At 62.6% G+C, this 56,301-nt stretch carries 53 protein-coding genes (1 of these 53 only partly in view); 31 read left to right on the top strand and 22 right to left on the bottom strand.

Translation table 11 applies throughout. The annotated features are described in order from the left end of the window. From murD to KH208_RS08430, 8 genes are all read right to left on the bottom strand, one after another. On the bottom strand, window positions 1-332 hold the start of the coding sequence (gene murD / locus KH208_RS08465) for a UDP-N-acetylmuramoyl-L-alanine--D-glutamate ligase (protein WP_291435479.1). Its footprint begins 979 nt before the window's first position; only the first 332 of its 1,311 coding nucleotides appear in the window; the start codon lies at window positions 330-332; the stop codon falls past the left edge of the window. An 18-nt stretch (window positions 333-350) separates the two neighbouring features. Then, window positions 351-1,427 (bottom strand): phospho-N-acetylmuramoyl-pentapeptide-transferase, encoded by a 1,077-nt coding sequence (gene mraY / locus KH208_RS08460; RefSeq protein ID WP_008684840.1) that lies wholly within the window; start codon window positions 1,425-1,427, stop codon window positions 351-353. Next, window positions 1,417-2,814: a UDP-N-acetylmuramoyl-tripeptide--D-alanyl-D-alanine ligase gene (murF, locus tag KH208_RS08455; RefSeq protein WP_291435476.1), complete on the bottom strand. Its 1,398-nt coding sequence runs from the start codon at window positions 2,812-2,814 to the stop codon at window positions 1,417-1,419. Before murF ends, mraY begins: the two co-directional genes overlap by 11 nt. 65 nt (window positions 2,815-2,879) lie before the next feature. After that, complete coding sequence (locus KH208_RS08450) at window positions 2,880-4,346, bottom strand: UDP-N-acetylmuramoyl-L-alanyl-D-glutamate--2,6-diaminopimelate ligase (protein ID WP_291435474.1); 1,467 nt, start codon at window positions 4,344-4,346, stop codon at window positions 2,880-2,882. 34 nt (window positions 4,347-4,380) lie between these two features. After that, a complete protein-coding gene (locus tag KH208_RS08445; RefSeq protein ID WP_291435473.1) occupies window positions 4,381-6,504 on the bottom strand; it encodes a penicillin-binding protein in 2,124 nt (707 codons plus the stop codon). 193 nt (window positions 6,505-6,697) lie between these two features. Beyond that, window positions 6,698-7,006: a hypothetical protein gene (locus KH208_RS08440; RefSeq protein WP_291435472.1), complete on the bottom strand. Its 309-nt coding sequence runs from the start codon at window positions 7,004-7,006 to the stop codon at window positions 6,698-6,700. Beyond that, a complete protein-coding gene (rsmH, locus tag KH208_RS08435) occupies window positions 7,006-7,992 on the bottom strand; it encodes a 16S rRNA (cytosine(1402)-N(4))-methyltransferase RsmH (RefSeq protein ID WP_291435470.1) in 987 nt (328 codons plus the stop codon). Before rsmH ends, KH208_RS08440 begins: the two co-directional genes overlap by 1 nt. 17 nt (window positions 7,993-8,009) lie before the next feature. Continuing rightward, complete coding sequence (locus KH208_RS08430; protein WP_367114953.1) at window positions 8,010-8,411, bottom strand: division/cell wall cluster transcriptional repressor MraZ; 402 nt, start codon at window positions 8,409-8,411, stop codon at window positions 8,010-8,012. A 329-nt stretch (window positions 8,412-8,740) separates the two neighbouring features. Between KH208_RS08430 and pyk the strand changes: the two genes are divergently transcribed. The 5 genes from pyk to KH208_RS08405 all read left to right on the top strand — a co-directional run bounded on the left by pyk (window position 8,741) and on the right by KH208_RS08405 (window position 12,465). Beyond that, complete coding sequence (gene pyk / locus KH208_RS08425) at window positions 8,741-10,159, top strand: pyruvate kinase (RefSeq protein WP_291435467.1); 1,419 nt, start codon at window positions 8,741-8,743, stop codon at window positions 10,157-10,159. Window positions 10,160-10,161: 2 nt separating this feature from the next. Then, window positions 10,162-11,208 carry an HD domain-containing phosphohydrolase gene (locus KH208_RS08420; RefSeq protein ID WP_291435465.1) on the top strand — a complete coding sequence of 349 codons (1,047 nt, stop codon included), beginning with the start codon at window positions 10,162-10,164 and terminating at the stop codon, window positions 11,206-11,208. 192 nt (window positions 11,209-11,400) lie between these two features. Beyond that, entirely contained in the window at window positions 11,401-11,757 is a 357-nt protein-coding gene (locus tag KH208_RS08415; RefSeq protein WP_291435463.1) for a hypothetical protein, read from the top strand. A 31-nt stretch (window positions 11,758-11,788) separates the two neighbouring features. Then, window positions 11,789-12,103 carry a nucleotidyltransferase domain-containing protein gene (locus tag KH208_RS08410; protein WP_291435461.1) on the top strand — a complete coding sequence of 105 codons (315 nt, stop codon included), beginning with the start codon at window positions 11,789-11,791 and terminating at the stop codon, window positions 12,101-12,103. Beyond that, on the top strand, window positions 12,073-12,465 hold the full coding sequence (locus KH208_RS08405; protein WP_291435459.1) for a hypothetical protein: 393 nt from the start codon (window positions 12,073-12,075) through the stop codon (window positions 12,463-12,465). Before KH208_RS08410 ends, KH208_RS08405 begins: the two co-directional genes overlap by 31 nt. A gap of 163 nt (window positions 12,466-12,628) precedes the next feature. Here the strand turns inward: KH208_RS08405 and KH208_RS08400 are convergent, their stop codons facing one another. The 7 genes from KH208_RS08400 to KH208_RS08370 form a co-directional block, all read right to left on the bottom strand. Continuing rightward, entirely contained in the window at window positions 12,629-13,408 is a 780-nt protein-coding gene (locus KH208_RS08400) for a 4Fe-4S dicluster domain-containing protein (RefSeq protein WP_291435457.1), read from the bottom strand. Between the two features lie 152 nt (window positions 13,409-13,560). Then, window positions 13,561-13,803 carry a glycine zipper domain-containing protein gene (locus KH208_RS08395; RefSeq protein WP_291435455.1) on the bottom strand — a complete coding sequence of 81 codons (243 nt, stop codon included), beginning with the start codon at window positions 13,801-13,803 and terminating at the stop codon, window positions 13,561-13,563. Window positions 13,804-13,849: 46 nt separating this feature from the next. Further along, a complete protein-coding gene (locus tag KH208_RS08390) occupies window positions 13,850-14,284 on the bottom strand; it encodes a hypothetical protein (protein ID WP_291435453.1) in 435 nt (144 codons plus the stop codon). A gap of 157 nt (window positions 14,285-14,441) precedes the next feature. Further along, complete coding sequence (gene carA, locus KH208_RS08385) at window positions 14,442-15,572, bottom strand: glutamine-hydrolyzing carbamoyl-phosphate synthase small subunit (protein WP_291435451.1); 1,131 nt, start codon at window positions 15,570-15,572, stop codon at window positions 14,442-14,444. A gap of 3 nt (window positions 15,573-15,575) precedes the next feature. Then, window positions 15,576-18,818, bottom strand: coding sequence for a carbamoyl-phosphate synthase large subunit (carB, locus tag KH208_RS08380; protein ID WP_291435448.1), 3,243 nt, complete (start codon window positions 18,816-18,818; stop codon window positions 15,576-15,578). Between the two features lie 135 nt (window positions 18,819-18,953). Next, window positions 18,954-20,957 carry an 8-amino-7-oxononanoate synthase gene (gene bioF / locus KH208_RS08375; RefSeq protein ID WP_291435446.1) on the bottom strand — a complete coding sequence of 668 codons (2,004 nt, stop codon included), beginning with the start codon at window positions 20,955-20,957 and terminating at the stop codon, window positions 18,954-18,956. A 137-nt stretch (window positions 20,958-21,094) separates the two neighbouring features. Further along, on the bottom strand, window positions 21,095-22,009 hold the full coding sequence (locus tag KH208_RS08370; protein WP_291435444.1) for an AraC family transcriptional regulator: 915 nt from the start codon (window positions 22,007-22,009) through the stop codon (window positions 21,095-21,097). Between the two features lie 420 nt (window positions 22,010-22,429). Between KH208_RS08370 and KH208_RS08365 the strand changes: the two genes are divergently transcribed. Continuing rightward, window positions 22,430-23,440, top strand: coding sequence for an aldo/keto reductase (locus tag KH208_RS08365; RefSeq protein ID WP_291435442.1), 1,011 nt, complete (start codon window positions 22,430-22,432; stop codon window positions 23,438-23,440). An 11-nt stretch (window positions 23,441-23,451) separates the two neighbouring features. Then, the gene (locus KH208_RS08360) at window positions 23,452-24,294 is read left to right on the top strand and encodes an aldo/keto reductase (RefSeq protein ID WP_291435440.1); all 843 of its coding nucleotides are present in this window, start codon (window positions 23,452-23,454) and stop codon (window positions 24,292-24,294) included. A gap of 318 nt (window positions 24,295-24,612) precedes the next feature. Here KH208_RS08360 and KH208_RS08355 read toward each other — a convergent pair whose 3' ends face one another. Next, entirely contained in the window at window positions 24,613-25,098 is a 486-nt protein-coding gene (locus KH208_RS08355; RefSeq protein WP_291435438.1) for a hypothetical protein, read from the bottom strand. A gap of 215 nt (window positions 25,099-25,313) precedes the next feature. On the opposite strand from KH208_RS08355, the gene KH208_RS08350 reads away from it, so the two are divergent. The 4 genes from KH208_RS08350 to KH208_RS08335 all read left to right on the top strand — a co-directional run bounded on the left by KH208_RS08350 (window position 25,314) and on the right by KH208_RS08335 (window position 29,563). Next, window positions 25,314-26,519: an argininosuccinate synthase gene (locus KH208_RS08350; protein ID WP_291435436.1), complete on the top strand. Its 1,206-nt coding sequence runs from the start codon at window positions 25,314-25,316 to the stop codon at window positions 26,517-26,519. Between the two features lie 253 nt (window positions 26,520-26,772). Next, window positions 26,773-28,167 carry an argininosuccinate lyase gene (argH, locus tag KH208_RS08345; protein ID WP_291435435.1) on the top strand — a complete coding sequence of 465 codons (1,395 nt, stop codon included), beginning with the start codon at window positions 26,773-26,775 and terminating at the stop codon, window positions 28,165-28,167. Continuing rightward, window positions 28,164-28,682, top strand: a complete 519-nt coding sequence (locus tag KH208_RS08340; protein WP_291435433.1) for a hypothetical protein — start codon at window positions 28,164-28,166, stop codon at window positions 28,680-28,682. Before argH ends, KH208_RS08340 begins: the two co-directional genes overlap by 4 nt. Window positions 28,683-28,741: 59 nt before the next feature. Next, window positions 28,742-29,563, top strand: a complete 822-nt coding sequence (locus tag KH208_RS08335) for a hypothetical protein (protein ID WP_291435431.1) — start codon at window positions 28,742-28,744, stop codon at window positions 29,561-29,563. A 223-nt stretch (window positions 29,564-29,786) separates the two neighbouring features. Here the strand turns inward: KH208_RS08335 and KH208_RS08330 are convergent, their stop codons facing one another. Continuing rightward, on the bottom strand, window positions 29,787-30,098 hold the full coding sequence (locus tag KH208_RS08330; protein WP_291435429.1) for a hypothetical protein: 312 nt from the start codon (window positions 30,096-30,098) through the stop codon (window positions 29,787-29,789). 222 nt (window positions 30,099-30,320) lie between these two features. Continuing rightward, window positions 30,321-30,506: a hypothetical protein gene (locus KH208_RS08325; RefSeq protein ID WP_291435427.1), complete on the bottom strand. Its 186-nt coding sequence runs from the start codon at window positions 30,504-30,506 to the stop codon at window positions 30,321-30,323. 372 nt (window positions 30,507-30,878) lie between these two features. Here KH208_RS08325 and KH208_RS15535 point away from each other — a divergent pair, with 372 nt between their 5' ends. The 4 genes from KH208_RS15535 to KH208_RS08305 all read left to right on the top strand — a co-directional run bounded on the left by KH208_RS15535 (window position 30,879) and on the right by KH208_RS08305 (window position 34,611). Beyond that, complete coding sequence (locus tag KH208_RS15535; RefSeq protein WP_367114952.1) at window positions 30,879-31,184, top strand: VOC family protein; 306 nt, start codon at window positions 30,879-30,881, stop codon at window positions 31,182-31,184. 164 nt (window positions 31,185-31,348) lie between these two features. Beyond that, window positions 31,349-33,391: an elongation factor G gene (gene fusA, locus KH208_RS08315; protein WP_291435424.1), complete on the top strand. Its 2,043-nt coding sequence runs from the start codon at window positions 31,349-31,351 to the stop codon at window positions 33,389-33,391. A gap of 7 nt (window positions 33,392-33,398) precedes the next feature. Then, the gene (rsmA, locus tag KH208_RS08310; protein WP_291435423.1) at window positions 33,399-34,223 is read left to right on the top strand and encodes a 16S rRNA (adenine(1518)-N(6)/adenine(1519)-N(6))-dimethyltransferase RsmA; all 825 of its coding nucleotides are present in this window, start codon (window positions 33,399-33,401) and stop codon (window positions 34,221-34,223) included. A gap of 43 nt (window positions 34,224-34,266) precedes the next feature. Beyond that, entirely contained in the window at window positions 34,267-34,611 is a 345-nt protein-coding gene (locus KH208_RS08305) for an HU family DNA-binding protein (protein ID WP_291435422.1), read from the top strand. On the opposite strand, the gene KH208_RS08300 is transcribed toward KH208_RS08305, so the two are convergent. Then, complete coding sequence (locus KH208_RS08300; RefSeq protein WP_291435420.1) at window positions 34,608-34,856, bottom strand: hypothetical protein; 249 nt, start codon at window positions 34,854-34,856, stop codon at window positions 34,608-34,610. The two genes, KH208_RS08305 and KH208_RS08300, sit on opposite strands and share 4 nt — an antisense overlap. A 258-nt stretch (window positions 34,857-35,114) precedes the next feature. Between KH208_RS08300 and rpsU the strand changes: the two genes are divergently transcribed. The 8 genes from rpsU (at window position 35,115) to KH208_RS08260 (ending at window position 45,045) form a co-directional block, all read left to right on the top strand. Continuing rightward, complete coding sequence (gene rpsU / locus KH208_RS08295; RefSeq protein WP_009302365.1) at window positions 35,115-35,318, top strand: 30S ribosomal protein S21; 204 nt, start codon at window positions 35,115-35,117, stop codon at window positions 35,316-35,318. 295 nt (window positions 35,319-35,613) lie between these two features. After that, window positions 35,614-36,066: a GatB/YqeY domain-containing protein gene (locus KH208_RS08290; RefSeq protein WP_291435418.1), complete on the top strand. Its 453-nt coding sequence runs from the start codon at window positions 35,614-35,616 to the stop codon at window positions 36,064-36,066. A 493-nt stretch (window positions 36,067-36,559) separates the two neighbouring features. After that, window positions 36,560-38,917 (top strand): Smr/MutS family protein, encoded by a 2,358-nt coding sequence (locus tag KH208_RS08285; RefSeq protein WP_291435416.1) that lies wholly within the window; start codon window positions 36,560-36,562, stop codon window positions 38,915-38,917. A gap of 336 nt (window positions 38,918-39,253) precedes the next feature. After that, entirely contained in the window at window positions 39,254-40,990 is a 1,737-nt protein-coding gene (gene dnaG, locus KH208_RS08280) for a DNA primase (protein WP_291435414.1), read from the top strand. Continuing rightward, a complete protein-coding gene (rpoD, locus tag KH208_RS08275; RefSeq protein ID WP_291435412.1) occupies window positions 40,983-42,752 on the top strand; it encodes an RNA polymerase sigma factor RpoD in 1,770 nt (589 codons plus the stop codon). The genes dnaG and rpoD overlap by 8 nt, the downstream gene beginning before the upstream one ends. Window positions 42,753-43,022: 270 nt before the next feature. Beyond that, window positions 43,023-43,736 carry a thermonuclease family protein gene (locus tag KH208_RS08270; protein WP_291435410.1) on the top strand — a complete coding sequence of 238 codons (714 nt, stop codon included), beginning with the start codon at window positions 43,023-43,025 and terminating at the stop codon, window positions 43,734-43,736. Then, window positions 43,733-44,491 carry a 7-cyano-7-deazaguanine synthase QueC gene (gene queC / locus KH208_RS08265; protein WP_291435408.1) on the top strand — a complete coding sequence of 253 codons (759 nt, stop codon included), beginning with the start codon at window positions 43,733-43,735 and terminating at the stop codon, window positions 44,489-44,491. Before KH208_RS08270 ends, queC begins: the two co-directional genes overlap by 4 nt. Next, window positions 44,491-45,045 (top strand): serine/threonine protein kinase, encoded by a 555-nt coding sequence (locus KH208_RS08260; protein ID WP_291435406.1) that lies wholly within the window; start codon window positions 44,491-44,493, stop codon window positions 45,043-45,045. Before queC ends, KH208_RS08260 begins: the two co-directional genes overlap by 1 nt. Window positions 45,046-45,194: 149 nt before the next feature. On the opposite strand, the gene KH208_RS08255 is transcribed toward KH208_RS08260, so the two are convergent. The 3 genes from KH208_RS08255 to KH208_RS08245 form a co-directional block, all read right to left on the bottom strand. Beyond that, window positions 45,195-45,722: a threonine/serine exporter family protein gene (locus KH208_RS08255; RefSeq protein WP_062252272.1), complete on the bottom strand. Its 528-nt coding sequence runs from the start codon at window positions 45,720-45,722 to the stop codon at window positions 45,195-45,197. Beyond that, window positions 45,719-46,573: a threonine/serine exporter family protein gene (locus tag KH208_RS08250; protein ID WP_291435404.1), complete on the bottom strand. Its 855-nt coding sequence runs from the start codon at window positions 46,571-46,573 to the stop codon at window positions 45,719-45,721. Before KH208_RS08250 ends, KH208_RS08255 begins: the two co-directional genes overlap by 4 nt. A 247-nt stretch (window positions 46,574-46,820) precedes the next feature. Further along, window positions 46,821-47,714: an ornithine carbamoyltransferase gene (locus KH208_RS08245; protein WP_291435402.1), complete on the bottom strand. Its 894-nt coding sequence runs from the start codon at window positions 47,712-47,714 to the stop codon at window positions 46,821-46,823. Between the two features lie 501 nt (window positions 47,715-48,215). On the opposite strand from KH208_RS08245, the gene KH208_RS08240 reads away from it, so the two are divergent. The 8 genes from KH208_RS08240 to KH208_RS08205 all read left to right on the top strand — a co-directional run bounded on the left by KH208_RS08240 (window position 48,216) and on the right by KH208_RS08205 (window position 56,153). Next, entirely contained in the window at window positions 48,216-48,881 is a 666-nt protein-coding gene (locus KH208_RS08240) for an HAD family hydrolase (RefSeq protein WP_291435400.1), read from the top strand. Window positions 48,882-48,985: 104 nt separating this feature from the next. Next, window positions 48,986-49,705 (top strand): ATP-binding protein, encoded by a 720-nt coding sequence (locus KH208_RS08235; RefSeq protein WP_291435398.1) that lies wholly within the window; start codon window positions 48,986-48,988, stop codon window positions 49,703-49,705. A gap of 350 nt (window positions 49,706-50,055) precedes the next feature. After that, complete coding sequence (gene metA / locus KH208_RS08230; protein ID WP_291435396.1) at window positions 50,056-50,997, top strand: homoserine O-succinyltransferase; 942 nt, start codon at window positions 50,056-50,058, stop codon at window positions 50,995-50,997. Window positions 50,998-51,032: 35 nt separating this feature from the next. Further along, window positions 51,033-51,473: an Rrf2 family transcriptional regulator gene (locus KH208_RS08225; protein ID WP_009302354.1), complete on the top strand. Its 441-nt coding sequence runs from the start codon at window positions 51,033-51,035 to the stop codon at window positions 51,471-51,473. Further along, on the top strand, window positions 51,460-52,296 hold the full coding sequence (gene nifU, locus KH208_RS08220) for a Fe-S cluster assembly protein NifU (RefSeq protein ID WP_291435392.1): 837 nt from the start codon (window positions 51,460-51,462) through the stop codon (window positions 52,294-52,296). The genes KH208_RS08225 and nifU overlap by 14 nt, the downstream gene beginning before the upstream one ends. 3 nt (window positions 52,297-52,299) lie before the next feature. Next, complete coding sequence (nifS, locus tag KH208_RS08215; RefSeq protein ID WP_291435390.1) at window positions 52,300-53,454, top strand: cysteine desulfurase NifS; 1,155 nt, start codon at window positions 52,300-52,302, stop codon at window positions 53,452-53,454. Between the two features lie 217 nt (window positions 53,455-53,671). Beyond that, window positions 53,672-54,976 carry an HD domain-containing phosphohydrolase gene (locus tag KH208_RS08210; protein ID WP_291435388.1) on the top strand — a complete coding sequence of 435 codons (1,305 nt, stop codon included), beginning with the start codon at window positions 53,672-53,674 and terminating at the stop codon, window positions 54,974-54,976. A 103-nt stretch (window positions 54,977-55,079) separates the two neighbouring features. Continuing rightward, window positions 55,080-56,153 (top strand): bacteriohemerythrin, encoded by a 1,074-nt coding sequence (locus KH208_RS08205; protein ID WP_291435386.1) that lies wholly within the window; start codon window positions 55,080-55,082, stop codon window positions 56,151-56,153. Window positions 56,154-56,301 lie beyond the last annotated feature (148 nt).

Here is a 56,301-nt window from a genome sequence, read left to right as displayed (position 1 = left end):
ATTTCCGCCAGCACTTCCGGAGCTCCCGGCCGCGTGACGTCGCCCAGGTATCGGGCCAGCTTCGCCACGGGCATGCCGGGGCTGGGCACCACAAAGGCCGCGTGTTCGAACTGTTCCGGGCTGTGCTCGCCCAGCTGCACGTCCACGCCCAGCTTGCGCAGGGCAGCGGCCTGCTCCGTCGAAAGCGCGTCGGCGTTGCGGTCCAGCAGGCGCACGCGCGCGCCCTCCCGGCTCAGAAGCCGCGCCGCGGCCAGGCCGGAACGTCCGGCCCCCACAACCACCGCCAATTCACCGATCTGAATGCGTCTGCCGCGCGTCTTTTCCAGAGCCATGACTTTTTCCTCGCCGTACTACCGCAGTTTCAGAACCGACAATGCCACCAGGCCCAGCAAAATGGACGTGATCCAGAAGCGGATGATGATCTTGGATTCCGGCACGCCCTTGAGTTCAAAATGATGGTGCAGCGGGGCCATGCGAAAAATGCGTTTGCCGCCCGTCCAGCGGAAATAGCCCACCTGCAGAATCACGGAAAGGGTTTCGGCCACGAACATGCCGCCCACCACGGCCAGGACCAGTTCCTGCTTGCAGAGCAGTGCCAGGTAGCCCAGCACGCCGCCGATGGAAAGCGAGCCCACGTCGCCCATGAAGACCTGGGCCGGATAGGCGTTGAACCACAGAAAGCCCAGACCCGCGCCCACCAGGGCCGCGCAGAAGACCGTCACCTCGCCCACGCCGGGCATGTAGGGCACCAGCAGATAGCCGGAGAAACGCGCGTTGCCCGTGATGTAGATGAAAATGGAAAAAACCAGGCAGGCCACGATGGAGGGGCCGATGGCCAGGCCGTCCAGGCCGTCGGTGAGGTTCACGGCATTGGAGGCCGCCACCATCACGAAGATGCCGAAAGGCACATAAAACCAGCCCAGGTCCGGCGTCCATTCCTTGAAAAAGGGAATGATCAGCTTGCTGCTGTAGGAAGGATTGTCGGCCAGCAGCCACATGGCCACAAAAGCCACCAGAATCTGGCCGCCGAATTTGGCCTTGGCGGAAATGCCCTTGTTCTTGTGGTGGCGCAGCTTGGAAAGGTCGTCCCAGAGGCCCACGAGGCCAAAGCCCGCGAAAACGAAAAAGGTCTGCCAGATATAGGGATTGGTCAGGTCGGCCCAAAGCAGCAGGCTGACGCCCAGCGTGAAAAGCATGAGCAGGCCGCCCATGGTCGGCGTACCGGCCTTGGCCGCATGCGCCGCCACATCCTCATGAATGTACTGACCGCATTTCAGACGGCGCAGCCAGGCGATGAAGCGCGGCCCGATGAGGATGGAAAGCAGCAGAGCCGTGATCAGGGCCGCCATGGAACGGAAGGTGATGTAACGGAAGACGTTGAACAGCGTCCATTCCGAAGCGAGAGGGGCCAGAAAATTATAAAACATGCCCGCTCTCCCCTGTCTTGCGTCCTCGCGCTTCCGTTGCCGCCATGGTTGTCATCCCTTCCCTAAATGCCGTCAGCAAAGTCTCCAGCCGGTTGAAATGCGATCCCTTGAAAAACAGCAGGCCGCCACGCTTTCCGTCCAGCTTGCGCTCCGCAAGCTCCCACCAGGCCGCCATAAAACTCTCGGGCCCGTCCACCGGCAGCCAGGGGCCGCCATAGCCCCCGCGCGTAAGCCCGGCGCGCACCTCGTCCGCGTGCCCGCCCTTCCAGAATACGGCCGCCGGTCCGAGATCGGCCAGCAGGCGGCCCAGTTCTTCGTGCATGGCTTCGGCCACCGCGCCCAGCTCGCCCATTTCGCCCAGCACGGGCACAAAGGCCCGGCCGCGGGCCTGCCCAGCCGCGGTCTCCAACATGCGCCGCATGGACAGGGGATTGGCGTTGTAGGTATCGTCAATGATCTCCCACATGCCCAGACGCTCGCGGTTGAAGCGCTGGGGCGGCAACTGGGCCCTGCCGAGGCCCTCGGCTATTTCCGCCGGGCTCAGACCCAGCAGATGCGCGGCCGCCGCCACGGCAATGCTGTTTTCCGCGCCGTAGGCACCCTGAAAAGGGCTGACCGCGTCGCAACGCACGCCGTCCAGCCAGAGCCGGTACAGACCGCGAGTCGCGTCCTCCCCGCTCGCCTCGGGCGCGGGACCGGCATAGTCCGCGCGGTATTCGACCTGATGCGCTCCAGCGCTGAAAAAACGCAGTTTCGCGCCCGTGGCCCCGGCCTCGCGCACCAGATCCGGATAGTCGGCGCTGACCAGACCCAGGCCGCCCCGAGCCAGATGAGCCAGCAGGCGCGCCTTGTGCCAGGCCACGCCCCTGTCGCCCAGACCTTCGGTGTGACCGGGGCCCACATTGAGGATCAGACCCAGATCCGGACGGATCACCGGGGCCAGTTCGTCCATGTCGCCCGCATGGCTGATGCCCGCCTCAATGACCCAGAAATCTTCATCCCCGTCCGTATTCAGCACGGTGCAGGGCATGCCGATCTGATTGTTGTGGTTCAGGGCGTTGCGCGCGGTTTTGCCGCGCACGGCCAGCACCTGGGCCAGGGCTTCCTTGAGCGAGGTTTTGCCCGCCGTGCCCGTGACGCCCACCACCTTGGCCCTGGTTTTGCCGCGCCAGAGCGCCGCCAGACTGCCCAGAGCCCTGACTGTATCTTCCACCAGCAGCACGGGCGCAGCCACATCCGGCAAAGGCCGCGAGGCCAGCACCGCCGCCGCGCCCCGTTCCACGGCCCTGGCCGCGAAATCATGACCGTCCACCCGCTCGCCCGGCACACAGACAAAGAGCGCGCCGGGCCGGGCCTCACGGCTGTCTGTGACCACGCACGTCGCCATTGTCTCTCCGCTCCGGTCATCGGAGGGAGACATCAGGCCCAAATGTGCCGCCATTTCCTTAGTGCTCAGGCGCAATGCAGCAACTCCCGCACCACTTCCTGATCGCTGTAGTGATGCTTGACACCCTGGATGATCTGGTAATCCTCATGGCCCTTGCCGGCGATCAGCAGGGCATCGTCCTTGCCCAGCATGTCCAGGGCCTTGGCCGTGGCCGCGTGGCGGTCCACCTCCACCAGCACTTCGCGCGCCTCCTTGAGGCCCGGCAGCACGTCCCGCAGAATGGCCTCCGGCTCCTCGAAACGCGGATTGTCCGAGGTCAGCACAGCCACGTCCGCGTAGCGCGCCACAGCCTCGCCCATGAGCGGGCGCTTGGTTCTGTCGCGGTTGCCGCCGCAGCCGAAGACCGTGACAATCCGCTTGAAGCCCGCGCCGCGCAGGGCCTTGAGCACATTGACCAGGGCGTCCGGAGTGTGGGCGTAATCCACAAAAACGTTCAGGCCTTGGGAATTTTCCACCCGCTCCAGTCTGCCGCAGACGCCGGTAAAGCTCTCCAGGGCCTTGAACTGCGCGGGGTCCAGACCCGTTTCCAGAGCCAGGGCCTGCACGGTCAGCAGGTTGGAGGCGTTGAACGCGCCCACCAGAGGCGAGCGCAGTTCCCAGGTCCGGCCTTCCAGATGCATGCGCAGACGGCAGCCTTCGGTCCCGGCGGACAGCAGTTCGCCCCAGAGGTGCCGCCGCCTGGGCGGGCCCTGTTGCAGGCCGAAGGACAGAGCCCGCGGGCAGAGCTCCAGCAGGCGGCGGCCCCAGGGGTCGTCGGCGTTGACGGCCATGACCTTTTCCGCCCTGGGCAGCTCCAGAAACAACCTGGCCTTGGTCTTGAAATAGCTTTCCATGTCCTTGTGGAAATCAAGATGATCCTGGGTCAGATTGGTAAAGGCCGCGCCCGCGAAGGGCACGCCGCAGACCCGCTGCTGGTCGATGGCGTGGGAGGAGACTTCCATCACGGCCACGTCCACGCCCGCCGCCTCCATTTGGGCCAGCATGGAATGCACGCGCAGGGGGTCCGGCGTGGTCAGGGGCGCGGTTTCGCTGTGGCCTGGCCAGCGGTAGCTCACCGTGCCCAGAACGCCCACCTTGTGTCCGGCGTCCGTGAACAGGCGTTCCAGCAGATAGGTGCTGGTGGTCTTACCGTTGGTGCCGGTGACGCCCAGAATCTTGACGCGCGACGCATCCGTGCGCCAGCGGGCCTCGGCCAGCCGCCAAAGGGCCTCGCGCGGATCTTCATGATAGACCACGCGGCAGCCCTCGGCCTGGGCGGATGCCTGAAGCGCGGCATCCTCCGGCCCGCCGGGACGGCAGACCACCACGGCGGCCCCGGCCTCCACGGCGGCGGGAATGAAACGCGCTCCGTCCTCATTGACGCCGGGCACGGCCACAAAAATGTCGCCCTGTCCCACGGCGCGCGAATCCGAACGCACTTCCACGCCGCCGCGGCGGCATGTCTCCAGAAGAGCCGCAAAATCCCGCTGCATGCTTACCTCGCTATCCTTGCCAGAGACGACAGCTTCATCTTTCCGACAGCCAAAGAATATAGTTCACGTTTTGTCCGTCCTCGGGCCAGGCCGTTCCGGCGGCCGGGCTCTGGCGCACCACCCGGCTGCCCGACCCCTTGAGTTCGGGCACTACACCCGCGCGGGCGAACAGCTCCACCGCGTTGCGCACGGATTTGCCCATGACGTCCGGCACCCGGCTGGCGGCCTTGGCCAGATGGCCGGGCAGTTGCATGACCAGGGCGCGCTGCGGCGCATCGGCGGTCCTGGCCAGATAGGGCACCTCCAGACCGGCCAGTTTCAGCCCGCGCTGACGGCGGACCGGACCGGCATCCTTTGTGCCGGAGGCTTCCGCCAGTTTGGTTTCGGAAAGAATGCCGGTATAGGTCAGGGCCCGGCCCGCTATTTCCTTGAACACGGGCGCGGCCACCACGCCGCCGAACTGATTGCGCGCGGGCTCGTCCACCATGACCAGGATCAGGTAGCGGGGCCTGTCGGCGGGCAGAAAGCCCACAAAAGAGGCCAGGCGCTTGCTGCCGTAAGTGCCCGAGCGGTGGTCGGCCTTCTGGGCCGTGCCGGTCTTGCCCGCCACTTCCACGCCCTCAATGCGCGCGCGTTTGCCCGTGCCGTCTTTCTCTTCAACCACGTCGCGCATCATGTCCATGACTTCGCGCACGGTCTTTTCGCTGAACACGCGCTCATGCCGCTCATCCACATTGCCTTCTTCCTTGATCAGGCGCAGGGGCTTGTAAACGCCTCCGTTCAACAGGGTCAGATAACCCTGGGCCATTTGCAGGCCCGTGACGGAAATACTCTGGCCGAAGGCCGTGGACATCAGGTCCACTTCGCTCCAGTCGCGGGGGATGCGCAGAATGCCCCGGCTTTCGGACACCGGCACGCTGGTGCGCTCGCCGAAGCCCAGGGCGTGCAGATATTTGTGGAACATGGGCGCGCCCAGGCTGAGGCCGATCTTGGCCATGCCGATGTTGGAGGAATAGCGCAATACCTTGCTGGCCGGCAGCATGCCCTGATTGGACGTATCACGGATGGTGAAGTTTTTGCTGACCCACTTGCCGCGTTCGCAGTCGATGAGCGTATTGGGCGTGACCTTGCGCTCCTGCAGGGCCGCGGCCATCACAAAAGGCTTGAAGGTGGAGCCGGGCTCCAGGGCATCGGCGGCCAGACGGTTGCGGTAGACCAGCGGCGAGGATTCCCGGTAGGAGTTGGGATTGAAGAAGGGATACTGGGCCCAGGCCAGAATGTCGCCCGTGGGCACGTCCACCACCAGCGCTCCGCTCCAGCGGGCGTCGTAGTCGCGGGCCGCGCGGGCCACGGCTTCCTCGGCGATGAACTGCATCTGCACGTCAAGGGTCAGGGTCAGGTCCTGGCCGCGCGGCTCGGTCTGGCCCTCCTCATGCAGGTAAAAACGGCGGCCCATGGCGTCGCGCTGCACGATCTGGCGGGTGGGAATGCAGCCCAGGCGGGCCTCCAGGGAACGCTCGATGCCTTCCAGGCCCTTGTCGTCCAGGCCCACAAAGCCCAGCAACTGCCCGGCCATATGCTTGAAGGGATAGACCCGGTCGTATTCCTTGGACAGGCCGATGCCAGAGAGATTGACCTTGCGCACGGCCTCGGCGGTATAGTCGTCCACCTTGCGCTTGAGCCAGACGAAACGGCGCTTGGTCTTGGAAAGTTCATCATAGAGCTTCTGGGGCTCCATACCCAGAATGGGCCCCAGCGTATTCGCCATGACCAGGAAATCCTCGACTTCCTGCGGCTTGGCATACACCGAGCGGGCTTCGACGCTGCGGGCCAGCACCTGGCCGTTGCGGTCATAGATCATGCCCCGGCGGCCGGTGACCAGTTCGGAAGCCATGTGCTGGCGGCGAGCCCTGTCGGCCAGACGCGGCCCTTCGACCATCTGCAGATACCAGGCCCGTCCCCAGAGTCCAAACCAGAGCAGGCAGAAAATGCAGACCACCGCATTGATCCGCAGACGCCCCCAGTCCACCTTTTCAATCCAGGCGGCACGGGTGCGCGGGCTTTTCCCGGCACCGGAGTTGCGGTTGACGCGCGGCGCCTTGTCGCGCCGGGGCGTAAAGCTGGGTCGGTTGCGTTTGCGTGACGAGAACTTGAACATGGTTTCCTCAAAGAAGACACAAGGCCTGAGACGGGGCAGTAAACGGTCAGAGATTTACACGTAACGGCTCTGGAGCATTTGACGCTTGAAATGCCCGTTCACGGAGGGCAAAGCCCGCCTACTCGCATTTCATGGCAAGGATTTGTCTGCAAGTCCTTGCAAAGCGGTTGACGCATTTCATGCGAGAACCGCTCTAATGAATTTCCATGCGCCTCACCTGCCCCGGCCTGGGCTCGCGCATGCCGAATTCCTCGGCCCGGCGGCGCAGTTCATAGGGGGAAAGCAGGCGTTCGCGTTCCACTTCCAGCTTGGCGCGCAGGGCACGGCGTTCACGCATCTCGTTCTGGGCGATATTGATGAAATACGTGGTGTCCATGCGTTCGATATTGCTCCATACCAGCACAAGGCCCATGACCATGCAGGCCAGCAGGCCCAGGGCCAGAGCCAGCAGCCAGCCCCGGCCGCCCCGTTGCTGGTTGAGGGGGGCGTTTTTCTTCAGCATCAAACGGCCGCCTCGGCGATTTTTTCCACGGCGCGCAGCTTGGCGCTGCCGGCGCGCGGGTTGACCGCGAGCTCTTCCGGCCCGGCCTGCAGAGGCTTTTTATGCAGGATGCGCACTTCCGGCTGATGACGGCAGACGCAGACCGGTACGTGCCGGGGGCAGCGGCAGCCCTCGGCCCAGTGGCGCATGGCCTGTTTGACCATACGGTCCTCCAGGGAATGAAAGGTGATGATCGCCAGACGCCCCCCCACGGGCAGCCAGGCCAGAATCTGGTCCAGAAAACGCCGCAGTTCGCCCAACTCGTCATTGACGGCCATGCGCAGGGCCTGAAAAGTGCGGGTGGCCGGATGCCGCCGGGCCTTGGCCCGCCAGGCCGGCGGATAGGCTTTTTCCACCAGGGCGGCCAGCTCCGCCGTGCTGTCGATGGGCGCTTTCTGCCGGGCCTCCACAATGACCCTGGCGATGCGCCCGGCCTGCGGCTCCTCGCCCAGGGTGGCTATGCACTCCTTGAGCCGGGCGAAACTTTCGCGGTTGACCCAGTGCCAGGCCGAGAGCCCGCCGGAATGCTGGTCCATGCGCATATCCAGCGGACCGTCGCCGTAAAAGCTGAAACCGCGTTCGTTTTCATCCAATTGCAGGGAGGATACGCCGATATCCAGCAGCGCGCCGTCCACCTTGTCCCACTGCAATTCCTTCAGAGCTTCGGCGAACCGGCTGTAGCGGCAGTGGAAGAAATGCGCCCGCCCGCCGAACGGGACCAGACGCGCACGGGCCAGGCCCAGAGCCTGCTCGTCGCGGTCCAGACCGCAGAGCTCGCTCTCGGGCGCGGCGGACAGCACGGCGGCGGCATGGCCGCCCATGCCCAGGGTGCCGTCCAGATAGCGGCCGCCCGCGCGCGGAGCCAGGGCTTCCAGCGTTTCGGCGGGAAGCACCGGCACATGACGCGCCGACGCGCGCTCTTCCGTATCCTGCATGACCTGCGCCATAATTCCGCCCTCGCGGCTTACAAAGATATATCCACGCCGCTGGCCGCCAACTCTTCGGACACGTCCTCAAGCTGCAGGGCGTCAAAGCGGTTCTGATCCCAGATTTCAAACTTGTTGAGCATGCCCACCAGCATGACGTCCTTCTGCAGACCGGCTTCACGCATCAGAGACTGCGGAATGCGCACCCTGCCCTGCGGGTCCGGGGCCAGCTCCTGCGCCAGGCCCATGACCTTGGTTTTGAAGTGCGACAGCTTGGGCGAGGGGAAGCGGATACGGCTCAACTGCTCGGTGACGGCCTCCCAGTCGGCGGGCAGATAGGCCACCAGCCGGCCGTAAAAAGAGGTCAGCCAGAAAGTGCCCGGAGTTTCACCATCCGCCGAACCCGCACAGAGCGCCTCGCGGTATTCCGGAGGCAGCATCAGCCGGCCCTTGGGGTCCAGACTGCGGGAGAGGCTTTTGGTGAAGAATTTTTGCACAGTTTACCACTTTTTTACTTGTTTTTCCCACTTTTTCCCACTTATGCCCCAAGGCCTCGGGGGTGTCAAGCAAGCCTGCTTGAAACGTTCGGGACACGTCGCGCCACATTGAAAAAAAGTGCAAAAATCCATACAGGATGCAACGATGGCCATTCCGCCGCGCGCCCTTGACAATACCCTGGAAAACCCGGATGATTTATTACAAAAATGTGCTTTGGGCCTTTTTGCGTCCATTTCAAAAGCCATTGCCGGGACGCCCGGGAAGGAACGCCATGAGAACAAAAATCGTCGCCACCATCGGTCCGGCTTCCAACAGTAAAGAAAAACTCAAAGCGCTGGCCGAGGCCGGCGTCAGCGTGTTCCGGCTCAATTTTTCCCACGGCGGCGCTTCGGACTTCATCAACATCATCAAATATATCCGCGAAGTCGAAAAAGAGCTGGGGCGGCCCATCACCATCATGCAGGATCTTTCCGGTCCCAAGATCCGTCTGGGCGTGGTGCCGGAAAACACCATCCAGGTCAGCAAGGGCATGCGGCTGCTGCTGGGCCCCAGCGCCCGGCGCGTGGACGAACTGCCCTATCTGCCCTTTGACCACGACGTTATTCTGGAAAGCCTGGAACCCGGCGACCGCATGGTTCTGGCCGACGGCGGCCTGCAGTTCATCGTGCGGGAGCGCCGCTCCGACGGGCTGGTGCTGCTGGAGGCCGACAACGCCGGTCTGGTGACCTCGCGCAAGGGCCTGGCCCTGCCCGGCAAGGCCACCAAAGTGCGCGCCCTCACCGGCAAGGACAAAAAAGACCTGGCCGACGGCCTGCAGCTGGGCGTGGACGCCGTGGCCATCTCCTACGTGCAGACCGCCGACGACGTGCGCGAAGCCAAGTCGCTCATCGCGGCCGCCGGACGTCATGTGCCCGTGGTGGTCAAGCTGGAGCGCCAGAGCGCGGTGGACAATCTGGACGAAATCCTTCAGGAGACGGACATTGTTATGGTGGCCCGCGGCGATCTGGGCGTGGAATGCCCCCTGCCCCAGCTCCCCGCCCTGCAAAAACGGATCATCAGCGCCTGCAACAAGGCATCCAAGCCGGTCATCGTGGCCACGCAGATGCTGCTTTCCATGGTCAACAGCCCCGCGCCCACCCGCGCCGAAACCACGGACGTCGCCAATGCCGTGCTGGACGGCGCCGATTGCGTGATGCTTTCCGAGGAAACGGCCATGGGCAACTTCCCGGTGGAAACCGTGCGCTATATGCGCAAGATCACCAATGAGGCCGAAAAGCTGCTGCTGGACAACCGCAAACTGGAGGAGCCGGACGCCGACAAGGGCATCCCCGAGTTTCTGGCCTTTTCAGCCTGCCTGCTGGCCGACAAGGCCCACGCCCAGGCCATTGTCTCGCACAGTCTTTCCGGCGGTTCGGCCCGCCAGGTTTCCGCGCGCAGGCCGCCGCAGCGCATTTACGCCCTGACGCCCGACCCGGTGACCATCAAGGCCCTCAATTTCGTCTGGGGCATCACCCCCGTGTTCGTGGACAAGCCGGAAGTGGAGCCCAGCCATCTGATCCGGGCCGAGGAATTCATCCATAACTGCCCGGACTTCAAGGCCGACGACTGTGCGGTGATCACCGCCGGGCAGCTCAAGGGATCCTCGGCCACGCCGCGCGGCACCAATCTCGTCAAAATCTACTGGAAATAACCATGGCTGAGCAAAGCCGACAGGCCCGCGAGATTCCTCAGAACATCAATGAGGAATACTATCAGATCAGCACCGAGATTCTGGCGAGTTTTCCCAAATACCGCCCGCCGGTGGATCTGTTCAGCTTTCGTGAGGATATCAAGGTGCTGGCCCCCTATTGCAAAAAGGGCGTGCGCCTGAGCAACGAACAGGTGGAGGAAGTGGCCCGGCTTTGCGCCGCGGGCGACCTTTTCGTGTCGCGCTCCGACCATCCCATCTATTCCCGCCACATTGTCAAGCAGCTTGACCTTGTGCTCCAGGACAACAACCTCAAGGAATCCGAAATCGCGGACATCTGCATCCGTGCTCTGGCCATGCGCTATACGGATTTCAGCGACCAGCCGGTCAAGGCGGTGTTTGAGCCGCTGTACCGCGACATTATGGTGGTCACCGAATATCTCTGGCAGGACAGGCACCACGTCAACGCCTTTGTGCGCCGCCTTTTCCGCCGCCACCAGCCCGCCCGTCACGCCATCAATACCATGTCCGTGGGCCTCTGGCTCTGGCTGCAGACCGTTTCGGATTTCCGCCGCAAGGACCTGGACCGCATGGCCCTGGCCCTTCTGCTGCACGACGTGGGCATGAGCAAGGTACCGCCTTTTCTGCTCAACAAACAGGGCCCCCTGAAAGCCGAGGAACGGGAAAAAGTTGTTCTGCATCCCCTGGTGGGCGTGAAGCTGATGCAGAAAATGGACCTGACCTTTGAAGAACTGCTGCGGGCCTGCTTTGAGCATCACGAGCGCATGGACGGTTCCGGCTATCCGCAAAAGCTCAAAGGTCCCCAGATCAGCCGGGTGGGCCGGATCACGGCCATTGCCGACTCTTTCTCGGCCATGATCTGCGAAAAGCCGTATGGCCAGGCCAAAGAACCGCTGGAAGCCGCGAAGGAGCTGGCGGCGGACCAGCAGCATTATGACCCGGAACTGACCAATTCGCTCATGTCGGCCTTTGCCACCGAGGGGTTCGGCCAGTTCGTGGACATGGACAAAAACGCGGACGAGCCCTTATAGAGCATTTCAAAGTTGAAATGCTCTAACGAGGCTGCGAGAGCAGCCTCGTGCTACGATGCCGTAAGCGCAATTTATTTGCGCTGTTGCCTCTCCCGTTAGCGAGTCTTCGAGCTTTACGGACGAGGACAGCATAGCTAAACGGCGGAGTAAGCGTATCTTTAATTTGGGAATGCGCGGCATTTCAAAGCTAATATGCTCTGGAACCGTCACACAGTATATTGCTGCGGCCCGTTCGCCGCAAACGAGCCTGCGGGGCCGACGGACAAAGCAGTGCCGGACAAGAGATCCTGCCGCACGCTGTCGACAGGCGGCAAACTCAAAAACAGAATGCTCCGGGATGCCTGTCTGACGGTGGGCATCCTTATTGACGCAGCCGACGCAACAGTACGGCAATACGCTTCTTTCATGCAGGCCTACCGACTTGAAAGCTATACGAAAATGCTCTCGTCGGCGGCCTTGCCCTTACAGCGGATTCTCAGCAAAAACGTCTGGACTTCCGGACAGGATTTCTATAATAAGCTGCAAACATTCATCTGCCGGAAAATCTGAACCCGCGTATCCGCAACAATGAGAGTCGCTGATGATCGAACCACAAACCTGGGTGGCCGACGCACTGGCCCGCATGAAAAAAGCCTTCGGCCCGCGCCTTGCGTATCTGGGGCTGCAGGGCAGCTATCGCCGGGGAGAGGCCACCGAAACAAGCGACATTGATCTTGTCGTGCTGCTGGACACAGTGGAACCGGCCGATCTTGATATCTCCGGAGCATCGTGCACGCCTTGCCCGAGGGACATAAGGTCTGCGGTTTTTGCAGCGGAACCGAGGAATTTTTCCACTGGCCGCGACATGAGCTTTTGCCTTTCAGCATGGACACGGACGATTATTACGGCAGGCTGAAGGATTTCCTTCCGCCCTTGTCACAGGAGGACGCGCGGGCAGGGGCCAAAATCGGCGCATCCGCTCTCCTACACCTACTCACGCACAGCTATCTCTACGCGGAGCCGGAAGCCAGACCCGCTATCCTGAAAGACGCCTACAAGGCCGCCTTTTTCGTCATGCAGGTCGTGTACTACCTTGCCTCGGGACAATACTGCCGCAGTAAAAAAGAGCTGCTCGCCTGTCTGGACGGCGCGGAAAAGGAAATTCTCCAGGCCGGGCTGGATGTCCCGGCCTGGCTGGCCGCCCATACGGAAACACAGGCTTTTGCCCTGCTTCGCGGCTGGTGCGGCGGAGTTCTGACCGGAAATGAAAGCGTGTGAAATGCCCACACTACCACAAACGGCCACGGAGCAGGGGACATACGTGGTATATATATCCCCGGCCCGAGGCCGTCTGTTGACCCGGCCCAAATGGAGCACCAGCCCGATGGCCTATCCGGGCGTTATGGGCGTGTCAGTCTGGCGGGTGCTTGTCAAACAGCCTCTAGAGAAATAACTCCGGCTCCCGGCGCGCGGTACACCTGCTTTCCAGCATGGCCCGGATTTTCGCCACATTGGGATCATCAAAATATTTGGCCTCCACCGGGCAGAATTTGACACAGGCGCAACAGCGGATGCAGCCCGCCGCCACCTGCCGGGGATCATCCTCGCTGATGACGCCCATGGGGCAGCCCTGAACGCAGATCATGCATTGGGTACAGGCATCCGTGGTCTTGGGCCGGATATCCGTTGCCGGACCGCGCTCCTTGTAGGGCCGGCTGCCCTTGACGGACACGGGCGCGGGATTGCCGGCCGCGATTTTGGCGACGGCGCGCCGGGCGAAATCCGCCAGCACGCGCTTGTCTTCGGCGTCGGGACGGCCCGCGCCCACGCCGGGGGCCAGGGAATGCTCGGCGATAAAGGCTCCGGCCGCCGCCACCGTACAGCCCTGCCGCGTGAGCAGGTCCACTGCTTCCAGCAGGGCATCGTCATAATCCCGGTTGCCGTAGACGGCCGCCACGACCGCCGTCGCGCCGTTGCCGCGCACACGGGCCAAGGGCGCTTCCAGAAGTTGCGGCACGCGCCCCGCATAGACCGGAAAAGCAAAGACCAGCACATCGCCGGGCGCGCAGTCCAGGCTCTCTTCCCGCCCGGGCGGGAAGGTCAGATCCCGGATTTTCTGATGTCCTCCCAATGAAACGGCCAGGCCGTCCGCCAAGGTCCGGGCGATCTCCCGGCTGCTGTGGGTAGGGCTGAAAAAAAGCGTGTGAATGGTCCTGCTCATGCTGCCTCCTGCGGCTGAAGCGGGGATGCGAAAATGGCTGAAACGCCGTCCCGTTCCCGTCCGTAAAACGCAAGCGGGCCGGAAAATCCGGCCCGCTGTTCAGTTTTGTTCAGGCATACGCCGTGCGGCGTTGCCCCGGCAAGTATCCGCAATTACCAGCGGTAGTTTTTATCCTGCTGATGTCCCACAATGCCGCCGGCCAGCGCGCCCACACCGGCGCCGGCCAGCGCGCCCCAACCGGCGGAACCGCCGGCGATGGCGGCAACGCCCGCACCGCCCAGCGCGCCCAGCGCCGCGCCGCTGGCGACGCCCTGCTGGGTGCGGCTCATATTGGTGCAGCCGATGCCGGTGGCGAACATCATGGCCATCAGGCCCACAATCAAAACTTTTTTCATGGCTTTTCTCCTGAAAAAGGCTGACGCGAACGTCAGTTACAGGCGGCTACTTCGCGGCGGCAACGCGCGGCGCGATAAGTTCATTCCAGATAACGCTCAATACGGGCCGGTCAAGACTCTTGGGGTTGGCCGCGTACCATGCGTCCACCATCTTGATGATCTCAGCGCGGTTGACGTCCCTGAAGGCCTTCATCCAGCCCTTTTCAAAGGGCGACAGCGTATACACGGGACGTTTGCCGGCCTTGGCGGCCTTTTCCGTCATCTTGGCGTTGACGAAATATTCCACGGTAATGGCCGACTCCACACCAAACAGAAACGCGGCCTTGTTGGATTCGGTGGTTTTTTCCCAGACAGCGCCGGTGAACTGATCCACCGGATTGCCGGTCATGCCCGCGGCAGCATTGCTTTCCGCCGCCTGCACGCTGACGCAGGCCAGGGCAAGAACCAGAGCCAGCCCAAGGCTCAGAATTGATTTTCTCACGCGAAGCTCCTTTTATGTTGCGATCGTCGGCGGCCTTGGGGCCGCCAGTGCTCTCCGGCTGCCCGCGGCCGCTGGGGGAGCATCCTGCTATCCCATTGTAGATTTCAGTATAGCCTCAACGGCCGGGCCATATCAAGAGATTTCCAGTGCCGGAGGCTCAGGCCCCCACGGCATTGCCGATCATTTCCCGGAAGCGGCTGAAGAGATAATTGCCGTCGCGCGGGCCCGCCGCCGCTTCAGGGTGGTATTGCAGGCTCATGACCGGCAGCGTCTTGTGGCGCAGGCCTTCCAGGGTGTGGTCATTGAGATTGACGTGGGTGGCTTCCACATCGGGCACGCCGTCCAGCACCACATGGAAGCCGTGGTTCTGGGAGGAAATTTCAATGCGGCCGGTGGTCAGATCCTTGACCGGATGGTTGCAGCCGTGGTGCCCGAACTTGAGCTTGTCCGTGGTGCCGCCCAGGGCGTGGCCGATGAGCTGATGCCCCAGGCAGATGCCCGTGACCGGAAATATCTTGATCAGATCCCGCACCACGGCGATTTCGTCGGTCAGCGTGGCCGGGTCGCCGGGGCCGTTGGAGAGAAAGACCGCCCGCGCGCCGCTGGCCTTGGCCGCCTGCGCGCTGAAGATGGGCGGCACGACCAGGGGTTCGAAGCCCGCCTCGCACAGATGCCGCAGAATGTTCCACTTGATGCCGAAATCATAGACCAGCAGGGGCAGGCCCGTTCCCCGCCAGGCATACGCGCCGTCAGGGCCGAATACAGCCTCCTGGGGCGCGTTGTCGTACCAGGCGTAGGGCTTCTGGGCCGCCACAAAGGGCACCAGGTTGCGGCCCTTCATGGTGGGCAGGGCCAGGGCCTTTTCCCGCAGGGCGCGCGGGTCGAGCTCACGGGTGGAGATGACCCCGCGCATGGCCCCGTTGATGCGCAGATGGCGGGTCAGGGCGCGGGTGTCCAGCCCTTCCATGCCCGGCTTCTCATAGCGCTTCAAAAAAGCGGGCAGAGACATGGTGGCCCGCCAGTTGGAGGGCTTTTTGCAGCACTCCTTGACCAGCAAGGCCCCGGCATGCACCGCGGCGGACTCCATATCCTCGCGGGCGATGCCGTAGTTGCCGATGAGCGGATAGGTCATGCAGACCATCTGCCCGTAATAGGAGGGATCGGTGAGCACTTCCTGATAGCCGGTCATGCCCGTGGTAAAAATCACTTCCCCGCCGGTTTCAAAATCGCCGGTAAAGGATTTGCCTTCCAGCGTGAATCCGTCTTCCAGCACCAGCAATGCTTTCATAACTTACCCCCGCGCTTCCCGCGCGTAGTATTCCTGCAGGCTTTCCACATGGGTTTCGTCCCGCCGCGAACCGATGGCCGTGGCCGTGGCCCGGGCCGCCGCGATGGTGGTGCAGTACGGCACCTTGTAGGTCAGGGCCGCGCGCCGGATGGCCTTGGAATCCCTGGCCGTGTGCTTGCCCGAGGCCGTGTTGATCACCAGATCCACCTCATGGTTGATGAGCAGGTCCACGATATTGGGCCGCCCTTCATAGACCTTGCGCACTTCCTCCACCTCAAGGCCGTGCTCGCGCAGCACGTTTGCCGTGCCCTGCGTGGCCAGCAGCTGGAAACCCAGCTTGGCGAACATGGCCGCCACTTCGGGCAGGAAGGGTTTGTCGCGGTCGTTGACCGAGAGGAAGATCTTGCCGCCCTGCGGCAGCACCTGGCCCGCACCCAGCTGGCTTTTGAGAAAAGCCTCGCCGAAGTTGGAGCCCATGCCCATGACTTCGCCGGTGGAGTGCATTTCCGGTCCCAGGATAATGTCCACGCCGGGGAAGCGCTGGAAAGGCATGACCGCCTCTTTCACGCAGGTGAAACCGCCCTTGCGCATGCTCCAGGGGTCCAGTTCGTCCAGGCTTTTGCCCAGCATGACCTGGGTAGCCAGGTACGGCAGGGGCACGCCCGTGGCCTTGGAGACAAAGGGCGCTGTGCGCGAGGCGCGCGGGTTGACTTCCAGAATATAGATGTCGTCGCCCTTGATGGCGAACTGGATGTTCATCAGACCCACGACCCTCAGTTCGCGGGCCAGGGCTTCGGCCTGGGCCGCGATGAGCGCCACGTGGTCGTAGGAGAGCGAGAAGGAAGGCAGCACGCAGGCAGAGTCGCCGGAATGGATGCCCGCTTCCTCGATATGCTCCATGATCCCGGCCACATAGACTTCCCGGCCGTCGGAAAGGGCGTCCACATCCACTTCCACGGCGTGTTCCAGGAATTTGTCGATGAGGATGGGGTGCTCCGGCTTTTCCGGCACCTGCTCGCGGAAGTAGTCGGCCAGTTCGTCGGCGTCATACACCACGGCCATGGCCCGGCCGCCCAGCACGTAGCTGGGCCGCACCACCACGGGATAGGTAATGCGCTCGGCCACTCCCAGGGCTTCATCCAGATCCATGGCCGTGCCGTTGGGCGGCTGCAGAAGCCCCAGCTTCTGGATCAGGGCCTGGAAGCGCTCGCGGTCCTCGGCGCGGTCAATGGCGTCGGGCGAGGTGCCCAGAATGGGCACGCCCGCGCGCATCAGGGGCACGGCCAGATTCAGCGGGGTCTGCCCGCCGAACTGGACAATGACGCCTTCGGGTTTTTCCTTTTCCACGATGTTCATGACGTCCTCGAAGGTCAGGGGCTCGAAGTAGAGCCGGTCCGAGGTGTCATAGTCCGTGGACACGGTTTCCGGATTGGAGTTGGCCATGATGGCCATGATCCCGGCATCGCGCAGGGCGAAGGAGGCATGGCAGCAGCAGTAGTCGAACTCGATGCCCTGGCCGATGCGGTTGGGCCCGCCGCCCAGGATGAGCACCTTGCGGCAGTCCTTGACCGCCAGTTCGTCGCCGGTCTCGTAGGTGGAGTAAAAATAGGGGGTGTAGGCCTCGAATTCCGCGGCGCAGGTGTCCACCAGGTAATAAGTGGGCACGATGCCCATTTCCTTGCGCAGACGGCGGATATCGCCTTCGGGCCGCTTCCACATTTCGGAGAGCTGCCGGTCGGAGAAGCCGTATTCCTTGGCTTCGCGCAGCACCACGGCCAGATCGGGGTTGGCCGGGGTCATGTCGTTGGCCATGCCGAAATCGCGGATACGGGCCTCCATGTCCACGATGTCCTTGACCTGGCGGATAAACCAGGGATCAATGGCCGAAGCCGCGAAGATGTCCTCCTCGCTGATGCCGGCCACCAGGGCCTGGCGCAGGGTGAAGACCCGGCGCGAATTGGGCCGGTGCAGGGCCTCCAGAATGGCCTCGCGCGAGGGCTGGTCGGCGCGGAAATTGTAGCCCAGGCCCGGCGCGCCGATTTCCATGGAGCGCAGGCCTTTTTGCAGGGCTTCCTTGAACGTGCGGCCGATGCTCATGGCCTCGCCCACGCTCTTCATGGAGGTGGTCAGCTCGTCCTTGGCGCCGGGGAATTTCTCAAAGGTGAAGCGCGGAATCTTGACCACGCAGTAGTCGATGGCCGGTTCGAAGCTGGCCACGGTCTCGCGGGTGATGTCGTTGCGCAGTTCGTCCAGGGTGTAGCCCACGGCCAGCTTGGCCGCGATCTTGGCGATGGGGAAGCCCGTGGCCTTGGAGGCCAGGGCCGAGGAACGCGACACGCGCGGGTTCATTTCAATGACCACAATATCGCCGTTTGCCGGATCGACGCCGAACTGCACGTTGCTGCCGCCGGTTTCCACGCCGATCTCGCGCATGATGGCGATGGAGGCGTCGCGGATCTTCTGGTATTCCACGTCGGACAGGGTCTGGACCGGGGCCACGGTAATGGAGTCGCCGGTGTGCACGCCCATGGGGTCGAAGTTCTCGATGGAGCAGATGATCACGCAGTTGTCCTTCTGGTCGCGCATGACCTCCATCTCGATTTCCTTCCAGCCCAGCACGCTCTGCTCGATCATGACCTCCGACGTGGGGCTGGCGGAAAGGCCGCGCGCGGCCACTTCCTCCAGATCCTCCAGATTGTAGGCCACGCCGCCGCCCGTGCCGCCCAGGGTAAAGGCCGGGCGTACAATCAGCGGGAAGGGCAGCACGTTGCCCAGGCGGCGCACGTCGTCCATATTGCGGGCAATGCCGCTGGCGGGCATTTTCAGGCCGATGTTTTCCATGGCCTCGCGGAAGAGCTCGCGGCTTTCGGCCTTTTCAATGACCTCGGCGCGCGCGCCGATGAGTTCCACCCCGCATTCCGACAAAACGCCGCTCTTGGCAAGTCCAAGAGCGGCGTTCAATGCCGTCTGGCCGCCCAGGGTGGGCAGGAGGGCGTCCGGCCGTTCCTTGCGGATGATGGCCGCCAGAGTGTCCTGTTCGATGGGCTCCACGTAGGTGGCGTCGGCCATCTGCGGATCGGTCATGATGGTTGCCGGGTTGGAGTTGACCAGCACCACCTCATAGCCTTCTTCCTTGAGGGCCTTGACGGCCTGGGAGCCGGAGTAGTCGAACTCGCAGCCCTGGCCGATGATGATGGGACCCGCGCCGATAACCAGAATTTTGTGTAAATCCGTACGCTTGGGCATGGGGTATTCCTGCGGATTTTAGGAGAGTCAGAAATAATGACAAAGTGCAGCCGTACCGTTGTGGCTCAAAACGATTATTTCTACGTTACGCCGGGCCTGTCAGTCAAGAATTTTCCTCCGGACGCCAAGGCAGAGTCAGCCTCGACGCGCCGATCTCAGGGCCAGCGCCGCCTGACGGGCGGCTTCCGCCAGATCTTCCGGCGTATGATCGCTACGCAGCGTGGCCCGCAGACGGGCGCGCCCCTTGGCCACCGAAGGATAGCGGATGGCCGAAAGAACATACCCGGCCTCAAAGAGCCGCTCCGCCGCGTTCAGGGCCACGATCTCGTCGCCCACGATCAGGGGCACGATGGCGCTTGAGGAATGCGCGTCCATGCCCCGCTCCTTCAGGCTGTCGCAGAAAAAGGCCGTATTGTCCCGCAGGCGCCGCACGCGCTCAGGTTCCCGGCAGAGGACGTCCAGAGCCGCGAGGGCCGCTGCCGCGGGCGCGGCCGACAGCGCGGTGGAAAAAATGAAACTGCGCGCGCTGTTTTTCAGATATTCGATGAGCCGCGCCTGGCCGCAGACAAAACCGCCCTCGCTGCCCAGGGCCTTGCTCAGGGTCCCGATGGTCACGTCCGGCGCGACGGCAAGTCCGAAATGTTCCGCCGTGCCGCGCCCCGTGGCCCCAAGAACGCCGGTGGCGTGCGCCTCGTCGAGCATGGAGAGAAAGCCGTGGCGGTCCGCGATGCGCAACAGTTCCGGCAAGGAAACCACATCCCCGTCCATGCTGAACACCGCGTCGCTGACGATCAGGCCCCGGCGGCCCGCATAACGGCGGGCCTTGGCCTCCAGATCCGCCATGTCATTGTGGCGGTAGACCACGATCTCCGCCCGGCTCTGGCGGCAGCCGTCAATAATGCTGGCATGGTTCAGTTCGTCGCTGAAAATCACGTCGCCCCGGCCGCAGAGGGCCGTGATCACGCCCACATTGGCCATATAGCCGGTATTGAACAGCAGCGCGGCCTCCGCATGCTTGAAGGCCGCCAGGCGTCGCTCCAGCTCGCTGTGCAGTTCCAGCCCGCCCGTGGTCAGGCGGGAGCCGCCCGTGCCCGCGCCCCAGGCGACGAGCGCCTCGGCGGCCCCGGCCTTGACCCGCGCGTCATCGGCCAGGCCCAGATAGTCGTTGGAGGCCAGCAGAAGCAGCTCCCGGCCTTCACAACACACGCTCGGACCGGGGGCCGAAGCCATGTCCCGGATATGGCGGCGCAGGCCGTTTGCGCGCAGGCGCTCCAGGCGTTCGTCCAGAAAAGCCCACTTGTCCGCCCTGCCCGCCTTATCCGTCTTGTTCTCCGCGTCATCCGGCGGACCGGAAACAGCCGCAACCGCGAAATCGCCCGCGCGAAAGCCGGGCGCGTCCGGAAGGTTTTCCACCAGCACCGGCTGCCGCTCGATGAAGTCCAGCGTGGCGGCGAGCCGCTCCCTGGAACCTCGATACAGAAAAATGCGCCCGCCCTCCGGCGAGCCGGGCTCCTTCATCCTGGCGATGCGCACATAGCCCAGCTCGCGCGAGGCCACATAGCCGGTCACATAATCCGGATCGTCCGAAATGCAGATTTCGGCAAGAATATTGGGCGCATGCGCCACCTTGGTGGCCAGCACCAGAGCTTCCTGATAGTGATTTTTTTCCGGCGCGCCGGAGGAAGTGGAAACAGATGCCGCGTCGGCCCTGTCCATATTGGTGGCGCGGACGCCGCGCTCCCTGTCCGGCTCCAGCCGCTCCAGGCTGTCGGCGTCCAGCAGCATGGCCCCGCGCAGGCCGCCCGCCGCGCGCATCAGGGCCAGCACGGCTTCCGGCGCGGGCACGCCCGCCCGCCGCAGCAGCCCGGCCGCCAGACGCAGCCCGGAGGCGGCGTCCGCGCAGTCCAGCGCACGCACGGGCAGGGACGGCAGGCGCAGACAGGCGGATTCCGGCACGGCCTCCACCTTGATGTTGATGAAATCGGGTTTTCCCTTGCCGTGGCGCTGGGCGCGGGTCACCAGATCATGGGTTAGCGCGGGCACGCCTTGCGCCCCGACAATGCGCTCCGCCCCGGAAATATGCTCTTCCGCGCCCTGAACCCTCCGGCTGGCGCGCATTTTCACGCTGAACAACTGCATGCCGTATCCTATCCTCGGTTCTCATGGCCGCCCGCATTCGGCGCGGTCCGCCGCAGCATGCCAGACTTGCCCCGCGCGGTCGAGAGGCGCGGCAAAAGGCCGGATACGAGCTGGCGCGCAGGGCCTTCAGATATGGCTCACGCCCTCAGGACTCCCTTCATCCGCATGACATTTCTGCGCGGCGGATTGCCGAACAGGCGCTTGTATTCCCTGATGAATTGCGTCGGGCTTTCGTAGCCCACGGCAAAAGCGGCCTGCGTCACATCGTGCCCGCCGGACAGCATGAGGCGCTGGGCTTCGCTGAGGCGCAGGCGCTTTTGATACTGCAACGGACTCAATGTAGTGATCTGCTTGAAATATTTGTGAAAAGTCGATGGAGCCATATTGGTTTGCCCGGCCAGCTTTTCCACCCGCAATGGCTCTTTGTAATTCTCTTTCAACCAGGATATGGCCCGCGAAATTTGGTTGCCCTGTGAACCCAGGGTATTGAAGCTGCGCAGAATGCCGCCGAACGGACTTGCAAGCAGTCGATAGTGGATTTCATCCAGCAGGAGGTTTTCCATGACGGGAATGTGCTCCGGCGTTTCCGTCAGTTCGAGCAGACGCAAAAACGCATCCAGCAAGCCGGGCCCGACAGCCTGCACCGCCGCTCCTCTGGGCGCGGCGTCGCCGGAGGACGACGGCGGCACCCTGGCCGCAAGGCTTGCAATACGGGCGGCATCCAGATTCAGCGACATGGACAGGTACGGCTTTTCCTCGCTGGCCTCCATGACGCAACTGGTGACCGGCATGTCCACCCCGGCCACAAAGCAGACATTTTCGCCATAATGGTACTCATCCCCGCCGATTCTTACCAGCTTCCGGCCTTGGGCCACCACAATGATCACCGGCTGATAAAAGTTGGGCCAGGGATCGGCGCTGCTTGTATTGCAATGCAGCACGAAACCTTTGACCGCTGTGGGATAATTTCCCGCCCCCGGCGCGCCGTCGAGCAGCTTCGCCCTGAGCACGGCCCAGTTCCTGTCCACATCCACATGTCTGTTTTCCGCCATACAACGCCTCCTTCCTGATCCGTTCTCTCCTCCTCCGCCGCTTCGCCTTCGCAACATTTTCCAGGAGAATCAGATAGCTGTGAAAGACTTCTCGCACATGTCTTTTCTGAGACAGCCGGTTACATTCGTATAATTATCCGGATCACGGATCAAGTATTTTTCATTCAGATGTAGAGAAACAGGCAGAAAACAGAGAGGAATGTCTCTATCTCCAGGGCCGGGGCGCAGCTATAAGAGCATACAACACTTGAAATGCTCGTTTACGGCGAGCAAAGCCCGTCTACTCGCATTTCGCGGCAAGGATTTGTCTGCAAATCCTTGCGGAGCGGCTCACGCATGAATGCGTCAACCGCTCTGGCGCACCCCATGAAACGCCGTTCACATCGCGGACATAACCCTGAACACAGGAGAAAACAGATCATGAAAAAAAGACGGTTGGGAAAAAGCGGCCTGAAAGTATCGGCCATCGGCATGGGCTGCATGGGCTTCAGCCACGGCTACGGCGCCGTGCCCTCCGAAGGGGAATCCATCAGGCTTATGCGCAAAGCCTATGACGAATACGGCTGCACCCTGTTCGACACAGCCGAAGTGTATGCGACCTATGCCAATGAAGAGCTGGTGGGCAAGGCGCTGAAGCCCATTCGGGATAACGTGATCCTGACGACAAAGTTCATGCCCGTTTTCCTGGCCGGGCAGGAAATTCCGGAGGGAAAACTCAGCCGGAAAGGACTCAGAAACGCGCTTGAATCCTCGCTGAAACGCCTGCAAACCGAGTATATCGATCTCTACTACGAGCACCGGGTCCCCGAGAACAGCGATCCCGCTGAAGTCGCCTTCTGGATGGGCGAACTCATTCAGGAGGGCAAAATCAGGGCATGGGGGCAATCCGAACCGACGGCGGAACAGATCCGCATTGCGCACGCCGTAACGCCCCTGGCCGCCGTGCAGAATGAATATTCCTTCATGCAGCGGCGGCCCGAACAAGAGGTGCTGGCGACCTGCGAGGAACTCGGCATCGGTTTTGAGGCTTACTCTCCCATGGGCGGCGGTTTTCTCAGCGGCAAATACGACAAGGATACGAAGTTTACGGGCGATGACGTGCGGCGCGTCATCACACGATACAACAGGGAAAACATGGAAGCCAACCAGCCGCTTCTTGACCTGCTGCGGGCCTATGCCGCGGAGAAGCAGGCCACGCCCGCGCAGCTCGCCCTGGCCTGGCTGCTGCACAAAAAAGACTTTATCGTGCCCATTCCCGGCATGCGCAAGGACGAACGCCTGGCGGAAAACTTCGGCGCGGCGGATGTTGCCCTGTCGCCTGAAGAGCTTGCCGGGATCGACAAGGCCCTGGGCAAGATCGCCATACACGGCGACAGAAAAGACAGCGACATCGTCAAACTGGGTACGGTTCAATCCGTTATCCTCGAATAAAGGAAAATGACATGGAATATGTGACCCTGAACAACGGCGTGAAGATGCCCGCTCTGGGCTACGGCGTGTATCTGGTGAGCCCGGAAGAGTGCGAACGCTGCGTTTCAGACGCCATTGAAACGGGCTATCGCTCTATTGATACGGCACAGGCCTATTTTAACGAGGAAGGCGTGGGCCGGGCCGTGGCCCGATGCGGCGTGCCGCGCGGGGAATTCTTCCTGACGACCAAGATCTGGATCAGCAACGCGGGATACGACAAGGCCAGGACCTCCATTGCGGAATCCCTGCGCAAACTGCGGACCGACTATCTCGACCTGCTGCTGATCCATCAGCCCTTCGGCGACTATTACGGCACCTACCGGGCCATGGAGGAGGCATACATGAGCGGCCTCGCCAGGGCCATCGGCCTCAGCAACTTCTATCCCGACCGCTTTGTGGATCTTGCGCATTTCTGCGAAATCAAGCCCGCCGTCAACCAAGTGGAAACCCATGTGTTTCAGCAGCAGAAAGCCGCCCGCGCCTACCTGCGGAAATACAATACCCAGATCGAATCCTGGTCGCCCTTTGCCCGTGGAGAGAACAATCTCTTCTCCAATCCGGTCCTGACCGGAATCGGCGGGCGGCACGGCAAGACAGCGGCGCAGATCGCCCTGCGCTTCCTCTTGCAGAGCAAGGTGGTGGTCATCCCCAAATCCACCCGCAGGGAGCGCATGGCCGAGAACTTCGCGGTGTTCGACTTCAGCCTTTCCGAAGCGGAAATGCGGGAGATCGAGGCCCTGGACAGCGGGAAAAGCGTGTTCATCAACCATCAGGATCCTGAATCCGTGGAGTGGCTTCTGACCCGCTTTCAATAGCCGTGAGGGAGGAGGACACCATGAAAAAGAATATCGGGCCCGCGCTTTGACAACTTCATTTGCAGCATCGCGGCCACCTGTGCGGAGGAAGCCGTCCTGACCGGAAACGGCAGGATTGACTACCGTGCCTTCAAGCGTGGGCTTTTCAGGATGCCTGCCTGTGGATATCTCCATACAGGAGAGCTGATCGGAACGTCCACGAAACCGGGCAGGGAACAAACCGGGCGGCCTACAGCCCGAAGCAAAAAACGGGCCGGACGCGCGTCATATCGCGTCCGGCCTGAAAAACAGCTCACGCCCGGAGGCGGAGATACGGCTTTAAAACTTGGGAAAGAGCTTGGCGTCCACCGGCTTCAGGCCCTTGAGCAGAGCCTTGCCGCTGTCCAAGGAGCTGCCGAGCACCGTGGTCACGGCAAATTCCTTGCCGTTGGAACCGAACCAGGACATGCCCTTGCCCTGCCCCTGGCTGAACGAGCTCTCATACAGGCCGTTCTTTTCCACCGGATCGCTGGGCGACATGCCGCCGTTCTTCATATTGGCCACGGTTTGGGTGGCCGCGTCCTTGGCGGACATGCCGTTGGCCACCACCGTGATGGTCACGGCGCTGCCGTCCTTGCCGCTCACGAACAGGGCCATCAGAGCGCCGTTGCCTTCCTGCACGGGCTGGGGCTGGGTCCAGTCGGCGGGCAGATCAATGCTGAAATATTTGGTTTTCACTTCCGCGGCCTGAGCCGGGGCGACCAGAGCGACGGCCAGCACGGCGGCCGCGACCAGCAGGGAAATCCTGCCGAAAAACTGCAACATGAAAGTCTCCTTTTACAAAAAAACAAAAGATTACGACGCGTAACAACGTCCGGCCAGACCTAATACCATCTCTCCGCGCTGGCAAGCAAAAAATCACGGACGACAAGGCCGCCCCGTAACGCCTCCCCGCAGTCCCCGTGCCCGGTGCCGGGACTTGCGCCCCGGTCTTTTTTGGGCAATACTGCTCCCCCGAATCCACAAGGGGGGCTCTCAGCATGCAAGACGTCAAAAAAGTCGTGCTCGCCTATTCCGGCGGGCTGGATACATCCGTTATTCTCAAATGGCTCATTGAAACCTACCATTGCGAGGTCATCACCTGCACCGCCGACCTGGGCCAGCCCGAGGATCTTTCCGGCGTGGAGGAAAAAGCGCTGAAAACCGGCGCTTCCAAGGCCTATGTGGTTGACCTGCGCGAAGAAATGGCCCGCGACTTCGTCTTCCCCATGATGCGCGGCGCGGCGCGCTACGAAAACCGCTACATGCTGGGCACCTCCATCGCGCGCCCCTGCATCACCAAGGCCCTTATCGACATCGCCCGCAAGGAAGGCGCCGACGCCATCGCGCACGGCGCCACGGGCAAGGGCAATGATCAGGTGCGCTTCGAATTTTCCGCCAAGGCCCTGGCCCCGGAAATCCGGGTCATCGCGCCCTGGCGCGAGTGGGATCTCATGTCCCGCACGGCCCTGACCGCCTTTGCCGAAAAGCACGGCATCTTCATTTCCAGCGAGGCCAAGCGCTACAGCATGGACGCCAATATGCTGCACACCTCGTTTGAGGGCAGCGAACTGGAAAATCCCGGCAACGCGCCGCACGAAATCTGCCATGACCGTTGCGTGCCCGTGGAACAGGCCCCCGGCGAGCCTGAAATTATCGAAGTGGGCTTTGAGGCGGGCAACCCCGTTTCCGTCAACGGCCGGAAGCTGTCGCCGTACGCCATTATCAAAACCCTGGCCGAACTGGCGGGCAAGCACGGCATCGGCCGCGACGACATGGTGGAAAACCGCTACGTGGGCATGAAGTGCCGGGGCGTGTACGAAAATCCGGCGGGCACCCTGCTCTTCGCCCTGCACCGCGACCTGGAAGGCATCTGCATGGACCGCGAACTGCTCGGCATCCGCGACATGCTGGCCGTGCCCTATTCCCACGCCGTATACAACGGCTACTGGTTCTCGCCCGAGCGCGAAGCCATGCAGGCATTTTTCGACAAGTCGCAGGAAACGGTCACCGGCACCGTGCGCGCCAAGCTCTACAAGGGCGGCGTGTGGCCCCTGGCCCGCACCTCTCCCTACTCGCTCTTCTCCGAGGATCTGGCCACGTTCGAGGGCGGCGACTACGACCACAAGGACGCGGCGGGCTTCATCCGCCTCAACGGCCTGCGCCTGGGCATGTACGCCGCCATCAGAAACAAGATGGCGAAATAGAGCGTTTCTAAAGATAATCCGGTCCAGTCCCGTGCCGGCACGACCACAAGGCCCCGCTCCCGCTTCGGCACGGGCGGGGCTTTTTTATAACGGAAGCGCTGAGTAATGGTCTTTTTGCCCACTGCCCGCGTCCGGCTCACTCCGTGCGAAGGGAGTATATTCAAATATATTCGACCTTCGCCCGGAGTTTTCCGTCCTTGGCAGAGAACAAAAATCTTCATTAATCAGCGCTTTCAACAATGAGGAACGCACGATGAAAACCAATCAGAGTTGGGGAGGCCGTTTCGCCGAAGGCCCCAAAGAGGCCGTGGCCCGCTATACGGATTCCCAAACCTACGACCGGGCGCTCTACGCCCAGGATATCCGCGCTTCCCGGGCTCATGCCCGCATGCTGGGCCGCCAGGGCGTGATCACTCCGGAAGAGGCGCAAATTCTGGCGGACGGCCTGGACAGGGTGCGCGCCGAGATCGAGTCCGGCGGCTTTGTCTGGAAGCCGGAACTGGAAGACGTGCACATGAACATCGAGGCCCGGCTTACCGAACTGACCGGCGACGTGGGCAAAAAGCTGCACACCGGACGCAGCCGCAATGATCAGGTGGGTCTGAGCTTCCGCCTTTTCGTGGCCGACAGGCTGGACATCTGGCGGCAGCGCGCCGCTGCGCTCTGCGCCGTGCTGGTCAAACGCGCCGCCGAGCATCAGGGGGACATCCTGCCCGGCTGCACGCATTTGCAGCCCGCCCAGCCCGTGAGCCTGGCCCAGCATCTGCTGGCCTACGCCTGGATGTTCCGGCGCGACGCCCTGCGCCTGACCGACACGCTCAAGCGGGTGCGCGTCTCGCCCCTGGGCGCGGCGGCCCTGGCCGGCACCACCTACCCTCTTGACCCGCAGAGCGTGGCCGACGAGGTGGGCTTTGCGGAAATTTACGGCAATTCCATGGACGCCGTATCCGATCGGGATTTCGTGCTGGAAGCCCTGTTCGACGGCTCCGCCGTCATGATGCATCTTTCCCGCCTCTGCGAGGAAATTATCCTCTGGGCCAATCCGGCCTTCGGCTTCGTGAAGCTGCCCGACGGCTACGCCACAGGCTCCTCCATCATGCCGCAGAAAAAAAATCCGGACGTGGCCGAACTGATGCGCGGCAAGACCGGCCGGGTCTACGGTGCGCTCACGGGCCTGCTCACGGTCATGAAAGGCCTGCCCCTGGCCTATAACCGCGACATGCAGGAAGACAAGGAAGGCTTTCTGGACGCGGACCGCACGGTGGAATCCTCCCTGCGGCTCATGGCCGGGATGCTGGAGGAACTGACCTTCCGCACGGACCGCATGCGCGAGGCCTGCAAGGCGGGCTTTCTCAACGCCACGGAACTGGCCGACTATCTGGTGGGCAAGGGCCTGCCCTTCCGCGAGGCGCATCACGTCACCGGCCAGGCCGTGGCCGCCGCCGAACGCGAAGGCAAGGGCCTGGAAGACCTCACCCTGCCCGAATTACAGTCCCTGGAACCGCGCATCGGCAGCGACGTCTACGCGGTGCTGGATTACGCGGCGGCCGTGCGCCGCCGGGAAACGCCGGGCGGCACGGGTCCGCGCTCCGTGGCGCGCCAGCTGGAACAGCTTGAACTGTGGCTGGCGGAGCAGGAGCAACGATGAGCGCGACCGGCTCCGGCAAGGCCACGGGCTGGAAAATCCCGTTGCTGTTCTGCGCGGCGGCGATTCTGATCGTAAGCGTTGTCGCTCTCTGGCGGTATCTGAGCCGCCCGGAGATTCCGGCTCTGGAACCGGGCCTGCTGGAACAGGCCCGGGCCCTGCATATCGACCTTGAGGCCGACGCCTGGGGGCGGTCTTTCAAAAATCTGCTCGTGGACAGCGCCGCCGGCTTTTCCGGGCACGCCCTGAAAGACGCCAAGGTGGAACTGCTGGCAAGGGAAGCCATGGAATCGGGCCGGTTCGACGGCGCTTGCGCGGCCTCGGCACTTGTTTATAATGATTACAAACGCGACGGCCTGCTGGCGGATATGGTCCGCCGCGCGGCCAATGACTGCGCCGACCTGCCCTGGGGCGCATTTGCCGCCAAAAAGATGAACGGCGCGGGCGTGCGCATCGACGCCCACGTTCTGCTCAACACACGCTGGCGCGAATGTTCCGGTCAGGCGGCGGGCCGCTAGGAGTCATAGAGCATAACGCATACGCGCGGCCTGCCAACCAAGACCATAAGGAAAGAATCATGCCCGACGCCCTTCAGACGGAACTGACCCGGAAGCCGACGCCTGAGCCGGTTGAAGACACCGCCCGCTGGCCGGAATGGGCGGAAGAGGCGCGCCTGGACGACGAGTTGACGGCCAAGGCCTATGAGGCCACGCCGCCTTCCTGCCGGGCCGCTCTGAAAACCGGTCTGGCCCTGGCCCACATGCATTTCGGCCAGAGTCTGGGCTGCCTGCGCGAAGAGCGCCGGGACGGCCATCTGGGCTTCTGGCGGCATAGGGCCTCGTTTCCGGCTCCCTGGGCCGTTCTGGCCTTTACGCCCGAATACGCGGCCGCGGCCCGGTTGACGGCGGCCTGCGTGCCCGCCCTGCTGGCCAACGTGCCCTTGGTGGGCGCGGTCTGTGTGGGCGGCATGCCCCACGGCGCGGCTCTGGTCAGTCTGGAACTCAGCGGCGTGGAAGACATTTTCCGCCTGGACGATGCCGGGCTCTGCGCCCTGCTGGAAGAAAGCCAGCCCGGTCCGGGCCGACTGGTTCTGCTGCACAAAGGGGAACTGGACAGCGTGGCGCACACGGCCCGCGTGCTGGGCCTGCCCTGTTATGAGGAACGCCGGGCTCCGGCCCTGATCCTGCCAGAGCCCGAAGCCTTTGACCTGGATATTCTGTGTCTCCACAAAGACCTTCTGCCCGAGGCCGCGCGCGGCCACTGCAGGGCCCACCGCCACGGTCCTTTCCGCTACACAGGCTCGCTGGCCCTTTCTCCCGGCTGCGAAGGCTTCTGGTTGCACGAGGGCCTCACGCCGGACTTTTTCACGGTTTCACGCCAAGCTTTCGGGCCGCTGTAAAAGGAAAAGGCGGGACGTTTTGCAACGCCCCGCTCCAGACACATGACAAACCCCGCTTCGTGGGGTTTGCGCCACCAACGGCGGCTAAGCCGCCGGGTGGAAAGACACGAAAATCAGTCGATTAACGGCGCGGCAAAGCCGCGGCCTGCTCCTGATTTTCGGGGCTGCCGACTTTGTCGACAGCCTCAGGCGGACTTGCCGCCGCTACAGCCACGAATCTTTCTCAGGCTTTCATGCCGCGCTTGGAAGCCTTGAGCGGGTTGATTTTCTTCTTGGCATCCCCTTCGCCGATTTTCTTCACCCGATGCTGATTGGCACTGGTCAGGGCCGCCGTGTCCAGTTGTAGAGCCTCCAGCCGCGCGGACATGCCGACTCGGGCCGAGGAATAGCGGTTGGGATCCGCCAGACTGCTGTCCAGATATTTCTGCGAGGTAAGGTAAAGCCCTTTCTCGTCAATGGCGAGCAGGTACTGCGCGCCGTTTTCCTCGACGCCCTGAATGACCATGTCCGAGGTGCTTCCGAAACGATTGACCATATGTTCTCCTTGGGCTGAGCATTTCGTAGAGACGCACTCTATATAAAATGAAATTCATTTTCAATATGTCAACCCACATCAGCTTCAAATGGCGCTGCCCGGCGGAAAAAAATATTTCCCCCGCACGCCGCGCATCCCGCAACAGACCGCAACGCGGCAGACATCTTCCCGCGTCAGGCAGACCTCGCACACGACGGCGAACAGACCGCCGTACATTGTGAATCATACCTCCACATTCAGCTTCCGGCCCACGCCGGTGGCCGCGATGCGCAGTTGTTCGGCCATCTCCGTGGATTCCTGCAAGGTTTTGCCGATAATCAGATTGCTCATGACCTGCTGCGGCGCAATGCCGTCGCGCAACAGTTCCTCGGTGCTCTGGAAGGTGCCGTTGTCCTGTATGGCTTCCATAGGCGCTCCTTCTCCCTGCTCCCCATTTTTCTTTTCGGCATTCCGCCTCAAGATATTAGGCCTCCCTTCCTCTTTTCGCGAAATGACAACGCCTTGCGTTCCGGCTGAGACTGGACCATTCTGAAAAAGTATAAGCCGTGGCGTCCGCCAAAGGGCACGACAAGGCGAATACTCCGCAGCCGGAACCCCGGCACGGGAATCACCGGCCTGCCGGGCCGACAAGCGAGGATGTGCTGTGAACAGGATCAATCTGATATGTCTCGGCGTGCGGGACATAAAAAAATCTTTGGCCTTTTACAAAAATATCGGCTTCAAGACCTATGAAAAAGCGGACCAACCGGTCGTTGTTTTTTCGACAACCAGGGCAGCAAACTGGAACTCTATCCTCTTGAGGAACTTGCCCGGGACATAGACGCCGAAAATCCGCCGCCGCTTTCACAGGGCGGCTTCGGCGGCATTACCCTGGCCTGCAATGTGAAATCCAGAGAGGAAGTCGACGCCTTCATGAAAATGGTCCAACAGCACGGCGGCGTGATCGCCAAACAGCCACGGGACGTTTTCTGGGGCGGCTACAGCGGTTACTTCCGGGATCCGGACGGCTATTACTGGGAGGTTGCCTATGGCCCGGACTGGGAATTTGATGCGCACGGCATGCTGCGGATTGAAGACGCGGATTAGGGCCCGCGGGGCTCGGAATACCCCAGCCGTAGTTAACCTGCTCCAAATACAAAATCACCCTGCCTGCGGCAGGAGAGCGGAATGCCTCTGGGGTTTCGCCCGCCCTTGCCGTGAACCTGAAAAAACCGTACCACTGAAGCAACGCCACCCAGCCGGAGCCAGCCATGCCCCCAATCAGCGACATCCGTAATATCGGTATTATCGCCCATATCGACGCGGGCAAGACCACTCTTTCCGAGCGCATGCTGTTCTACAGCCGCAAAATTCACCGCATGGGCGAAGTCCACGACGGCGCGGCCACCATGGACTATATGCCCGAGGAGCAGGAACGCGGCATCACCATCACCTCGGCCTGCACCTCCTGCCAGTGGCGGGAGAAGATGATCAATCTCATCGACACGCCCGGGCATGTGGATTTCACCATTGAGGTGGAGCGTTCCCTGCGCGTGCTGGACGGGGCCGTGGGCGTGTTCTGCGCCGTGGGCGGGGTGGAGCCGCAGTCCGAGACGGTCTGGCGGCAGTCCGAGCATTTCGCGGTGCCCAAGATCGCTTTCGTGAACAAGATGGACCGCCTGGGCGCGGATTTCGAAGCCGCGCTGGAGGCCATACGCCGCCGCCTCCAGACCAATGCCGTGGCCGTCACCGCCCCCCTGGGCCAGGGCGAATCCTTTGCCGGGGTGCTGGATCTGATCAGCGGCGAAACCCTGACCTTCGATCCGGCGGACCAGGGCCGCACCGTGCTGCGCGTGCCGTTCAGCCCGCGCGAGGCCACGCTGGCCGCGCCCTGGCGCGAAACCCTGCTGGAAAAACTGGCCGAGGCCGACGACAGATTTCTGGAGCTCTGGATGGAAGGCTCCTTCAGCCCGGAGGATGTCCGCGCAGCCCTGCGCCGCGCCACGCTTTCCCGCGCCCTGACGCCCGTGCTCTGCGGCTCGGCTCTGCGCAACGTGGGTATTCAGCCCGTGCTGGACGCGGTTTGCGACTATCTGCCCTCGCCCTTGGACGTACCCGCGCCTGTGGGCCGAGATGCGGAAGGCCGCGAAGAAGCCGTGGAGCCGGACCCGGACGCGCCGCCCGTGGCCCTGGTCTTCAAGGTGCTTATGGAAAACGGGCGTAAACTTTCCTTTCTGCGTCTCTATGCCGGGCAAATCAGGGAAGGCGACTCGTTGCGCAATGTGACGCGGAAGAGCGACGACCGCGTGGGGCGTATCTTCCACCTGCATGCCGACCGGCGCGAACAGCTCGAATCGGCCTCGGCCGGGGAAATCGCGGCGGTGGTGGGCCTGCGCACGGCCCATACCGGCGAAACCTACGCCGCGCGGGGCCGCGAACTCGTACTGGAATCCATTGAAGCCTACGCGCCGGTGCTCACTCTGGCGCTGGAGCCGCGCAACGCCGACGAGGGCAAAACCCTGGATGAGGCCCTGGCCCGCTATGTGGAGGAGGACCCCACCCTCCAGGTCAGCCTGGACGATGATTCCGGCACACGCATGGTTTCCGGCATGGGCGAACTGCATCTGGACGTGCTGCTGGAGCGCATGCGCCGCGAATACGGCATCAGCCCGCGCGCCGGACAGCCGCAGGTGGTGCTGCGCGAAACCGTGCGCAAGGAAGCCGAGGCCGAAGCCGTCTTCGACAAGGAACTGGGCAAGGAACATCACCAGGGCGCGGTGGCCCTGCGTGTCGCCCCCCTGTCCCGCCATACGGGCAATCAGGTGACGGTGGGCGATTTTCTGCCCGCGGATCCGCAGGAGGCCCGCAAGATTCTGCCTCCGGCCCTGCTTCAGGCCGCCCTGGACGGCGTGCGCGACGGCCTGCAAAGCGGCGAGCTGACCGGCTGGCCGCTGGTGGACGTGGCCGTAACCCTGACCAATGTGGAGCGGCGCGAAGGCCTGACCACCGTACCGGGCTGCCACATGGCCGCCGGACAGGCCCTGCGCGAGGCACTGTCCAAAGCCGCGCCCGTGGCCCTGGAGCCCGTCATGCGGGTGGAAATCAACGTGCCCGAGGATTTTCTGGGCCCGGCCATCAGCCTGTTCACTGCCGCCGGAGGCAAAGTGGAAGACCTGGAGGACCATGCCGGACGCAAACTGCTGCGCGGCACGGCCCCGCTGCGCCGTCTGTTCGGCTTCTCCACCTCCTTGCGCTCGGCCACTCAGGGACGGGCCGGATTGATGCTGGCCTTTGACCGTTTTGATCTGCCCTGAGGCCGCCATGCCCGCATCGCCGGAAAACAGAAATCAGGCTCCCCGCGCCAAGAAAAGCCTGGGCCAGCATTTTTTGCGCCGGGAGGAAATCTGCGACCGCATCGCAGCCCTGCTGCTGCCCCAGGCCGAAGACCGCGTGCTGGAAATCGGCCCCGGCCCCGGCGCGCTGACCAGGGCGCTGGAAGCCGCGCCGCACGCCTGCCTGCTGTTGTTGGAAAAGGACCGCCACTGGGCGGCCGAACGGCAGCGTCAGGCCGCTCCGCGCACCCAGGCCGTACTGACCGACGCCCTGCGCTTCGACTGGCGGCGCATCAGTCCGGAACGCCCCTGGAAAGTCATCGGCAACCTGCCCTATAATGTGGCCTCGCCCCTGATCTGGGATATTGTGTCGCGCGCGGAAGGGCTGAAGGGAGCCGTGTTCATGGTTCAGAAGGAAGTGGGCCAGCGCTTGGCGGCCGCGCCCGGCAACGGCCACTACGGCGCGCTCTCGGTCTGGGTTCAGAGCTACGTCCGCCCGCGTCTGGAATTCGTGGTCGGGCCCGGCGCGTTCAGCCCGCCGCCCAAGGTGGATTCGGCTGTGCTTTCCTTTGAGCCGCTGCCGCCCGAGGCGCGACCCGCCCACCCCAAGGCCCTGGCCCGCCTGTTACGGATATGCTTTCAGCAGCGCCGCAAGCAGCTGGGCGGCATCTTCCGCCGGGCCGGTCTGCCGCAGATGGAAAGGGCTCTGGCCCAGGCGGGCCTGGCCCCCAGCCTGCGGCCCGAAGCCCTGAGTACGGATGATTTTCAGCGCCTGTCCTCTTTTTTGCCGCTGAATCTTGACAATCCGCGCTAAAAGAGGTTGAGTTAAGCCCGCTATCATACTGGTATTGCGCGCGGTGGCTTCGCGCCACGGACTTGGGGAGTCAGGCTCGCGGTATCTGTTGGCAAATCTTCAGGAGGATATGCTGATGACTAAAGCTGATCTGGTTGAAAAAATCGCCGCCAAGGCCAATCTGACCAAGGCCGCCGCCGAGCGCGCCCTCAATGCCTTTCTGGCTTCCGTGGAAGACTCGCTGAGCAAGGAAGCCAAACTGACCCTCACCGGTTTCGGCACCTTCGCCGTGGAAAGCCGCAAAGCCCGCCAGGGCCGCAATCCGCGCACCGGCGCCACCCTGACCATCCCCGCCTGCAAAATGGTCAAGTTCCGCCCCGGCAAGATGCTCAAAGACGCATTGAATTAATTTTTCCCCGCATGCGGCGACACGGCAAGCCCATGCGGGCTTGCCGTGTTTTTCTTGTCCACTGAAAAATGCGCTTTTTCTGATTTTAGAGCATGCCGGGTTTGAAATATTACACATTTCAAACCCGGCACCGCCCGCCCGCTGTGTAAGGGGCAGCCGCTGGCGAGTCCTCGAGCCGTACGCATGCCGACGCGCGGCGGAAACACGGTTTCACAGCCGCCAGGGCGTTTCGACAATTTCAACATTGAACCGCTCCGGTATTCCGATTGCAAAACTTTCGAGCATAGTCATGCTCTTAATTTTCGCGGGGCCGTCAGCGAAAAACCACCTTTTTTCGCTGACTCACGGCGCCTGCGCCGCCGCAAAACCCTACGGGCTTCGCGTGTCTGATTTTCCAAATTAGGCACTTGCTTTTTTTTCAGCCCCGCACTATACAGACTCTTCATATTTTGCAGCGCCGTGCTTTTTGCAGCTTGGCCTGCCCGCCGGAGGGGGTGATATTCTTGCCCGGAGTTTTTCTCAACGACGACGATTACAACTTCGACATTGCGTTGCGCCGTTTCAAGAAGCAGGTGGAGAAGGCCGGCATTCTTTCTGAAATGAAGAAGCGCCAGCACTACGAAAAACCGAGCGTCATGCGCAAAAAGAAGAAGGCCGCCGCCCGCAAGCGGTTGATGAAAAAAATCAGAAAAATGAACATGGCCTAGGAGCTGTTTCTAAATTAGGATTTTCGTTCTCCGCCAAGGAAGGCGAGTCTTGAGCGGAGGGAGTATATTCAAACATATTCGACCTTCGCACGGGGCGAGTCTGACGCTGGCAGAGAGGGCGAAAGGACAATTTAGAAACAGCCCCTAGCCCATCCCACAGCGCGCCATGCCGCGCATTGCGCGGTGTGGTTCCGCTGTCCTGAGGCCATCACGCATTCGGACAGACACTGCGGGAAATCCCTTGGGGATTTCCCGCAGTTTCCGCTTCTTTTCCACTCTTACCCCCGGCACCGCCATGAGCCTATCTGAACAGATCGAGAAAGAATACATCCAGGCCTACAAGGCCAAGGACGCCGTGCGTCTTACCGTGCTGCGGCTCCTGAAAACCGCGGTCAAAAACAAGCTGGTGGACCTCCGGCGGCCCGGCGGCAGCCTTTCCGACGAGGAAATGCTGGACGTCATCATCAAGGAAGGCAAGCAGCGCCAGGATTCCATCGAGCAGTACACCGCCGCCAAGCGCGCCGATCTGGCCGAAAAGGAAGCCGCCGAACTGCGAATTCTGCAGGAATACCTGCCCAAGGCCCTCAGCCCCGAGGAACTGACGGAGATTATCGAGACCACCGTCACCGAGCTTCAGGCCGCCACGCCCAAGGATATGGGCCGGGTGATTTCTGCCGTCATGGGTGCATACAAGGGCCGGGTGGACGGCAAGGCGCTGTCCGAGGCGGTCAAAAAACGGCTCAGCTGAAAACGCGCCTTTTGTCCTCCGGACTGCGTCAGAATGTCGTTTGCAGGCCGGGGTTGCACGGGAAAGTGCTACCCTCGGTCCGCAAGCGGCGTCTTCCCTGTCAAAGAACAAAGTCCATGTTTTCAGGGAAGCGTTTTGCCGTAGCTCTTTTATTTTTCAATTCCCCTTAGGGGTGTTTCTAGAGCGGATTAACTTTGAAATTTGTAAAATTTCAAAGTCGGCATTCCGGCGAAAAATGTGGTTATCGTTGCTACTGCTCCCCGTATGGTTCCGTTGTCGCCAACGGGGACAGCCCTTTGGGCTGCCTTCGGTCGCTTCGCCGGAATCCACGCCGCGTTGCTCTCGATGCCTGTACGCCCTTTGGACTACAGGCACGGCCCTACGGGCCGCCCGTCGGGCCGGTCTTCGCGGCGCGCCTCACGTGTTCGGCGTTAGAGCATTTCAAAGTTGAAATGCTCTAGTGCTGGCGCAACCCTTATGGCACAAAGAAATCATGATTCATACCCGCACTCTCAATTCCCTCGAATTCGGCAAAATCACGGAATACCTGGCCGGGCTCTGCTGCTCGGGCGTGGGCCGCGAACGCGCCTTGGCCCTTGCTCCCCTGCCGGACTCCGAGGCCGTGACCCTGGCCGCACGCCTCTATGAGGAAGCCGCCACCTGGGCCGCCCGCCCCGTGGGCGACGGCGGCAAGGGCTTCAGCCTGGCCGCCTTTCCCGATGTCGGCGGCCTGCTGCACGCCGCCGAGCGCCCCCAGTCCCGGCCCGACGCCGACGCCTTCTGGGCTCTGCGCGAAGTGCTGCGCCTGGCCCAGAGCGCGCAGGCCGCCATCAATACGCCCGAGGCCCCGCGCCACTGGCCGCATCTGCTGGAGCTGGCCCAGGCCGCGCCCATGCCCGTGCAGCTCACGGCGGCGTTGAGCCGCTGTATTTCCGACGACGGCCTGATCAGGGACGAAAGCTCGCCGGAACTCTATCGTCTGCGCGGCGAACTGCGCCGCCTGCACCAGAGCTGCATGCGCAAGGTCAAGGATTTCGCCCTGCAGTACAATATGCTGCCCTATCTGCAGGACGAGTTCATGACCCTGTCCTCGGACCGCTATGTGCTGCCGCTCAAGGCCAATTTCAAGGGCCGTATGCAGGGCATCATCCACGACTGGTCCCAGACCGGCGAAACCTGCTATTTCGAGCCCATGTTTCTGGTGGAGATCAACAACCGCCTCCAGGAACTCAAGCATGAGGAGCGCGAGGAGGAGCAGAAGGTACTGGCCTATCTGCGCGACCTGCTGGCCGCCGAACTGCCCGGCGCCTGGGCCGCACTGGACCTGCTGGCCCGGCTGGACGTGTTGCAGGCCATGCGCCGCCTGGCCGATCTGTATGACGGCCGCTGCATCAGCCTCTCGCCGGTGGAGGAAGGCATCAGTCTGCTGGAGGCCCGCCATCCCCTGCTGGCTCTGGCCCGGAGCAACAACACGGGCGCGGACAAGACCGCCGCCGCGCCGGTCCGGCCCCTGGACATTCTGCTGCGCCCCGGCGAACGGGCCCTGGTTATCACCGGCGGCAATGCGGGCGGCAAAACAGTCTGTCTGAAAACCCTGGGGCTCGTGGTGGCCATGACCCTCAGCGGCCTGCCCGTGCCCGCGGGCAAGGGGTCGCATCTGCCCTGGTTCAACCGCATGGACGCCTTTATCGGCGACGAGCAGAGCCTGGACGACAATGTTTCCACCTTCACGGCCCAGATCGACCATCTGGCCAAGGCCTGGAAGCATCTGGACCGGCACGGTCTCGTGCTGCTGGACGAATTCGGCGCGGGCACGGACCCGGCCCAGGGCGCGGCATTGGCTCAGGCGGTCCTTGACGAATTGCTGGACAAACATACCTTTGTACTGGCAGCCACGCATTTCCCGGCGCTCAAGTCCTACGCCCTGACCCGCGAGGGAGCCAGGGCGGCGTCCATGTTGTTTGATCCGGCCACCAAAAAACCGCTGTTCAAGCTGGCCTACGACCAGGTAGGGGCCAGCCGGGCTCTGGATGTGGCGCGGGAGCACGGCCTGCCCGAAACCATTGTGCGCCGGGCCGAACACTATTTGCTCCAGGACGGCCAGGACGCCACGGCCCTGCTGGGGCGGCTCAACGATCTGGCCGCCCGGCGCGAGGAAGAACTGCTCGTCTTGCGGGCGGAGCAGGAAAAAGCCCGCCATGCCGTGCAGCAAAGCCGCGATCGCCTGGAAAAGGAACGGTCCCGTCTGCACGAGGAAGTGCGCGGCAAGGCCGCCGAACTGATGCGGGCCTGGAAGGAAGGACGGGCCACGTCCAAGCAGGCCCTGAAGGAAATGTCCCGCCTGCGCGCCTCCCTGGCTCCGGCTGTGGAGCCGGAGACGCAGTCCGTGCTGCCCAAACCGCAGCATTTCACGCCTGGCCAGAGCGTGCTGCACAGTGTGTTCAACAAGCGCGGCGTGATCACGGACGTGGACGAACGCCGGGGCCGAGTGCGCCTGGACATGAACGGCGTGAATCTCTGGGCCGAGATGAAGGATCTGCGCGAGAGCGGCGGCCAGGCTCCCCAGGCCGCGCCGCGCGGCGCGGTGAAGCGCGGGACAGACGAAAGCGCTTCCCTGAGCCTGGATTTGCGCGGCATGCGCGCGGATCAGGCCCTGGCCGAAGTGGAGCGTTTTCTGGACAAGGCCCTGCTGGCCGGTTTTTCCGAGGTGGAAATCGTGCACGGACGCGGCACGGGCGCGTTGCGCCGTGAAGTTCACGAATTTCTGCGCGGCTTTCCGGCTGTGGACCAGTTCGTACTGGCCCCGGAAGACAGGGGCGGGGACGGCATGACTATCGTTACATTTCGTTAACCACTGACGTTACATAAACTTTTCTGACTGCCGACCGCGTCATCGAGGCTGCCTTTATCCGTAGCGCCGCCGTCCTTCTCCGCAGGCCGCGTTGCAGTTGAGACAAGACGGCAACGCCGCCGGCGGCCGAAGCAGACACGTTTTTGCTCCGGTCGGGCATGCTACGGGAAGAGCGCTCTTCCGTCACAAGTAACGCGTTTTCCTTGCCGGAAAGCCAAAAATTCCCAGTGTGTAAGCGGCAGTACTCGGCAACGCGCCCACGTGGCTGCCTTTTCCGTTTTTCATTGCTGCGTTGACGGCTTTCCCCCACAACGCAAGACCGGAGCACAGGGCTGCATGCAATCCAAAGACGCCATCCGCGCCATCAAGGAGCGCCTGAACATCGTGGACATCGTGCGCCGCTTTGTGGAGCTCAAACGCAACGGCCCGCGCTGGGTGGCTCCCTGCCCCTTCCACCAGGAAACCAAACCCTCCTTTTCCGTCAATGAGGAACAGGGCATGTTTTACTGCTTCGGCTGCCACGCCTCCGGGGATATTTTTGATTTCTACGGCCGGATCAACGGCCTGGATTTCAAGGAAAGCCTGGAGCAGCTGGCCGCCGAGGCCGGGATCACCATTGAGCGCGGCCGGAGCAATGCCCGCAACCAGGGCGAGGAGCGGGAGCGCCGCTCGGGCCGCCAGCAGATGCTGCGCATGTATGAGCTGGCCGCCGGGCATTTCAGCGCGGCCCTGCAAAGCCCGGAAGCCGCCGAATGCCGCGGGTATATCGAAAAGCGCGGCCTGAGCGGGGACATCGTGCAGCGTTTCGGCCTGGGTTGGGCCCGGCGCGAATGGCAGTCCCTGGCCGACGCCCTGCGCCGCGCGGGCTTTGACGCCCGCCTGGCCGTGGAGGCGGGCCTGCTGGGCCAGTCCGGCAACGGCCGGGCCTACGACCGCTTCCGGGGGCGGCTGATCTTTCCCATCAAGAGCCTTTCCAACCAGATCATCGCCTTCGGCGGACGGATCATCGCCGGAGAGGACGAGGCCAAGTACATCAACAGCTCGGACACGCCCATCTATAAAAAGGGCGAGCATCTCTACGGCCTGGCCCAGGCACGGCGCGGCATCACCACCAAGGGGCGCGCCCTACTCACCGAAGGCTATATGGACGTGCTCACCCTGCACCAGTTCGGCTACGACAACGCCGTGGGCGTGCTGGGCACCGCGCTGACGCCGGAGCAGATCAAGCGGCTTTCGGGCTTCGCCTCCCAAATGGTGCTGCTCTTCGACGGAGACCGGGCCGGGCGCAAGGCCGCCCTGCGCTCCTGCGAAATGCTGCTCACGCGCGGACTGGCCTGCAACGTGGTGCTGATGCCCGAAGGCGAGGACATCGACAGCCTGCTGCGCACCGCCGGGCCCGAGGCTTTTGAGGAGTTGCAGGCCAGGGCGCCGGACGGGCTGCGCTTCTGCGTGGACGTGCTCAAGGCCCTGGCTCCGCGCGAAACCGTGGAATGGGCGCGCAACTTCCTGCGCCAGGTGGAATTGCCCGAACTGGTCAGCCCGTATGTCTCGCGGCTGGCCGGGCATTTGCAGCTTTCGGAAAACGAACTGCGCCAGGGCCTGGCCGCCTGGCACAGCCAGAAACAGGACGGCCGGGGGAGCGCTCCGGCGCAAACGGCCAAACCCAGCCTCGCCCGGCAGAACATGCGCGACCGCCAGATTATGATGTACGCGGTGCGCTATCCCGAACGGCTCGACGACCTGCGCGCTCTCGGCGCGGATCTGACCCTCCAGTCGGCCATTGCCCGACGGCTCTGGGACAAGATTGAGGAACTGGGGGAAGAATGCCCCTATCATCTGGACCAACGCGAAAAAAACTTCTGGACCCTCTGCCGGGGGGCTGAAGCCGCGCCCCGCGACAACGGCGACAAGGAACTGGAATTCCTGCGCCGCGATCTGGACGCCTATTACGCCTCGGCGCAAAAATCGTCTGTTTCCGCAGCCTTACGCGAGAATACCGGCACAGGTGACTTTGCGGCTGATTTGGATTATCTTCGCGCACTGCAGGAAACCTTGGAGAAAGGGCATGAGTAATCTTAAAGATATCCAGCAAATACAATCTCTTATCGCCAAGGGCAAAGGCACGGGCTTTCTGACCTTTGAAGAGGTCAACAAGGCTCTGCCCGTGGAAATGAGCACGCCCGAGCAGTTCGAAGAGATCATAGGCATTTTCGAACAGCTGGAAATCGTCATTGTGGATTCCGAAAAGGACGGCAAAAAAATTTCCGCCACCGCCGCCGAAACCGACGACGACGTGAGTGAAGGCACGCTGGACCTGGCCGAAGACGAGGAATCAGCCGACTACTCTTCCCGCAGCACCGATCCCGTGCGCATGTATCTGCGCGAAATGGGCGCCGTGCCTCTGCTGGACCGCGACGGCGAAGTGGTCATTGCCAAAAAAATCGAAATGGGCGAACAGGACGTGCTCTACGCCTTGGTGGAAGTGCCCGTGGCCGTGGAAGAACTCATCAACGTGGGCGAGGATCTGCGCCAGAACCGCATCAAGCTCAAGGATGTGGTCAAAACCATTGAAGAAGACGACCCCAGCGAAGACGAAATGAACCAGCGCTCACGGGTCATTCTGCTCCTGGACGAAATCAAGCAGGTCTTCAAGAAAAAACGCAAGATCTACAAGAAGCTGGACGACTGTTGCACCCTGGAACGCCGGGTCACGGCCACCCAGAAGGAAATCATCAGCTTCAAGGAAGAGATCGTCACCCGCCTGCGCGACATCAAGCTGGAAAAGACCCTCATCGACCGGATCATCGAGACGGTGGAGGACTATGTGCGCCAGATGCACAACTGCCAGCGCGATCTTTCGGCCTACATCCTCTCCACGGGCCGCACCCAGGTGGAAATCCAGACCATGTTCGACGGCCTGGAAAAGCGAGAGGTCAATCCCGCGGAGGCGGCGCGCGACCTCAAGCTCAGCGTGGACGAGCTCTTTTCCTTCAAGGAAATGATCATCGGCAAGATTGAAATTCTCAAGCGTCTTCAGGAAAAATGCTGCCACAATGTGGGCGACCTGGAAGAAGTGCTCTGGCGCATCAAGCGCGGCAATACCGCGGCCATGCGCGCCAAGCAGGAGCTGATCCGCTCCAACCTGCGCCTGGTGGTCTCCATTGCCAAAAAATACACCAATCGCGGCCTGCAGTTCCTGGATCTGATCCAGGAGGGCAACATCGGCCTGATGAAGGCCGTGGACAAATTCGAGTACCAGCGCGGCTACAAGTTTTCCACCTACGCCACCTGGTGGATCCGCCAGGCCATCACCCGGGCCATCGCGGACCAGGCCCGGACCATCCGCATTCCGGTGCACATGATCGAAACCATCAACAAGCTGATCCGCACCTCGCGCTATCTGGTGCAGGAACTGGGACGCGACCCCACGCCCGAGGAAATCGCAGAGCGCATGGAATATCCGGTGGAAAAAGTCAAGAAAGTGCTCAAGATCGCCAAGGAACCCATCTCTCTGGAGACGCCCATCGGCGACGAGGAAGATTCCAGCCTGGGCGATTTCATTGAGGACAAGAAGGCCGTGGCCCCGGCCGAGGAAGTCATCAACACCAAGCTCTCCGAGCAGCTGGCCGCCGTGCTGGCGGATCTGACCCCGCGCGAGGAGCAGGTGCTGCGCAAGCGTTTCGGTATTGCGGAAAAGAGCGACCACACCCTTGAGGAAGTGGGCAAGCTCTTCAACGTGACGCGCGAACGCATCCGCCAGATCGAGGCCAAGGCTTTGCGCAAGCTGCGGCATCCGGTGCGGAGTCAGCCTTTGCGCTCCTACTACGAAAACTGATGGCATTTGATTCTTTTTGCCGTTGGCTGTGTTAGGCGGCGCGGCCCGGCTTGGTTACGCAGACAACTGCTTTGGCCGTTGCGGCAAAGGAAGCTACGGACAAAGACAGCAACTGGTTACTGCAACTATGTGTGACTAGTTGCTGTCGCCATCCGTAAGCCTCGTGAACTCGGCAACGGCTAGCGCCCGCGTCGGGCCGCTTGCCTGCCGTGCCAGCGGCAAAAATTTCTCAAATGCCATTTATTTGCTAAGACGGCACAGGAAAGTAAAATGGCTGCGAGTACAGCGAATTTCAGCAACAACAAATGGCCCCGCCATGCGGGGAAAGCCGTTCTGCTTCTCTTGCTCTGCTGCCTGCTTCTGCCGTCGGCGGCGCGGGCGGAGGAAGACGCCCTGCCCCAGCCGGAAGGCGTGGTGGCCCGCTGCTTCGACGGTGACACTCTCAAACTTACGGACCGGCGCGTGGTACGTCTGGCGGGCATCGACACGCCGGAGCTGGGGCGGGACAACAGGAAGCCCCAGTTTTACGCCCGCGAAGCCCGGCAGGAACTGGACGCCCTGGCCAAAGGTCAGAAAGTCCGTCTGTTCGCCGCCGGAGTCAAAAGCAAAGACCGCCACGGCCGCATCGTAGCCGACGTGCGGCTGGAGGACGGCCGGTCCCTGAGCGATCTGATGCTCGAACGGGGCGCGGCCTTTTACTATCCGCATCAGGATCAGAGCCCGCAGTTGCAGGAGCGCCTGCGCGGCCTGCAGGAACAGGCCATCAATGCGCGGCGCGGCCTCTGGGCCCATCTGCTCTCCCTGCCCCTGGCGCACCAGAACTACACGGGCAACCGCAATTCCCTGCGCTTTTTTCCGGCGGACTGCCCGGAGGCCCAGCACATCAAACCCCGCAACCGGGTCTATTTCGGCACCCTGATGGACGCCTTTCTGGCGGGTTACGCCCCGGCCAGGGTCTGCCAATTCTGGCCCACCCAGCCATGAGCACCGTTTCCCCCTCTCCCCTGCAACAGGAACAGGCCCTGGTCATCTTTTCCGGCGGTCAGGATTCCGCCACCTGCCTGGCCTGGGCTCTGAGCCGCTTTGAGCGTGTCCAGACCCTAGGCTTTGACTACGGCCAGCGGCACAACGTGGAACTGGCCTGCCGTCAGCGTCTGCGTGCGGCTCTGGCGGATCTTGATCCGCTCTGGGCCTCCCGTCTGGGACCGGATACCCTGTTGAATGTGGATATTTTCCGCCAGCTGGCCGACACGGCCCTGACCTCCGAGGCCCCCATCGCCGCCGACGGTCCGGGCGGCCTGCCCACCACGTTCGTGCCGGGCCGCAATCTGCTGTTCATCCTGCACGCCGCTGTCTGGGCCTATGCCAAGAATATCCGCCATCTGATCCTGGGCGTCTGCCAGAGCGATTCTTCCGGTTATCCCGATTGCCGCGACGACAGCATCAAGGCCATGCAGGTGGCGCTCAATTGCGGTATGGACAGCCGCTTCGTCCTGCACACGCCGCTGATGTGGCTGAGCAAGCGCGGAGCCTGGGAGTTGGCCGAGTCTCTGGGGGGGACGGCTCTGGTGGACCTGATTCTGGAAGAAAGCCACACCTGTTACGCGGGCGAGCGCGGCCGGCGTTATGACTGGGGCTACGGCTGCGGGGTCTGCCCTGCCTGCCGCCTGCGGGCCTCCGGTTACGCGGCCTACCGGGAAGCGCGAAAAAACGGAGAACGGGGCCGCACGGAGGTCTGATGTCCAAAAAGCAACTCAGCGCGGCCCAAGGCATTGAAGCGGCCTGCATCCTCTTTCAGCTCAACAGCAAAACCGCCGACATCCTGCGCTTGGCTGAAAATGCCGGGCTGCCTTCCGCGTATGCGCACGGGCCGGAACAGGCCCGGCTCCGCGCCGAATGGCTGGCTTTTGTCCATGCAGTGGTCACGGCCGGACTCATGCAGCACGCACCCAACAGCGTTCTGGCGGGTTATCTGCGGGAAACCGGCAATCTGCTGCGCGCGGCTGAAACGGACGCGCCCGCCGAAAGCAACAATGCCGCAACAGCGGGAACTCTCGCTCAGGCCGACTTTGTGGACGGCCCTTTTGCCGCCTATATGGCTCTGCTGGGGTACGGCGAGCAGGCCGGTTGCCCGGAGCTCTTCTGCCGCCGCCTGGCCGAAGGGGCAGCGCCCGGCGTTGCGGCCGAACCGGCCGCGGATGCCCGCGCCCAGGCCCGTCTGGCCGCTGCCATGGCACTGGTGATCAGCGCCGTGTGGGATAAGCTGGAAGAGTATGAGATCCTGCCCGATTAGGGGCTGTGATCAACACTCCGGAGTGTTGTTTGCCGACGCCGGCAAGGGAACGTGGTGTTGGAGTAGTCGAGGCATCTTACGGCTGCATGCGGCCTTGGAACACATGGTGTTTCAAGGCCGATCCGTTTTTATCCCCCTGCCGTTTCCCCTCAATCCCCAGCACGCCGGTTCGGCTTTCCGTAACGGCGGATTCCCCGCAGGCCCCGGACCAGGGGCGATTCCCGGTGAAACAGAAAGAGCGGCAGCACGGCCCCGATAACCAGGGCGCACATGATGAAGAAGGTGGTCAGGCTGTTGTAGACGATGCTTACCAACAGTTCCTGGCGCAGGGGCATGTCCGCTGTGCCCAGAAACTGCATGGTGGCCAGGATGGCCTTATAGGCGAACATGCCCGGAATCATGGGCAGGAGCGCGGGAAAGGCGAACATCTCCGCCGGAATGTGCCAGCGCCGGGTACACGGCATGCTGCACAGCGAGATCAGCAGGGCCGCGCAGAGTGAGGCGCTGGCGATGCCCACGCCTTCCCGCATCAGCGCGAAACGGCCCATATGCCCCACGGCGGCCAGTGCTCCGGCCACAAGCACGACCTTCTTGGGCGGGTTGGAAATGACGGCGAACCCCATGGCCGCCACGGCCGCGAAAAAGCCGTCCGCCAGCATTGTCAGCAGAGGGGTCACAACGAACTCACCCCCAGCAGGGCCATGGTCAGGGCCAGCCCCAGAGCGATGCAGGCAATCAGAATACTGGCCTGCACGGCCCGGGCAAAGCCCATCAGCGCATGCCCATCCATGATGTCCAGCATGGCGTTGATCAGGGGAATGCCCGGGATCAAAAACAGCACGCTGGCCGCCAGAGCGGTCTGCGGCGTCGTGCCCCAATGGAACAGCACGCCCGGCGCGGCCAGCAGGGAGGCGGCGAAGGCGCAGAGAAAGAAGACGATCTTGCCGTCCACGCGCCAGCGCACCAGAAGCTGGCGCAGATAAAAACCCGCCAGGGTGGCGATGAAGACCAGGCCCATGGCCGTGGCGTCGCCTTCAAACAAACGGCAGAAGGCGGCATTGGCGCAGGCCACCAGAATGCGCACCAAAGCCGGATGATAGCGCGGCCCGCTCAGGATGGCGTCGAGACTTTGCCGCGCTTCCTCCAGACTCAGACGCTCGTCCACAATGCGCCAGCCCAGAGCGTTGAGACCCGCCACCTTCTGGAAGTCCGGCGCACCGGCCTTGATGGAGCCCACCGAAGTACGGCGGTCCCGCCCGTCCGCCGAGGTGACGGAGAGCATCAGATGTTTGGGAAAGACCGCCAGATCCACCGCAAAACCAAAGGCCCCGGCAATGCGCACGGCATTGCGGTCCACGCGCGCGGTCTGTGCGCCCACGGCCAGCAGGGCCGCGCAGAAGACGCGCAGGAAGTCGTTGACCTCCCATGCGCCGGGGGCCTGCGCGGCCTGACCGAGGCTGCCGGAACTTTTGTGCGGGGCACGGGAAAGCGCGGCCGTGGCCGCGCTTTGTTGTGAAGAATTGGACATATCGTGTCTATATCAGCAGATTCATTTTGACGGCGAGCAAAGGCCGCCGTCTCGTATTTCGTGACAAGGATTCGCAGGCAACAGAGCATTTCGCGCATGAAACATTACACAGTTCAAACAGTGCTCCGCCCGCGTGCTGCGGAAAAAACGCGGTTTTTCCTTGCGCTTGCGCGCGGGTGTCCGCCCACGCGGCCACCAGAGTCATTCATTCATTTCAATCGTGAATTGCTCTAGGCTCAGCCCTCATTTAGGCCGGGCTCTCGTTATCCAGAAACACCCAGTGCAGAATCCGCTTATGCACACGCAGGCGGTATTCGGCCTGGCGCACTAGCCAGGAAGCCGGACTGGAAAGAACCTTCTGGTCCACGGGAATGGCTTCCACGGGCGAAGCGCTGAGCAGCAGGCGCGCGTCGGGATTGGCCTTGCTCATCAGCGCGGCGTCGAGCCGCCAGGAGCCGACATCCTGGGCGCTCATGCCGCCCCGGCAACCGGCAAAGACAAAATTGGCGTCCCTCACCGCTTCCTCCGGGGTTTCCACAAATGTCACCGGGGTTTGCAGCTTGTCCACCACAGCCTTGAGCGGGGCCGGATCCAGGTGCGGAGGCAGGGCCACGCGCAAAGCAAAGGGGAAAAAGGCCGTGGCCGCAATAAGGGAATGGAGCGTGCCGTTGGCGCACCCCAGCCAGGAGGCCGTGACGCCCTGCAGGTAGCGGGAAGCGCGCAGCATGCAGGCGATGTCGGCCAGGGCGTGGGCCGGATGCGCGTCCGGGCTGCCCGCATTGATGACCGGAAAATTCACATTGGCGGTCCGCATGTCCCAAGTGTTCACCGGCAGGCCGTAGGTGTACAGGCAATCCAGATAATAGCCGAAAATCGGCATTAAATGTTCCTGATAGTCATTGAGCTCCATGCGCCACGCGCCCTGCTCGCCTTCATACACTGTAAAGCCGCCCATCTGGCGCACGGCCGCCGTCACGCAGAGGCGTTCGGACAGGGATTGCTGGGCAAAAATCAACACGGCCACCCGCTCGGTCATGAAGTCGGTGCGCGCCTTGGCATCCGGGGTGCCTATGGCCTGCTGCACCAGCAGCCAGCAGGCCTTCTCTCCCAGATCCTTTATGGTCAGTACATGTCTTGGCATTATTTCCTCCCGTGAGGGGCTGGCACGGGCAATATGCCACGGCCGCATACAATTTGACTGTAGCAAAGGCAGCCCGGCCCTGTCCAGAAGCCGAACAGCGGGAAACAGGGCAGACGCACGTAGCAGCTAACTATTTGAAATTATTTGATACGAACAACAAATATAGTTTATTATATATTAATAATTTCAAATAGTTCCCGAATTAGATACGTCTGCCCTGCAGCGGGAAACAGCACGATTCAGGCAGGTTGGGGAGTGGAGATCGTCAGGTGTCGTATGGAAAAGCGCGGTTTTGGCGCGGGAACGGAATTCTTCTGGTCCATGAGCCGTGGCAACGACGCCCCAGACGCGCCATGTTGCCCAACCGATCCGCCATCGGACGCGACACTTGGGCTTACGGCGTTTTTCGGCTATACTGGCGGCCAAACTCGCTGACGGCGGGCCCGCCGAGAGTGGCGCAATCTCCGCGAGTCAACGTTTGTTCAGCAGAATGGAGCGGATATGAAGGCTTTTATTTTTGATCTGGACGGCACCCTGCTGGACACGCTTGAAGACATAGGTCGGGCCTGCAATGCTGTTCTGGCCGCCCACGGCTATCCCGCGCATCCCTTGGCGGCCTACCGCCGGATGGTGGGCAACGGCTTCGGCCGTCTGGTACGCAGCGCCCTGCCCCCGGCGGCGCTGCAGGCTCTCACGCCCGAGGCGCTCACCACCCTGGTGGACGAGGCCCGCGCCTGGTACGGACGGCATATGCGCGAGCGCACCCATCCCTATGACGGCATGCCCGAAGCCTTGGCGGAACTGGCCCGGCGCGGCCTGACCTTGGCCGTGCTGTCCAACAAGCCCGACGACTTCACCCGAACTCTGATCAGCCACTATTTCCCGCAAATTCCCTTTGCCGAAGTACGCGGCGGCCGATCCGGCACGCCGCTCAAGCCCGACCCCGCCGGGCCCCGGGCCATGTTGGCCGCGCTGGGTCTGGAAGCCGGGCAGTGCTTTTATGTGGGCGACAGCGACGTGGACATGCTCACGGCGCGCAATGCGGATATGATTTCCGTAGGTGTGGCCTGGGGCTTTCGCGGCCTGGAGGAAGTGCGCGCCGCGGGCGCGCGACATCTGGTGGACGCACCGGCGCAATTGCCGGAACTAGTACCACGTAACACTTAAAACTTCGTTTTACGTGTTAAGATCACTGAGCCGGAAAACATGTTTTCCGGCTCGTTCCGGCGGCTTTGCCGCCGCGCCGGGCTCTCGCTTGGCGAAGGAAGACTATGAAACGGCCTATTATTGAGATCGACGAGGAGAAATGCAACGGTTGCGGCCAGTGCGTGCTGGATTGCGCCGAAGGCGCGCTGGCCGTCATTGACGGCAAGGCCCGCCTGATCAGTGAAGTATTCTGTGACGGTTTGGGAGCCTGCCTGAACTGTCCGCAGGGCGCGCTGACCCTGACCACGCGCGAAGCCCCGGACTTTGACGAGGCGGCGGCCCTGGCGGCCAAGGCTCAGAGGGAGACCCCGAACAGCCCGGACCGGCCCGCGCCGATGACGCCTCCGGCGGGCGGCTGTCCCGGCAGCGCGGCGCGTGTGCTGCGCCCCTTGAGCGGGAACGCCGCCGTTCCGGCCGCCCCTGAAGTTCTGCGTGTGGAGTTGCCCACCTGGCCCATCCAGTTGCGGCTGGTGCCGCCGCAGGCCCCCTTTCTGGACGGCGCGCATCTGCTGCTGGCCGCCCATTGCGCGGGCTTCGCCCTGCCCAACCTGCACAAGGACTGGCTGGCGGGCCGCGTGCCGCTCATCGCCTGTCCCAAACTGGAAGACAATACGGTCCTGCTGGAAAAACTGACGGCCATCCTGCGCACCGGGCGCATTGCCGGGCTCACGGTGCTGCGCATGAGCGTGCCCTGCTGCGGCGGGCTGGAGCGTCTGGCCGGACAGGCCCTGGAGGCGGCGGCATGTGATCTGCCCCTGGAAATCCATGTGGCGCGGCTGAGCTGAACCAAGCAAAACCCGGCTTTGGCCACAAACCAGGCCAAAGCCGGGAACGAGAGCAGATTACCTTTGAAACGCTCCGCGTTTCAAAGGGGTCATCCCGGCAAAAACGTGGTTATCGCTGCTGCCGATCCCCGTATGGTTCCGTTGTCGCCAACGAGGACAGCCCTTCGGGCTGCCTCCGGTCGTTTTGCCGGAATCCACGCCGCTTCGCGGCGCAGATGAAAATTTTTTGTTACGTCTTGACAAAACCTAGCAAACAACTATGTTTTAAGCACGGCGTGATGCACTGCCGTCATAGCTTTGAAGATAAGCACACTTTGCCTTTGCGCAAGGTCTTGTAAAGGATTGTGGACATGCCCATCAAGATTCCCGCTGATCTCCCGGCCCGCGCCGCTCTGGAAGACGAAAACATCTTTGTTATGACCGAGGACCGCGCCAGCCAGCAGGACATCCGGCCGCTGGAGATCGTCATCGTCAACCTGATGCCCACCAAAATCGCCACGGAAACGCAGTTGCTGCGCCTGCTGGGCAATTCGCCCATTCAGGTCAACATCACCTTGTTGCGTACGGCGGCGCACGAATCCAAGAATACGCCCCTGCGCCATCTGGAGCGTTTTTACAAGACCTTCGCGGAGATCCGCCACCGCAGCTTCGACGGCATGATCGTCACCGGCGCGCCCGTGGAACATCTGCCTTTCGAGGATGTGGACTACTGGCAGGAATTGCTGGAAATCATGAGCTACGCTCAGGGGCACGTCTACTCCACGCTTTATCTCTGCTGGGCGGCCCAGGCGGCTCTGTACCATTTCTACGGACTGCCCAAGTACATTCTTCCGGCCAAGGTCTCGGGCATTTTCTGCCATGAGGTTCTGCATCCGGAATGCCGTCTGTTCCGCGGCTTTGACGACGAATTTCTGGCTCCGCACTCACGGCATACCGAAGTGCGCGCGGAGGACGTGCTCAAGGTGCCCAATCTGCGCGTCCTGGCCGAGTCCGGCGAGGCCGGGCTGGCCCTGGCCGAGAGCCTGGACCACAGCCAGGTCTTCATGACCGGCCATCTGGAATACGATCGGGGCACCCTGGACGCCGAATACCGGCGGGATCTGGGCAAGGGCCTGGATCCCGTGGTGCCCAGGCACTACTACCCCGGCGACAATCCCTCGGCCATGCCGCTGATGACCTGGCGGGCGCACGCCCATCTGTTTTACAGCAACTGGCTCAATTATTACGTATATCAGGAAACCCCGTTCAGCCTCACGGCCATTTCCAGAAGCCGCGAGACACGGGCGGAATAACCGGCCGGAGCCTCTGTCCGGCCAGCGAGGTGCGCATGCGTTTTTCCACCAGAACCCGTTACGGTTTACGTTTTTTGCTGCGGCTGGCGGCCCAGCCCAAGGACAGTCTGCTGCAGTTGGGTCAAGTGGCCCGCGAGGAGAACATCTCCTCGGGCTATCTGGAGCAGATTGTCCGGGCCCTGAAGCCTCTGGGCATCCTGCGGGCCGTGCGCGGCTCGGGCGGAGGCTACGCCCTGGCTAAAGATCCGTCTGAAATCAATATGGAAGATGTTTTTCTGCATCTGGAGGGCGAGATCGCGCCGGTGCGCTGCCTGACCAAGGGGCGGTGCTGCCAGCGTGAACAGCAATGTTCCACGCGTGGCTTCTGGAAAGAACTGGACGGCCACATTCGCGGATTCTTGCAGCAGCATACTCTCCGGGAAATCATAGAATCTGAGAAGCATTCCGCTTCAGGAGGCAATTATGTGGAATTATAGCGAAGCCGTGCACGATCATTTCCTGCACCCGCACAACGCGGGCCCCCTGGCCGACGCCAACGCCATGGGCGAGGTGGGCAGCCTGGCCTGCGGCGACGCGCTCAAGCTCTATCTGAAAATCAATGACCAGGACGTCATCGAGGACGCCGGTTTTGAAACTTTCGGCTGCGCCAGCGCCATCGCCTCCAGCTCCGTGCTCACGGACATGATCAAGGGCATGAAGGTGGACGACGCGCTCAAGCTGACCAACAAGGACATCGCCAATGCCCTGGGCGGCCTGCCCAAGCAGAAGATGCACTGTTCGGTCATGGGCCAGGAGGCCCTTGAGGCGGCCATCCGCCAGTGGAAGGGCGAGCCGCCCGTGCCCCACGCCCATGAAGAGGGCAAGCTGGTCTGCAAGTGCTTCGGCGTCACGGACGCCCAGATCATCCGCGCCATCCGCGAGAACAATCTGAAGACCGTGGAGGAAGTCACCAACTATACCAAGGCCGGGGGCGCCTGTGGCGAATGCCTGGACGAAATCGCCGAAATTCTCGCCACCGAGCTCAAGCAGAAGCCGCTGGCCGAGCTCAAGCCCAAGCCGCGCATGACCAACGTGCAGCGCATGCAGCAGGTGCTCAAGACCATTGACGAGGAAATCCGGCCCCAGCTCGCGGCCGACGGCGGCGACATCGAACTGGTGGATGTGGACGGCAAGCGGGTGACCGTCTCCCTGCGCGGGCGCTGCTCGCACTGCCGTTCCAGCGAGGTGACCATCCGCAATCTGGTGGAGCGTCTGCTGCGCGAGCATGTGGAACCCGACATCGTGGTGGAGGAGGCTTAAGCCATGAAGACCATCTATCTCGACAACAACGCCACCACGGCCGTGGCCCCGGAAGTGCTCGCGGCCATGCTGCCCTATCTGGGCGAACTCTACGGCAACCCTTCCAGCATGCACAGCTTCGGCGGCCAGATAGGCGAAGCCGTGGACACGGCCCGCGAACGCATCGCCGCCCTGCTGGGGGCCGCTCCGGATGAAATCATTTTCACCTCCTGCGGCTCGGAGAGCGACAATACGGCCATCTGGTCCGCCCTCCAGACCCAGCCGGAAAAGCGCCACCTGATCACCACCCGGGTGGAGCATCCGGCGGTGCTCAATGTGGTCCAGTACTGGGAGCGCCAGGGCTATCACGTGACCCTGCTCGGCGTGGACGGCAAGGGCCGTCTGGACCTGGACGAATACGCCGCCGCCCTGTCCGACGACACGGCTCTGGTGTCCATCATGTTCGCCAACAATGAAGTGGGCAACATCTACCCCATCCAGACCATGGCCGAAATGGCCAAGGAACGGGGCGTGCTCTTCCACACCGACGCGGTGCAGGCCGTGGGCAAAACCCCCATCGACCTCAGGCATCTGCCGGTGGACATGCTCTCCCTGTCCGGGCATAAAATCCACGCGCCCAAGGGCATCGGCGTGCTCTACGTGCGCAAGGGCGTGCGTTTCAGACCGTTTCTGCGCGGCGGCCATCAGGAACGGGGTCGCCGGGCGGGCACGGAAAACGTGCCCTACATTGTGGGCCTGGGCATGGCGGCCCAACTCTCCAGCGACCACATGCAGGAAGAGCGCGTCAATGTGGCCCGGCTGCGGGACAAGCTGGAAAACGGCCTGCTGGAACGTATCTCCGACTGCATGGTCAACGGCGATGTGGAAAACCGCCTGCCCAATACCAGCAATATCGCCTTCAAAAACGTGGAAGGCGAGGCCATCCTGCTGATGCTCGACCGTCTGGGCATCTGCGCCAGCTCCGGTTCGGCCTGCACCTCGGGCAGCCTGGAGCCGTCGCATGTGCTCAGAGCCATGGGCGTGCCCTTCAACTACGCCCACGGTTCGGTGCGTCTCTCCCTCTCCCGCTACACCACGGAAGAGGATGTGGATTACGTGATTGAAAACTTCCCCGGCGTCATTGAGACCTTGCGGGCGATTTCCCCCTTCAAGAACTGATCCGTAATACGGCACAACGCCGGAGGGCATGCCCTCCGGCGTTTTCTTATGCCTCCCGCCGGACAGACGGTGAAAACGCCCGGCGGCGGGCCATGGCTTACAAAAAAGTGTGCATTACATAAAAACGGCGTACCCGCTTGCCTCCCGAACCACTATGATTTAGTTTTGCTCAGCCCTTCAGGATATTCTTCCGGTGGGGGCAACAGCGTGAGGCTCTATGCGGACGATCCGTCTTTTTGATTTGCTCAGAGGCTTTTCCACCGCGCTGGACATGGTGACGCCGGCTCTGGCCGGGCATCATGCGCGCGTGGCCTATCTGAGCCTGCGCATGGCGGAGAAACTGGGCTGCAGCCGACGCAGGCGCAGCCGGTTGCTGACCGCGGCCATCCTCCATGATATCGGCACCGTGCCCCTGAAAACGGAAACCAGGGATCTGGTTTTTGAAATCAACGAAGGCCCCCACTCCCGCGCGGGCTGGGCCTTCTGCAAAACAGCGGGCCTGCCGGAGGCCATCAGCACCCTGGTTCTCCACCACCATACTCCGTGGAACACGGCCCGATCATACGGCGGGGACGCCCGTCTGGGCAATCTCATCCACCTGGCCGACAGGCTGGACATTGCCCTGCGCGCGCAGAAAAAAACGAATTTCGCAGCCGTGGCCGAGCATTTCTCCCGCCAGAGCGGCAAGTTCGCCCCCCGCTACCTGGAGGCCCTGCGCGTTCTGGCCGAAGACCGGGAGTTTGTGGAACAGGCCTGCCATACGGAAGCCATGCTCCAGCATCTGGGCGAAATCGCCCCCACGGAATGCCTGGGGCCACGGAAATTGCTGAAGGTCTGCGGGCTGTTTTCCCTGATCATCGACTCCAAAAGTCCGTTCACGGCCACCCATTCCAGCGGCGTGGCCCATACGGCCCGTGCCCTGCTGCAGCGCAGCGGCCTGGCAAACGTTGCGGAATATACCACCATTTTTGTGGCCGGGCTGCTGCACGACATCGGCAAACTGGCCGTGCCCACGGAAATCCTGGAAAAACCCGCTGCCCTCACCCCCGAGGAATTCGCCGTCATTCAGCGCCATGCCGGAGTCGGCCTGGATCTGCTGGGCAGCGTGCCCGGCTTTGCCTGCATCCGGACCTGGGGCGGCCTGCACCACGAGCGGCCCGACGGTTCGGGCTATCCCCTGGGCCTCTGCGGCCGTCAACTCTCCCTGCCCGCGCGGATCATGGCCGTGGCCGACGTGTTCACCGCCCTGACCGAAGACAGGCCCTATCGCAAAGGCATGCGGATCGGCGATGCCCTGACGATCATGCGGGACATGGCCGGTCGGAACGCTCTGGACGCCGACGTGGTGCACCTGCTGGCCGACGACGTGGCCCGGATCAATCGGGCCCGCCTTGACGGACAGCGCAAAGCCGCTGAAAATTTTCAACAGCTGCGCGCCCTCTGCCGCAAACCGGATGAAAACGGTCCCGAGGACGAAATGCCTGCCCGCGACGGCGCGCCTTGCGCCCGCCGAGCTTTTTGATATTGAAAATGTCAATACGTTCCGCGCGGTTGTTCGGCTGTCACGGAACAATCTCAAGCGCAGCATGCTCCGGAAGCTGTTATGCGCAAGACAGGATATAACGATGCGTACCACTCTCTTTCTGCTGCTGGCCTGCGGGCTGCTGGCGGGCGCGGCCACGGCCCTGGCCCCCTCCGCGCCCCTGGACCGGATGTTGCCTGTTCTGGCCCTGCTGTCGGGCGGCTGCGGCCTGATTCTGCTCTACCGGACGGTATTCGCCCCGGCCACGGCTCTGGAGCGTGATCTGCGCGGCCTAAAGGAGACCGCCGCCCTGCCTCGCGACGCGGTCTACGGCCTGCTGCGCCCTGTGGCGGAAGCGGCGGCCGGACATGCGGAGCAGTTGCGGCGCGAGTTGGCGCAGGCCCGGCGGGACGCCGAGGAGGCGGCCCAGTCTCTGGAGGAGTGGCGCGAAAAATACAAGCTGATACAGGCCGGTCAGCAGTTGATCCGCGAGAATTTGGCGGCAAGCGCCACGCGCATCCACATACTTTCCGGCGAATTATCCCGCTTGCTGCCTTCCCTGGCCACGTCCGGTCCCGGCGCGGCCCCGACCGACGAGGAAGCGCTCTCACGCCGTGCTCACGGCGCGGATGCGCTCATCACGCAATTTCTGAAAAAATTCAACAGCGATCTGGATTTTCTCAATGCCTGTCTGACGCAGGTGGAAAAATTCACCGACATGGCGCAGACGGAACAGCCGTCCGTGTTCCGGCCCGGCGGCGACGCCATTGTGGCCTGGTCCGACAGCCTGTCCACGGGCGTAGCGGCCGTTGACGGGCAACACAAGCTTTTGCTTTCCTACATCAACAAGCTGCACCGGGCCATCCGGGACGGCAGGGATGAAAAGACCCTGCTGGAAGTGCTGGACGCTCTGGCGGGCTATGCCTTCACCCACTTCAATACCGAGGAAATCTTCTTCAGCCACTCCGACTACCCGGATGTGGAGAAACATATCCGCGTGCACGAACAGTTCAAGGCCAAAGTGGTGGAATTCCGCGACGCGGTTTCAGACGGCAAGGCCAATGTGGATACGGAAGTGCTGGACTTTCTGAAAAACTGGCTCATTGAGCACATTCAGGGCATGGATGTCGCCTTTGCCCCCTATCTTGCCAAAGCGTCGGGCGACGGCCGGGGATGATCCCGGCCGTGCCGGATTCATTCTGGAACAGATTCACGGTGAAATTGCTCTAGGTGTTTAGTCCCACAGTGAAGTGGCTTGGATCAATATGGAATCTTTCGGGCTCGATAGCCCATACTGCTCTCACAAATTCATAGGGAGATTTCCC

This window comes from Desulfovibrio sp. (assembly GCF_018379785.1).
Classification (GTDB): domain Bacteria; phylum Desulfobacterota; class Desulfovibrionia; order Desulfovibrionales; family Desulfovibrionaceae; genus Desulfovibrio.
Note: the sequence above shows the minus strand (reverse complement) of the source record. Positions and strands in the feature narration are given on the sequence as shown.

Excerpts from the sequence above, each read along its gene's own strand:
- mraY (WP_008684840.1), bottom strand. The coding sequence starts at position 1,427 with ATGTTTTATAATTTTCTGGCCCCTCTCGCTTCGGAATGGACGCTGTTC.
- murF (WP_291435476.1), bottom strand. The coding sequence starts at position 2,814 with ATGGCGACGTGCGTGGTCACAGACAGCCGTGAGGCCCGGCCCGGCGCG.
- KH208_RS08450 (WP_291435474.1), bottom strand. The coding sequence starts at position 4,346 with ATGCAGCGGGATTTTGCGGCTCTTCTGGAGACATGCCGCCGCGGCGGC.
- KH208_RS08445 (WP_291435473.1), bottom strand. The coding sequence starts at position 6,504 with ATGTTCAAGTTCTCGTCACGCAAACGCAACCGACCCAGCTTTACGCCC.
- KH208_RS08440 (WP_291435472.1), bottom strand. The coding sequence starts at position 7,006 with ATGCTGAAGAAAAACGCCCCCCTCAACCAGCAACGGGGCGGCCGGGGC.
- rsmH (WP_291435470.1), bottom strand. The coding sequence starts at position 7,992 with ATGGCGCAGGTCATGCAGGATACGGAAGAGCGCGCGTCGGCGCGTCAT.
- KH208_RS08430 (WP_367114953.1), bottom strand. The coding sequence starts at position 8,411 with ATGCTGCCTCCGGAATACCGCGAGGCGCTCTGTGCGGGTTCGGCGGAT.
- pyk (WP_291435467.1), top strand. The coding sequence starts at position 8,741 with ATGAGAACAAAAATCGTCGCCACCATCGGTCCGGCTTCCAACAGTAAA.
- KH208_RS08420 (WP_291435465.1), top strand. The coding sequence starts at position 10,162 with ATGGCTGAGCAAAGCCGACAGGCCCGCGAGATTCCTCAGAACATCAAT.
- KH208_RS08415 (WP_291435463.1), top strand. The coding sequence starts at position 11,401 with ATGCTCTGGAACCGTCACACAGTATATTGCTGCGGCCCGTTCGCCGCA.
- KH208_RS08410 (WP_291435461.1), top strand. The coding sequence starts at position 11,789 with ATGATCGAACCACAAACCTGGGTGGCCGACGCACTGGCCCGCATGAAA.
- KH208_RS08405 (WP_291435459.1), top strand. The coding sequence starts at position 12,073 with ATGGACACGGACGATTATTACGGCAGGCTGAAGGATTTCCTTCCGCCC.
- KH208_RS08400 (WP_291435457.1), bottom strand. The coding sequence starts at position 13,408 with ATGAGCAGGACCATTCACACGCTTTTTTTCAGCCCTACCCACAGCAGC.
- KH208_RS08395 (WP_291435455.1), bottom strand. The coding sequence starts at position 13,803 with ATGAAAAAAGTTTTGATTGTGGGCCTGATGGCCATGATGTTCGCCACC.
- carA (WP_291435451.1), bottom strand. The coding sequence starts at position 15,572 with ATGAAAGCATTGCTGGTGCTGGAAGACGGATTCACGCTGGAAGGCAAA.
- carB (WP_291435448.1), bottom strand. The coding sequence starts at position 18,818 with ATGCCCAAGCGTACGGATTTACACAAAATTCTGGTTATCGGCGCGGGT.
- bioF (WP_291435446.1), bottom strand. The coding sequence starts at position 20,957 with ATGCAGTTGTTCAGCGTGAAAATGCGCGCCAGCCGGAGGGTTCAGGGC.
- KH208_RS08370 (WP_291435444.1), bottom strand. The coding sequence starts at position 22,009 with ATGGCGGAAAACAGACATGTGGATGTGGACAGGAACTGGGCCGTGCTC.
- KH208_RS08365 (WP_291435442.1), top strand. The coding sequence starts at position 22,430 with ATGAAAAAAAGACGGTTGGGAAAAAGCGGCCTGAAAGTATCGGCCATC.
- KH208_RS08360 (WP_291435440.1), top strand. The coding sequence starts at position 23,452 with ATGGAATATGTGACCCTGAACAACGGCGTGAAGATGCCCGCTCTGGGC.
- KH208_RS08355 (WP_291435438.1), bottom strand. The coding sequence starts at position 25,098 with ATGTTGCAGTTTTTCGGCAGGATTTCCCTGCTGGTCGCGGCCGCCGTG.
- KH208_RS08350 (WP_291435436.1), top strand. The coding sequence starts at position 25,314 with ATGCAAGACGTCAAAAAAGTCGTGCTCGCCTATTCCGGCGGGCTGGAT.
- argH (WP_291435435.1), top strand. The coding sequence starts at position 26,773 with ATGAAAACCAATCAGAGTTGGGGAGGCCGTTTCGCCGAAGGCCCCAAA.
- KH208_RS08340 (WP_291435433.1), top strand. The coding sequence starts at position 28,164 with ATGAGCGCGACCGGCTCCGGCAAGGCCACGGGCTGGAAAATCCCGTTG.
- KH208_RS08335 (WP_291435431.1), top strand. The coding sequence starts at position 28,742 with ATGCCCGACGCCCTTCAGACGGAACTGACCCGGAAGCCGACGCCTGAG.
- KH208_RS08330 (WP_291435429.1), bottom strand. The coding sequence starts at position 30,098 with ATGGTCAATCGTTTCGGAAGCACCTCGGACATGGTCATTCAGGGCGTC.
- KH208_RS08325 (WP_291435427.1), bottom strand. The coding sequence starts at position 30,506 with ATGGAAGCCATACAGGACAACGGCACCTTCCAGAGCACCGAGGAACTG.
- fusA (WP_291435424.1), top strand. The coding sequence starts at position 31,349 with ATGCCCCCAATCAGCGACATCCGTAATATCGGTATTATCGCCCATATC.
- rsmA (WP_291435423.1), top strand. The coding sequence starts at position 33,399 with ATGCCCGCATCGCCGGAAAACAGAAATCAGGCTCCCCGCGCCAAGAAA.
- KH208_RS08300 (WP_291435420.1), bottom strand. The coding sequence starts at position 34,856 with ATGTTGAAATTGTCGAAACGCCCTGGCGGCTGTGAAACCGTGTTTCCG.
- KH208_RS08290 (WP_291435418.1), top strand. The coding sequence starts at position 35,614 with ATGAGCCTATCTGAACAGATCGAGAAAGAATACATCCAGGCCTACAAG.
- KH208_RS08285 (WP_291435416.1), top strand. The coding sequence starts at position 36,560 with ATGATTCATACCCGCACTCTCAATTCCCTCGAATTCGGCAAAATCACG.
- dnaG (WP_291435414.1), top strand. The coding sequence starts at position 39,254 with ATGCAATCCAAAGACGCCATCCGCGCCATCAAGGAGCGCCTGAACATC.
- rpoD (WP_291435412.1), top strand. The coding sequence starts at position 40,983 with ATGAGTAATCTTAAAGATATCCAGCAAATACAATCTCTTATCGCCAAG.
- KH208_RS08270 (WP_291435410.1), top strand. The coding sequence starts at position 43,023 with ATGGCTGCGAGTACAGCGAATTTCAGCAACAACAAATGGCCCCGCCAT.
- queC (WP_291435408.1), top strand. The coding sequence starts at position 43,733 with ATGAGCACCGTTTCCCCCTCTCCCCTGCAACAGGAACAGGCCCTGGTC.
- KH208_RS08260 (WP_291435406.1), top strand. The coding sequence starts at position 44,491 with ATGTCCAAAAAGCAACTCAGCGCGGCCCAAGGCATTGAAGCGGCCTGC.
- KH208_RS08250 (WP_291435404.1), bottom strand. The coding sequence starts at position 46,573 with ATGTCCAATTCTTCACAACAAAGCGCGGCCACGGCCGCGCTTTCCCGT.
- KH208_RS08245 (WP_291435402.1), bottom strand. The coding sequence starts at position 47,714 with ATGCCAAGACATGTACTGACCATAAAGGATCTGGGAGAGAAGGCCTGC.
- KH208_RS08240 (WP_291435400.1), top strand. The coding sequence starts at position 48,216 with ATGAAGGCTTTTATTTTTGATCTGGACGGCACCCTGCTGGACACGCTT.
- KH208_RS08235 (WP_291435398.1), top strand. The coding sequence starts at position 48,986 with ATGAAACGGCCTATTATTGAGATCGACGAGGAGAAATGCAACGGTTGC.
- metA (WP_291435396.1), top strand. The coding sequence starts at position 50,056 with ATGCCCATCAAGATTCCCGCTGATCTCCCGGCCCGCGCCGCTCTGGAA.
- KH208_RS08225 (WP_009302354.1), top strand. The coding sequence starts at position 51,033 with ATGCGTTTTTCCACCAGAACCCGTTACGGTTTACGTTTTTTGCTGCGG.
- nifU (WP_291435392.1), top strand. The coding sequence starts at position 51,460 with ATGTGGAATTATAGCGAAGCCGTGCACGATCATTTCCTGCACCCGCAC.
- nifS (WP_291435390.1), top strand. The coding sequence starts at position 52,300 with ATGAAGACCATCTATCTCGACAACAACGCCACCACGGCCGTGGCCCCG.
- KH208_RS08210 (WP_291435388.1), top strand. The coding sequence starts at position 53,672 with ATGCGGACGATCCGTCTTTTTGATTTGCTCAGAGGCTTTTCCACCGCG.
- KH208_RS08205 (WP_291435386.1), top strand. The coding sequence starts at position 55,080 with ATGCGTACCACTCTCTTTCTGCTGCTGGCCTGCGGGCTGCTGGCGGGC.